Genomic DNA, 47,586 nt, shown 5'->3' with positions numbered 1-47,586 from the left:
TTAACCAGCGTAACTTTGGACGGCTGTGGCAAATGGTGCGCCGGATCAACACGCTTCATCCAGGACAGCCGGATCCTTTGCAAATGCGCCCCGACCAAAAGTAGGTGCTGCCCTCACCCCCAGCCCCTCTTCCTGAGGGACTCCCTCACCCCCAGCCCCTCTCCCTGAGGGAGGATCCCTCACCCCCAGCCCCTCTCCCTGAGGGAGAGGGGAGTTGGAGGGGTGCGTTTGCGACAGCGTTGCGTAGCAATAACGGCATAACGAACCGTTTCGTTGCTATTGGATTTGAAGTGACTGGGGTAGGTTGATTGTCGGAAGGGATCCCAATGGGCCGGTTGTTTGTCAAAATCTGCGGGATCACCCGTCAGGATCAGGCGGAGGCCATTGCCGCGTTGGGGGTGAGCGCTCTTGGGTTTATTGCTGTGCCCAATACGCCTCGCTATTTGCCCCTACCGGAAATGGCCCGCTGGGTGGGATCTCTGCCCGGCCCTGTGGAAAAAGTGGGGGTCTTTCTGGATCAGGATCCCCGCGTCATCGCCGCCTGGGTGGAAGCGGTGGGCCTCACGGCCATCCAGTTGCACGGCCAGGAATCCCCCCAGGATTGTCGGCAGTTGGGGGAATGGCTGCCCGGGATCCGCCGCATCAAGGCCTTGCGCATTCGCCACCCGGCGGATCTGGAAGGGGCCAATCTCTACCGAGACTGTGTAGAGGGGCTGCTCTTGGATGCCTATCACCCCCAACAGGCGGGTGGAACGGGGCAAACCCTCAATTGGCCGGAACTGGCCCACCGATCCCTGCCCTTGCCTTGGCTGCTGGCCGGTGGGTTGAAACCGGACAATGTGCGGCAGGCCCTCAGCCACCTTCAGCCCAACGGCATCGATCTCTCCAGCGGTGTGGAACGCCGGCCAGGCGATAAAGACATCGACAAAGTCCGGCACCTGTTGCAGCAGCTCCGCTCCCAAGGGTGGGAGATCGCTTCCGGGTGGCCACTGACACATGATAGGCCGGATCCCTAGCGCAGGGACTGAATATCCAACCCCGGCTCAAACATCAGTTCTTTCACTTCTCCAAACCGGCCCATCACCCCAAGCTCCCGGTCGTTAAAGGTCACCAACACACCGCCCGCATTGCCGGTACGCAAAACAATCGATTGCTCCGCTTCCCAATTCAACTCGGCCCCTGGCTGTAGGGTAGCCTCGAAAACCGTTTGCCCATCGGCAATGACCCGCAACCAGGAGGGGCGCTCGACAACGCGGATGTCCAGACGCACCGGCTTGCGCCCCACTCCCCCTGAGTAGGCTTCCAATATCTCGGGAAAAACGCCTTGAATGCGCGTCCATTGGTCAAGGGTGGGAAACAGTTGGCGGGCCGTAGGCTGAGCTGCCGGCAGGGTGCGATCCGGAGAGTTGGCAGCAGGGGGTTGCTGGCCGGATCCCTCTCGGCCAATCCTCGGCAGGCTCACCAGCCAACGCCCAAAGGGATTGCCTGTGCCTTCCAAAAGAGCCGATAATCCCCCCACTGCCAGCACGACCAGCACCACATAGGCGACCCAAAGGTGGAGAGGGCGCAGGGCAAAGGCGGTCTGCCCACCAGCAGCCAGAAGGGGAGCAGATCTAGGGGGCGTTTTGGCCGATAGAAGTGGAAGAGCCTGCCGAGACAGGGCTTCGCCATCCAACCCCAAATAGTTGGCATAGTGCTTGAGAAACCCTTGCACATAGACCGGCTCCGGCAACCGGCTCAAATCGGCTTCCTCCAGCGCCTGTAGATACTGGGAGCGAATAAAGGTATCGTTGGCTACTTCGCTTAACGTCAGGCCCCGTGCCTCCCGTGTTTGCCGCAGCAGGGATCCCAGGGCTTCCAATCGCGTTAGCGGGACGGAGTCCTTAGAGTGTGCTGACTCTTGCATCGTTTGGTCACCTGTGGAAGAGAGGAAGCTGGTTTACAAGCAGCCCCAAATTGTCAGCAGACAAGAAGATACAGCCGCAAGCCGTTCTGTCCTTTTCTCCCCGTACCCAACATTATGAAGAAGGACGGGAAGAGAAAAAAGAGGCGATCTTGGGCAGAGCTGAGCTGTCGGCGGCGGCAAACGGGGCCAGCAAGGCCTGAACCTCTTGGGGATCCAACTGGCGGAACTGGCCTGCCCTCAGATTGCCCAGACGTACTGGGCCGATGGCTTCCCGATGCAAGGCCAGCACCGGATGCCCAAGCTGCTCTGCCACCCGCCGAATTTGTCGGTTGCGTCCCTCAAACAAAACTATCCTCAGCCAGGAGGAATCGGGATGCTTTCTCTGCCCGGAATCGGGGGCAGAACAAAACTCCACTTCCGCCGGCAGAGTGGTGTACCCCCCTAAGTCTACTCCGTCTCGCCACTGTTGCAGGGTGGCCTGGCTCGGATGTCCCTGTACCTGGACTCGATAGGTTTTGGGCAGATGGTAGCGCGGATGGGTTAGCTTCAGTGTCAGGTCACCATCGTTGGTGAGCAGCAAAGCGCCACTGCTATCGACATCCAGTCGGCCCACGGGATAGAGGCGGATCTGTCGGTTCCAGGGTGGGGGAAGCAGATCCAGCACTGTCTTGCGTCCCCAGGGATCCTTACAGGTGGACAAGACCCCCAGCGGCTTGTGCAGAAGCAAAACGTGGCGGGCCGGATCCCTGCAAGAGATTGGCCGCCCATCCACCTCGACGCAATCCTGTTCCGGATCAGCCTTAAAGCCCAGCTCGGTGACCACTTTCCCATTCACCCGAATGCGACCCGCCAGGATCCAGGCTTCCACCTGGCGACGAGAGGCCAAGCCCTGCTGAGCCAAAAGCTTCTGGAGCCGTTGGGGTTTTGCCATGGGGATTGAACGGCAAAAGCAGCAACCGAAGCTGAGGGTGCTAGGCAGCGGAGTCTTCGGGATTGGAGAGCCGGTCGGGCAAATCGACGGCATTGGGGGGCAACAGCAGCATTGCCGACTTCGACCCTGAGCTATCTCCTAAAGAATAGCTGAGGCCACAATCAAATTCTTCTGCCAGCCGGCAGACTTCCTTGAGATCTCCCACCGACCAGATGCTCCAACTGCTGCGAATCTGGTTATCTACCCACACTTCCACACGGTTGCCCTCGATGTGAATGATGCGCTTGGGGTTGATTTCTGAAACGCGGCCTGTAGACTCAGCCAAGGCCTCCGGCCCGCTGACGCCAACGGAAGATTTTTGCCTCAAAGCCCCCAGAGCAGCCATTAACTGCGGCAGAGCCAGTAAAAGGTGCTGAGTGGCTTGTTGGGGTTGCCCTTTCAAGCAGGAAACCAAAGCTTCGGCAACACTCTGGTTCAGAGCCTGCAGAGCTTGGAGAGGGGTGGCACCTGCCAGGGCGGGATCCGGTTGCAGTGGGCTTTGAACATCCATGAAAAGGCAGAAAAGGCATGGACAGAAACTTTACAGCCCTTTCGCAGGTTCGCTACAGCGACGCTGATGCCTTCGCGTTATCAGTGGGCGGCACTATTGCGACTCCCAGTTGGGATAGAGCGCTCTGGTGGTCGTTTAGGCGTGCCGCAGGCATTGATCCTGTTCAGGTAACCACGGGAAGGGCTGTGTAGTTTCTTCAGCCTAACAAATCCAAAAACTTCTCGGTGAGAAAACCTGGCTTTGACATTGTCCGCGTCGCCGCGAAGCCGTTGGCCATCAGGGTAGATTCTTTGCTCTCTTGTGCACAGCAGGCTGAGCTTTAGCGCAGATCCCCCAAGGTGGCACGAAAGTGGGCAGCCATTGTTGTTTGCTCAATTGTCTTCTTCACCCCCGGCGGTGTCCTCCATCGTTTCCTCAACCCCGGGCTCCTCCTGTTGTTGAGCCTCGGCAGGCGGTCTCAGTTGGTTGAGCAGGGTCAGAACCCGGGATCCCCGCTCCAAAGAGCGATCCTGCAAAAACACCACCGTCGGCACCCGTCGCAGGCCGAGGCGCTGGCCAATTTCCCGCCGCACGAAGGGAGTGGCAGAGGCCAGCCCCTCCATGGTCTGCTGCTGGGCCGCTTCATCGCCATAGATGCTGACGAAGATGCGGGCATTTTGCAAGTCATTGGAAACCTCGACATCCACAATGCTGACCATGCCCGCCCCCACGCGGTCATCTTTGATCTCCGAGAGCAGGATTTGGCTGACCTCCCGTTTGATCAGCTCGGCTACCCGTGCCACCCGTCGCGCTGTCGCCATTTTTGGATACCTAGGTTACCGCTCATCCGCAAACCGGCTCTGGCCGGTGTGGAGCAGAGTCCTCGTCGGCTCGATCCCCAGAACAGTAGCCGATGCTACGAGCATCTCTCTCTTCTACCTTTATCTTGAATCCATGTCCACCTTGCCTTGAGTATGAATACCTAAAGCCATCGATGGATGGATGGAGACGTGATGATCAAGACGCCAGAGGCCCTGCGGCGCTCCATTGAGCAGTTTATGCTGAATGTCACAGAGCCGCTTGACCCCTTGCTCTCCCTGAAGCTAACTCAATTGGTGGTGATGTTGGGGGATACAGCTTATGCAATGGGGTACAGCGATGGCCAACAAAAGCCAGATGAACGCTGCCGCTATTGTCCCAGCCGGCTGCTCGACCGTCCAGAGCTTTGACAGAGCCCTTTAAGGTTCTTCATAGTCTAGCTCCTGGCTGTCCGGGAGGGGGGAATGAGTTGAAAGGGGTGGTGGGAACCGGCCAAGATGGGATCCCGTCCCTCAGTAGCCTATGACTTCCCCGGTTTTGATTTGGCACCGTCGCGATCTGCGGCTAGCAGACAACACAGCCCTACACGCGGCGGCGCAGCGCAGCCCGCAGGTGGTGCCGGTTTTCGTTTTCGACCCGCAGGTTTTGCAGCGGGCGGATATGGCCCCGGCCAGGGTGGCGTTTCTCCTCCAGGCATTGCAGGAGCTGCAGGAGCGCTACGCCCAGATGGGGATCCCGCTCCTCTGGCGGCGGGGGGATCCGGCGGTGGAGCTGCGGCAGTTGGCCACCGAGCTGGGGGCGCAGGCCGTGTTTTGGAACGAGGATCTGGATCCCTTGGCCCGGCAGCAGGAGAGTCAGGTGCGGGCCAGCTTGACGGAAGCCGGGATCCTGTCTTTTTCTTACCAAGATATGCTGCTGCACGGTCCGGGGGAAGTGGTGACCCAGGCGGGGGAGCCCTACTCGGTTTTTACCCCTTTCTGGCGACGCTGGTCCAGCTTGCCTAAGCCGGATCCCTTCCCCACTCCCAAGGAGCTCCAGCCGCTGCCAAGCCTGAAAGCTCAACCTCTGCCCAGCTTGGCGGATCTGGGCTTTGTCTGCGAGCAGCGGATCCCGGCGGCAGGCGAGAGGGCAGCTCAAGCGCTGCTGGAGGATTTTTGTCAGGGCCTGCGCATTTTGGACTACGAGCAGGCCCGCAATTTTCCGGCTGAACAGGGTACCTCTCTCCTCAGTCCCCACCTGTGCTGGGGAACCATCGGCATTCGTCAGGTGTGGCAGGCCACGCGGGAGGTGGAAGCAGAGGTGCGCAGTGAAGAAGCCGAAAGCAGCCTGCAAACTTGGCGGCAGGAGCTGTGCTGGCGCGAGTTTTACAAGCATGTCCTGGCCCACTGGCCCCACGTGGAGAGCGGCGCCTACCGACGAGCTTTTGATGCGCTGGAGTGGGGCAACCGGCAGGACTGGTTTCAGGCCTGGTGCGCCGGAGAGACGGGTTACCCCATCGTGGATGCGGCCATGCGCCAGCTCAACGAGACCGGCTGGATGCACAACCGCTGCCGCATGATCGTGGCCAGCTTTTTAACTAAAGATCTGCTCATCGACTGGCGCTGGGGAGAGCGCTACTTTATGCAGAAGCTGGTGGACGGGGATCTGGCCGCCAACAACGGCGGCTGGCAGTGGAGCGCCGGTGTGGGCACGGATCCCAGGCCGCTGCGCATCTTCAACCCGGCCACCCAGGCGGCCCGCTACGACCCGGAAGGGGAGTACATCCGTCGCTACCTGCCGGAGCTGGCGGGGCTAGATACCCCGGCTTTGCTGTGGGTGGGGGAGGATCCCAAGGGATCCTGGGCCCTACAGGAGCGGCGGCGCTGCGGCTACCCGGATCCCATCGTGGATCACAAGGTGCAGCAGCAGGAGTTCAAGCGGCGCTACCAGGCGGTGCAGCAGAGGCGTTCTCAGCCGGCCCAGGGCAGACTATCCACTCTTTCCTAGCTCTGGACAAGACGTGGCAAGGACTTCCCTCACCCCCAACCCCTCTCCCTGAGGGACTCCCTCACCCCCAACCCCTCTCCCTCAGGGAGAGGGGAGTTAGAGCAGCGCGTTCGCGACAGCGTTGCGTTAATGACTTATGGAAATGAAAAGGGGATCGCCTGGATCCCCTCGGTCTTCAGAAGTTCGGAGCCAATGCCGGGTTGCCTGAGACTACGGCTTCAGCTCGCTGGGGATGCGCTCCCCGAAGAGAACTGTGTAGAGAATGCGGTAGATGTCGGTGTTCAGGATCCCGGTGGTGGGCACCAGCTCTTGGGCGTTCAGACCCGCCGCGCGGGCGATAACTCCACTGCCGGCGTCGTCTCCAGTGGCCCACGCCACCGCAAAGGGGCGGCGGTTGCCGTTCTTGTCGGGTGCTGAAACAAATGGCTTCGTACCCGTGCCCTCGACGCCATCGATAGGGGCGCCGCTTTCTTCGGGGTCAGTGGGGGGCAGCGGCTCATCGGCAGACTCCACATCCACCAACTGCATCCCGCCGGCGTTGCTGTCGCTGGTGGTGATCATGAAGGTTTTGGGATTCTTCTCGATGAAGTTAAGAATTACCCCGATGGCATCGTCAGCCCGCTTCATGGCCTCCAGGCAGCCGGAAGCATTGAGGTTGTTGCACATGTTGTCGGTGCCCTCTTCCTCAATGACGGCGAAGAAGCCCTTGGGATTGCGGGAGATCCGCTCTAGGGCAAACTGCGTCATCTCGGCAATGGTGGGTGCGCTGGCGATGTAGTTGGGCAAGTTTTCTTTGCGCAGCTCTTCTTCAGGTTTGTCGTAGAAGGTGTCCTCTACGTTGAACACCCCCAAAACCTTGGCGGCATCCGCCGGCAGCTTCAGCAGCTCGTCGCGGGTATAGACGACGGCATACCCTTTTTTCTTGGCTTCCTCGATGAGGTTGCGGCCATCCTTGCGCTTCCCTTGGCCAAAGCGCCCCTGGACGCCTTCCGGCAACAGCCATTCCTCACCGGCCCCCAGGATGATGTCTACCCCCGACTCCACCACTTCCAGGGCAATCTCCTCGTAGTCGCTGCGCTTGGGAGCTTCAGCCACAAAAGCAGCCGTCCCCGGCTCGATGATGGATCCCGACTGCACCAGAGCCGTGCCCAGGCCTGCCTCAATGGCATCTTCCATAATTGTGTTCAGGGTGCCGTTGGCCGAGGGATACTCTTTGCCGTCGGGATCCAAGCCAAAAGTCGCGCCATGCACGCGAGTGCCTGTGGCATGCGTCACCGCCCCGCCGTTGGAGGTTCCACCCAACAGGTCAAGGTGATGGCCACGATAGGTGGTGATGACAGGCAGGCGATCCCAGTTCAAGAAGCCATCCGGGCCGTAGTGGAGAATGCGGGTGATGTCCCAGTGGGAGGCCGAAGTGCCATCGGGGTGGAAAAAGATCGCCCCGTTGCCGGTCGGCTTTGGCGCCGCCTGGGCCAGGCTAGAAAAAAGGGAAGAGGACAGCAAGCACAGCGTTGCGGCCAAAGCTGCCCTCAGAGAATAGTTACGCATAGTAAACCTGCCCTTGCTTGTTCAAGGCTGAACGTCAAGAAAAGTAACACAGCCTTGGAGCACTTAGCAAGGGCTAGGCTAAACCTGAGGGCAGAGCTCACTTGTAGCGATGGCCTGCCGCCCCAGTCTATGGCAGGGTCTATACCTAGAGTTAACTATCTCTTAACCCCTTCATAATGTCAAGGCTTCTCGTAGAGCTCTTGGGAGACTTGCGCCAGGACATAGCCGTCTTCCGGTCAAGCGGCTCTTTTGGGGGCAAGGGAGGAATTTTGGGTCTGCCAGGCCTGCCTAAGCTGTCTGAGGCATTGTTGCCAACGCTGCAGTTCCCCGGCTGCCAGCGGGATCCCGCCAAAGCGCACCTCCAGGTAGCGCTGCAGGAACTGGATGGCCAGCTCGGCCTGGGGCAAATCGGAGTGGCGCAAGTGTTCTAGGCAGGCTTCCGGCCCCAGGTGGGCTGGGATCCCCACTGCCGTCGCCAGCTCCCGCAGTTGGAGGTAAAGTCTGGAGATTGCCTGGCGGCGCCGCTGCGATTTGGGCAGGGCCGTCGGGATCCAGCGCATGCCGGCAAAGGCCAGACTTGGCAGCAGGATCCCGATCATCCAGGTGGGCCATTCTGGGGGCGGCTGCCACAGGGATCCCATCACCACTCCATTGCCAAGTGTGGCCAAGAGGATCCATCCCCCATCCCGCCAGTGCAAAGCCTGGTAGCGGCGGCGGCGGCCCCAGTAGGCCGTGAAGCCGGTGATCAAAATCACCCCCAGCAGCGGCAGGCTGTTCTGTTGCAGCCTTTGCCCCCAGCCCACCAGACCGCGACGGAAGGCGGCGGCAACATCCTCTCGATCGGAAGAGACCGCTACTGCACTGGCGATCTCCTGAATCTGCCGCCAGATCTGCCGCTGGGTGGATAGGTCGTACTGGATGACGTACTTAAACCAACGGAAGCGCAGGCTGTCGTAAAAATCCTGCAAGGGATCCCACCAGCTTTGCCGCTGGCTAACATTGGCCTCTGGCGGCGTGGCGTCGAAGAGGATCCATCCATAGGGGCCAAAGGGGATCTCCGTCCAAGAATGGGCATCGGCGTTGCGCACCGCCAGGTACTTTTCCTGCGCCACCCAGCGCCCGCCCAAAAAACCATTGACCACGCGGGCCGGGATGCCAAGGCTGCGGGCCAGCACCGTCAGGGCGGTGGCAAAGTATTCGCAGTGGCCGCGGCGGTGGGTAAACAAAAAGGCCTCCAAAGGCGGTTCGGCCCCGGGATCCGGCAGATCCGTGGTGTAGGCGTAGTTCTCCAGCAGGTAGTTCTGCAGAGCTGTCGCCTTGCCAAAGACATCGGGGATCCCGGCGGTGATCTCCTCTGCCAAGGCGGGAATGCGCGGATCCAGATCTGCCGGCAGCTGCAGGTAGGCTGCCTGCTGGGCTGAGTCAAGAGCACTTAGCAACTCCGCCTGGCCGAGCTGGCGCAGGCGGGGCCCCAGATCGCGGGGGATCCAGCTCACGGCGCGGTAGAGATAGGGCAGCCGGGGGGGCAGGGAATGGCTCACATCCCCGCTCTCGTGCAGGAGCAGGCGGCGAGTTTGCCGTTGCCATGCCTGCTGAGGGGTCATCGCCCCCCCCCGATCCAACCACTCCACCTCCAGCAGCGGCGCCACCCCAAAGACGGTGTTGGTGGCCAGCGGCTCTAGGTAGATAAGCTGCTCCAGGGGGAGGAACTGGAGGTCGCTAGCAGTGGGGATCAAGGGGGAAGCCGAGAGGGCAAAGACCCCTGCTGCAGTGGGGAAAATCGGGATCGCGCGGTTCAGCGTCCGCGACCAAGCCCGCCCGTCGTAGCGATCAAAGCTGATCCCCCGCCAGTAGAGGGACTCCACCTGAGGCGGCACCCCCGCCGGGAACTCCACCCGCATAACAACAGTGCTGTCGGTCTTGAGGGTGCCGAACTCCCCCAGGCTGACTTCCTCGGCAAAGCCAGTGGTCATCACCGGCGAGCGGGCCTGCCGGCCTAGGAGCCCCAAGCTAAGGCGCGGAAAGAGGAAAAACAAAACCACCGCGAGAAGGGTTGCCAGCAAAGCCAGGGATCCAAGCAACCCCAGAAAGTTGAGGTCGATCCCGCGGACTTGGCTAGCCGCCTGGGGGTGCTGCTCCGCCTGCAGGCGCAGGTGATAGAGGGTGAGGTTAACCAGCCCCACCCCCACATACAGCAGGAATAAAAACCCAAAGCTGATGTCCTCGTTAAAGAGGGTGGCAATGGCCATCAGAAGCAAAGACAACACCGCCAACTGAATGTGGTCGGCTGCCCGCTCCCGCTGAAACAACTTGGCCCCCGTAAGGTAGAGCACCAGGCCTATGGCCCCATCCGAAAGCGGCAGCACGCCCGCAAGCACCAGGGCCGCCAGGCTGACCAGCACGCTCACCGTCAGGGGCATCCACAGGGGCGCATAGCGGGCAAAGCTAATGCGGGGCGGCTCCCAAAACCAACTGGCAGCCCCCGCTGCCAAGCAGAGGGCGATAACCGCCGGCGACAGGGCCTGATCTCCCAGACAAAGGGCGGCAAAGGCGATCCCCACCAGCAGGTAGATGAAGAGCTTTTGGACGGCAAGCAGTGGCCAGGTCATGGGCTAGGTTGCTTCGGGATCCCTCAAGTGGCCCTTCCAAGATAGCCAAGTCTTTCCTCTTCTCCTGCCCCCTATTGCCGGCACCCCTTGCGATGGGGAGAAGACAGACTTCTGCTGCAGCACTAGAATCGTTAATGTTCCTTAACTTTTGTTGTTTTTCGACTCGCCAATTTTGGGCAGAGTCTCCACCCACGCTGCACACAGAGGGGATGAGATGTCCGGCCAAAACGAAATCCATGTGGTGGGGGCGCGGCAGCACAACCTCAAAAACCTCGAGCTGCGGATCCCGCGCAATCGCCTGGTGGTGTTTACCGGCGTCTCCGGCTCTGGAAAATCTTCTCTGGCCTTCGACACCATCTTTGCCGAGGGGCAGCGGCGCTACGTGGAGTCCCTTAGCGCCTATGCGCGGCAATTTCTGGGGCAACTGGACAAACCGGATGTAGACCGCATCGAGGGCTTGAGCCCAGCCATTGCCATCGACCAAAAGTCCACCAGCCACAACCCCCGCTCCACGGTTGGCACCGTGACCGAAATCTACGACTACCTGCGGCTGCTGTATGGGCGGGCCGGGATCCCCCACTGCCCCCATTGTGACCGGGTGATTGCCCCCCAGACGGTGGATCAAATGGTGGACCAGATCCTGGCCCTGCCGGAGCGGACGCGCTTTCAGTTGCTTGCGCCCGTGGTGAGGGGAAAAAAGGGCACCCACGCAGCGCTCTTGCAAAGCCTGAGCCAGCAGGGGTTTGTGCGGGTGCGCATCGACGGCCAGGTGCGGGATCTCAGCGAGGAAATTGAGTTGGCCAAAACCAAGGCCCACACCATTGAGGTGGTGGTGGATCGGCTGGTTAAGGGCCCCAACATGGCAGAGCGGCTGGCCGATTCCCTGACCACCTGTCTGCGCCAGTCGGGGGGACTGGCGGTGGTGGAGCTCTTGCCCCGTGAAGACGAACGGGAACACCTGCTGCAAAAAGTAGCCGAGGTGGCGGGGCAGTACCTCAACGGCAAGCCAACGGAGCTGATCTTTTCGGAACAATTTGCCTGCCCCGAACACGGCTCCGTGCTGGGCGAGCTGTCGCCGCGGCTATTTTCCTTTAACTCCCCCATCGGCGCCTGTCCCGTCTGTCACGGCCTGGGCTTTGAACCCATCTTCGACCCCGACCGGATCGTGCCGGATCCCAAGCTCCCCCTCTATGCGGCCATTGCTCCCTGGGCGGAGCGGGAGAACCCCTACTATCTGGCCCTACTGGCGGGGGCTGCTAAGGCCTTTGGCTTTGAGCTCGGCAGCCGCTGGTGCGACCTCAGCCCCGAGCAGCAGCAGCTCCTCCTCTACGGCAGCGATCAGGAGATCTACGTTGAGGCGGAATCCCCCTACCGGGGCCGCGGCTACTACCGTCGCTACGAAGGGGTGATCCCGCAGTTGCAGCGGCACTACCAAGAAACCACCGCCGAAACCTACCGGCAAAAGCTGGAGACCTACCTCACCTACCGCCCCTGCGCTGCCTGTGGCGGATCCCGGCTGCGGCCAGAGGCCCTGGCCGTGCGCGTCGGTGGCTACCGCATCACGGATCTCACCGAGATCTCCATCCGCGACTGCCTGCAGCGCCTGGAGCAGCTCCAGCTTACCCCCCGCCAAGCGCAGATTGCCGAGCTGGTGCTGCGGGAGATCAAAACCCGCCTGCAGTTTTTAATTGACGTGGGCCTTGACTACCTCACCCTAGCCCGACCGGCCATGACCCTTTCGGGGGGCGAGGCGCAGCGGATCCGACTGGCCAGCCAGATTGGCTCCGGCCTGACGGGGGTGCTCTACGTGCTGGACGAACCCTCCATTGGCCTGCACCAGCGGGATAACCAACGCCTCTTGCAAACCCTATTCCGCCTACGGGATCTGGGCAACACCTTAATTGTGGTGGAACACGATGAAGAGACCATTCGCGCCGCCGACCACATCGTGGACATTGGCCCTGGCGCTGGCATCCACGGCGGAGAAGTGGTGGCCCAAGGATCTCTAGCCGACATCCTAGCCTGCGAGCGCTCCCTCACCGGCGCCTATCTGGCGGGGCGGCAGCGGATCCCAACCCCAGCTCAGCGGCGACCTGGCAAAGCCGTCTCCCTCAAGCTCACCGATGCCCACAAAAACAACCTCAAGCACATCGATGTGGAGATCCCCCTGGGCAAGCTGGTCTGCGTCACCGGCGTCTCCGGCTCCGGCAAGTCCACCCTGGTCAACGAGTTGCTCTACCCTGCCCTGCAACACTCCCTCGGCCAGAAGGTGCCTAAGCCAACGGAAATGGGGGAGCTACACGGCATTGAACACATCGACAAGGTCATTGTCATCGACCAATCCCCCATTGGCCGCACCCCCCGCTCCAACCCCGCCACCTACACGGGCCTCTTTGATCCCATCCGCCAAGCCTTTGCCCAGACTCTAGAGGCCAAGGCCAGGGGCTATCAGTCCGGCCACTTTTCCTTCAACGTCAAGGGGGGGCGCTGTGAAGCCTGCAAAGGGCAGGGGGTGAACGTGATTGAAATGAACTTCCTGCCGGATGTGTACGTCACCTGCGAGGTGTGTGGGGGCAGCCGCTACAGCCGCGAGACCCTCCAGGTCAGGTACAAGGGCAAAAACATCGCTGAAGTCCTAGACATGACGGTGGGGGAGGCGCTGGAGTTTTTTGCCGCCCTACCCCCTGCCGCCAAGATCCTGCAGACGCTGGCCGATGTGGGCCTTGATTACATCAAGCTGGGCCAGCCCGCTCCGACGCTTTCCGGCGGGGAAGCGCAGCGGGTGAAGCTGGCGGCAGAACTGGCCCGCCGCTCCACCGGCAAAACCCTCTACCTGCTCGATGAACCCTCCACCGGCCTGTCCTTCTACGACGTTCACAAGCTCTTGAATGTTCTGCAGCGGTTGGTGGATGCGGGCAACACCGTGCTGGTGATCGAGCACAACCTGGACATCCTCCGCTGTGCCGACTGGATTATTGACCTGGGGCCGGAAGGGGGCGACCAGGGCGGCCAGATTGTTGCCGTCGGCACCCCTGAAGAAGTGGCCGAGCATCCCGGATCCCACACGGGGCGCTACCTAAAGCAGGTTTTGCAACGACATCCCCCCGGCCACTGAGTAACTCAGGGTTACTCTGAGCCTTTTGCCCGTGTGGCATGATGATCCAGAAGGAAAAGGTTCGCATCCTCCCCAAGGGTAGAGCCAAAGAACTCCGTCCCGCTAAAGTGCTCCGCAGTGCTGACGCGAACGGTAGACCATATATGCCTGGAGTAGCCGGAGTCCTTATGGTAGGGCAGACCCTGGGTGGCCGCTATCAGATCTTGGAAGAACTGGGATCCAGCGGGCAAACCTACCTGGCCCAAGATGGCCATCGCCCTGAACAGAGCTGGGTGGTGATCAGGCGTTGGCAACCTCGCTCTCCCAAGGGGGAAGAGCCCTCTGCCGCCCGGCAGCGATTTGAACAGGCAATGGCGCTGTGGGAACGCCTGGGATCCCATGAGTGTATCTCACGCCTGCTGACTTATTTTGAGCAAGAGGGAGATTTTTACTGGGTAGAAGAGTGGATCGAGGGGCAGACTCTGGAACAGGCCCTGCGCCAGGCCACTGAGCAAGGTCAGCCTTGGACAGAAGCTGAGGTGCGGGCCTTTTTGCAAGATGTGCTGCAAACCTTGGCCTTGCTACACAGTGAGGGGGTAAACTGCTGCAACCTAGAGCCCTCTCGCCTGATCTGTCGCCGGGCGGATGGCCGCTGGGTGGTGTTGGGCTTGGGCTGCTGCAACTCTGGGCCCGAGGCTGCCGACAGCGATCTGGAGGCACTTGGGCTCATCGCCATACAGGTCCTCTCAGGGATCCCGCCCCACAAGCTGTTTCGCGACCCGTTGACGGGGGAGCTGCGCTGGCACGATCTGGCTCCTACCAGCGCTCCTTTTGCCGCTTTTTTGGACTGCCTGGTGGGTTGTGACCCGCGGCAGCGCTTTGCTTCGGCAGCGGCAGCTTTGGCCGCTCTCCAGGCTTTGCCTCTGGCAGAGGGCGTCTCTCCCGGCGCTGAGATCCTGCCCGACCCTGTTGCCGCCGCTCCCTTACAGGAGCCGACTACGCCGCCGCGTTCCTCGGTATCACTGCGGGCGCGTTTCTGGATCCCACCACTTTGGGCGGGGAGTAGTCTGGCGGCTTTGCTGGTGCTACTCGGAGTTGCCGCCTGGCAACTGGCGGCCAACCTCAGCCTGTGGGGAGAGAAGGCAATTGTGCCCAGGGACTCTGTCCCGCCCGCGGGAACGAGGGCAAATTTGGGATCCGCTGGGCTCAAAAGCTTCAGCTCCCCAGAGCAGCCGCCCAATCCCTCCAGGACTGGATCCCTATCCTCTTCCAGCCCTGCCCTCAACCTAGCTGACTGGGCCAAGTCCTTGCGGCTCAAGGCCACGCTGGAAGGCCCCGCCGCTATCACCGCTCTGGCCATCAGCCCGGATGGAGATCTCCTGGTTGCCGGGGGAGACGACGGTGTCATCCGCTTTTGGGATCCCCAGGCCGGCCAACTGCTGCAGAGCTGGGTAGGCCACGAAGGTTCGATTGAGACGCTGGCCATCAGCCCCGATGGTACCTTTTTGGTGAGTGGGGGGGCCGACAAGACGGTGCGGGTTTGGGATTTGGTCACCCTGGGGGATGGGGTGCCACGGCTGCAGTTGCAGGGCCACACCGAGCTGATCAACAGCGTCGCCATCAGCCCCGATGGCCGTTGGATTGCCAGCGGCAGCGCCGACCGTACCATTCGCCTTTGGCAAGCTGAGGATGGCCAGTTGGTGCGCACCATCGACAGCGCCGCCCACCCGGTTACCCAGGGGTCAGGCATTACGGCAGTGGCCTTCGCTCCCTCTGGGGTGGCGGAAAAAAGGAGCCCGCCCTGGATCCTGGTGGCCGCCAACGGGGATCCCACCGTTCATCTTTGGGATCCCGGCAGCGGGGCTTTGTTGAAAACCCTGGAGGCCGACTACCCCATCGAGCAGGTGCTCCTCAGTCCCGATGGCCGCCACTTGCTCGCCGCCAGCGCTTCCGGCGTCTGGATCTGGAACGTGGGCACGGGATCCCTCGAGCGCACTCTGGCCCAGCCCTTGTCTGGCTTGGCCACCCTTGCCCTCAGCCCCGATGGCCGCCTGCTGGCCAGCGGCACCGATCACCGCGCCCAGCAGATCAAACTCTGGGATTTGGGCAGCGGCAAAGAGTTGCGCACCCTGGGCGGCCAGACTTGGATGGTGAGTGCTCTGCTGTTTGGCCCCAACGGGCAAACCCTTCTCAGCGGCGGTGCCGATGGCGCCATTCGCATCTGGGGGCCAGAACATCCTGCCTCAGAAGGGGACTCAGCCTTGAGGAATCGAGCCAGGTAAAATACTCCACGGAGAAGGGATCCCAGCAGCATGGGCAGAGTGGTCATTATCGGGGCAGGGCTGGCCGGCTTAACCTGCGCCAAGGTGCTGAGCCAGGCGGGTTGGAGCGATGTCCTAGTCCTGGAAAAAAGCGACGGCCCCGGCGGGCGGGTGCGCACCGACGCGGTGGAGGGCTTCCGTTTGGATCGTGGCTTTCAGGTGCTGTTTACCGCCTATCCCCAAGTGCGGCGGCATCTGGATCTAGGCCAGCTCAATCCCTGCCCCTACCGTCCGGGAGCGATGCTGGCCCAACCCGGTCGCTGCTGGCTGTTGGGGGATCCCCTGCGGGATCCGACCAGCATTGTCCCTTCCCTCTTCAACCCCTTGGCCAGCTTTGGCGACAAGCTCAAGGTGCTACAGTTGCGGGCGGAGCTGGCGCGGCGCACCCCAGAACAGGTTTTCCAAGAAGGACTGGGGGGATCTGACCGCTCGGTGCGGGAGTTCCTAGAGGAGTACGGATTTTCCCAAAAGATCTGCCAGCACTTCTTCTACCCCTTTTTCCGCGGCATTCTTTTGGATCCAAATCTGGCCAGCAGCGCCCGCCTCTTTGCCTTTTATTTCAAGATGATGGCCGAAGGAGCCATCGTCACCCCGGCGCTGGGCATGGGAGAGATTGTCCGCCAACTGGCCAGCCACCTTGCCCCAGAGCAGATCCGCTACCAAACCTCGGTGGAGCGCATCCTGGTGGAAGAGGGAAAAGTGCGCGGGATCCGCACCGCCAAGGGCGAGGAGATCCCTGCCGAGTGGGTGGTCTGCGCCACCGATGCCCCTCAAGCGCGGGCTTGGCAAGCGGAGCTCTGCCCTCAAGCTGCTGCGCCCATCCCCACCCAGGGACGGGCGGTGACCTGCCTTTATTTCTGCGCCCCCTTTTCCCTGGCCCGCGGTGCCTACTTGTACCTCAACGCCAGTGGCCAAGGCTGGATCAACCACTGGGTGCAGCTCACCCGCCTCAGCCCGGCGCTGGCTCCTGCCGGCCAACACCTCTATTCGGTGACGGTGTTGGGGGATCCCCCTCTGGGCGATGAGGAACTGGCCCAAACCTGCCGGGCCGAGCTGCAGACCTACTTTCCCAAAGCCCCCTTGGAACGATTGCGCCTGCTGCGGGTGTATCGGATCCCTTTTGCCCAGTTTGTCCAGCCGCCCGGCTTTCAGCAGTATCTGGTTCCCACCGGCAGCGGCCTGCCGGGCCTCCTTTGGGCTGGAGAATACACCCACCAGAGCAGCCTCGAGGGATCCCTGCGCAGCGGCGAACAAGCGGCGGCCTGGATTTTACAAAAATCTTCTGTATAGCAAGACACAGACTTTGACTTTCTTAATCCCCTTCTCAGCCCAAAAAGGGGGATGGCGTGGTATGAAGGGGGTGGTTGCCACAGGGATCCCTCTGCCATGCAAAGCGCTACTCTTAACCCGTTTTCCCTTCTGCAGCGCTCGTTTGAAGTTGTAGGCCCCGTCTATGGGCCGCTGTTGATCCTGGCCTCTCCCGGCTTTGTCATTCCCATCGTCGCAGAGCTGATCCCACTTTTTGGGGGGATCCTCAATTTGGCCTACAGCCTAATTGTTGCTCCCATCCTGGCTGGCGCAGCCTTTTGGCTGGTGGATCAGCACCTGAAGCGGCAAGCTCCCCTGCTGGGCAACAGCCTCGACCGGGCCCTCTCGAAGGCAGTGCCCCTGGTTTTCGGCAGCATTCTGCTGGCGCTAATTGTCATGCTTGGGATGCTGCTGTTTGTGCTCCCTGGTATCTACTGGGGGGTAAGGCTGGTTTTCACTCTCTGTGCGATTGCCCTGGAAGGCAAAGGTGCCACGGAAGGTCTGGGCTACAGTTGGAACCTCGTCAAAGATCGCTGGTGGGGCGTGTTTTGGGCTTTGCTGGCCGTGGGCTTGATCTTCGGCATCCCACTCCTGATTTTGTTTCTTGTTGGGGGGATCCTGGGAGCTGCCTTGGGTGCGGTTGTGGTTGGAAATGCTGCCGTCACAGCAGTTGCGCCCATCCTCGATATCTATACGGTGCTCCTGTTCCGATCCCTGCAGCACTTGAAGGGGCAAGCGGCCTCTTGATTGCGGCGTTTGTCTCGGATGGCAAAAAAGGGGAGCCCTCACCCCCGGCCCCTCTCCCAGGGGGAAGCCAGCCCAAGCGCTCCGCGCCGCTCACGCGACCACCCCCAGCCCCTCTCCCAGGGGGAGAGGGGAGTAATGCCAGAGAGCTCTGCCGAATCTCTAGTTAGGGAGAAGGGCGCTCCAGGATGCCACCTCCCAGCAGGAGATCCCCGTGGTACCAGACGGCGGCTTGGCCAGGGGTGACGCCAAATTGCGGCTCGGCAAACTGTAGCTTCACCCGCTCCGGCGATTTTGGGATCACCATAGCCGGCACCGGTGGGGTACGGTAGCGCACCTGCACTTCCACGGCCAAGGGTTCTGCCGGCGCAGGGATCGAGACCCAGTTCACCCGCCGCACCCACGCCTCAGCTTGGGTGGCTTCTTCCCGCTCTCCCACTACCACGCGGTTCATGGCCGCATCGATGCGCACCACATAGAGAGGACGGGAAGAGGCAATCCCCAGCCCCTTGCGCTGGCCGACGGTGTAGTGGTGGATACCTTCGTGATATCCCAGGACTCGCCCCTGGGTATCGACAATTTCCCCCGGCCTTTGACCCAGGTGCTGGTCCAAAAAGTTGCGCATCGAGCCGTAGGTCTCGATCAAGCACAGATCCTGGCTTTCGGGCTTGTTTGCCGTAACCAAGCCGTAGCGCGCGGCAATCTGACGGGTCTGGGCCTTGGTGTACTCGCCCAAGGGGAAGAGACTGTGGGCCAGGTGCTCCTGGCTGAGGTCGTAGAGAAAATAGGACTGATCCTTCTGCCGATCCACCGCCCGCAGCAGTTGATAGCGCCCCAGCTCGGCCTCAAAACGCACCCGCGCGTAGTGGCCGGTGGCGATCTGAGAGATGCCCAGCGTCTCGCGGGCATAGGCCAGCAGGGGGCCGAACTTCACCAGCTTGTTGCATTGGGAGCAGGGCAGCGGTGTGATCCCCTCCCCATAGCCGGCCACCAGGTAATCGACAATGGCGGCCTGAAACAGCTCACGGCTATCCACCACATGGTGGGGGATCCCCAATTGCTCACAGATGGCAGCAGCATCCACCAGGCCGTCGGTGCAGCACTGGCCTTTCCCCCGCATCAGCCAGAGAGTCACTCCCTCCACGGCATAGCCCTGTTCGTGGAGAAGGGCCGCCACCGTGGAGCTGTCTACCCCCCCAGAAAGGGCCGCCACAATGCGGGGCCGAGAGGGGGATCCGGCTATCTCCGGAGCAACTAGAGGATGGGGGCTGGTAACCATCGCAGCAGGGGATTAGGAAACAACAAGGGTCGGCAAATCCTCGCCTCCCTACACCAGGCCAAACCCGGATTTCCAGCTTAGCTTGCTTCCGAATCGGCTGGCCGGGATCCCGCCTCAGGCGTGGGTTCTGGGAAGCCCCTTTGGCGCAGCCGCCGCAGCGAATCCAAAGCCGCCGCGGCAACGCTATCGTGGGGATCCCTGGCCAGATAGTTGAGGGCAGAAACACTCTTGGGCGAGGGCAGATTTCCCAAGGCCTGGGCCAGCCGCTGCCGCACCAGCCAATCTTCCGACTGGGCAAACCGCAGGATGTGATCCAAAGCCCGCAGATCCCCCAGTTCTCCCAGAGCTGCAATGGCCGCCTGCTGCAGCAACACTTCCGGCCCCTCCAACGCCCGCAGCAGCACCTCATAGGCCCGTGGATCCTTCAGGTTGCCCAGGGCCACGGCGGCGCTGAAGCGCACCAGCCACTCCACATCTTCATAAAAAGCGCGCACCAGGGCCTCGAAAGCCCGCGGATCTTCCAAGTAGCCCAGGGCGCCTGCCGCATCGGCGCGAATGCCGTAGTCCGGGTCTTGGGTGAGGATCTCCAGCAGCTTGGGCAGACAGGCGTCCGTCTGCTTGATCCCCAGGGCAAAGACGGCAAAAGAGCGCACCTGCAGGTTTTCGTCGTCGATGACCTGCAAAATCAGCGGCACCGCCTGCTCCGCTGGCACATCCCGCAACTGGGCCAAGGCCACCATGCGATCCGCAGGGCGTTGGCTGCGCAAGCGTTGGGCGATTTCCTCCAGACGAGCGGGGTTGACAGGATCCAGAGCAGAGACAGTCATGGCCTTAACAAATGTTTACAGTCTCTCTTCATTATGGCAAATTGGGCTGCGCTCGGACAGGGGCCGGCTTTGAGGTCGGGATCCCTATCGACAGGGGCTGAGGCTTTGATTGGGAAATCCTAGCATTGTTGCTGAAAAAAGCAGCTCGATTGAGCCGCTCCGAAAGACCTATACAACACTGAACAAAAGTCCACTTTTGTCTAGGTTGCTGCTTTCTTCCTGCTTCCACGACTCATACCTAGTCGGCGAACCAACCGCTCCGAAAGACTTACACAACGCTGAACAAAAGCGGACTTTCGTTCAACTTGTTGCTTCCTTCCTGCTTCAACGATTCATACCTAGTTGGTTGCCCAACCCCGGCAGAGGAATCTCCACAGGCGTAACTTCCCCTGGAGCTCAGGGTAGTTTGATACCATTTCACCAGGTTGTGGGAGGCATTTAAGTCGCGGTCTATCACAAAACCGCATTTTTCGCAGCGAAACACTCTCTGGTGCAGTGGTATCTTTTGCTGATGACCACAGCGAGAACACAATTGGCTAGAGGGATAAAACCTATCCGCTACAGCCAATTGACAGCCGTAGAGCTTTGCTTTGTACTCTAGCTGTCGCTTAAACTCATAGAACCCACAATCGGCAATGCTGCCCGCCAACTTGGGGTTCTTCACCATCCCCGAAACGTTCAAGTCTTCTATAACCACGACCCGATACCTCTTGGCTAGGTACGTGGTCAACTTGTGCAGGTTGTCTTTGCGCAGGTCGGCAATTCTCTTGTGCAGCCTGGCCACCGCCATCGCTGCTCGCTTTCGATTTCTGGAGCCCTTTTGCCTGCGGCTCACCCTTCGCTGCAACCGCGCCAGCCTCTTTTTTGACCTTCGATAGGCCTTTGGGTTGGGAAAGGTCTTGCCGTTGGAGCAGGTGGCCAGGTTGTGGATCCCAAAGTCCACCCCAACCACCTCTCCGTCCTTCTCTGGCTCTGGGGGGGCAGGGGCCTCGAACTTGAACGAAATATACCACCGGTCGGCTTGGCGGCTAATCGTGACGTTCTTGGGAGACGTTGCAGGTAACTGCTCGTGGCACTTCAGCCAACCTAAGACGGGAACCTTGATTCGGTTCCCTGAGATTTTGATGGATCCTTCCAGGTAGAAGCTGTCATGCCTACCCTTCTTCTTGAACACGGGGAAGCGCCCCAGCCCCTGGCGCCACCTCTTGATTCCTTGCTCCAAGTTTCTCAGGGCTTGTTGAGGCGCACATTTCGATACCTGGTAGTACCAAGGGTTTTCCTTCTTGACCTCTGCCACCAGCCGCTTATGTAAGTCGATGGCTGTAGGGAGCTTGTGCTTGTTCTCCAAGGCTTGCTTGCAGATTGCCAGGCCCCAGTTGTAGGCGTGCCTGGCCACGCCTGCGTGCTGGGCAGCCAGGGTCCTTTGCTTGCTATTCAGGTCTAACGCTGTCTTAAAGGCTAGCAACACAGGCCACCTTCCATTCGCTGCTACAGGATAGCACCTCTTTCTGAAAAGTGAACGATGTTAACCCTTAGCCCAGCGTTTTTCAGACAAACCATGACTAGAGGCGAGCCCCATCCCCAAGATTTTGGCTATTTTGGTGATGCGAGGCTCTCTCCCGGTGGTCTCTATGCTGAAATCTTCGCCTGGTCGCCAACTGCTCTCACTTGGGATCCTCCTGCTGTCGGCAGGGGGCATGTTGTGCTTGTCCCCTCGTTTATCTTCTGCTTTGGCCAACGAACAAGCGGTTCCCGAAGCGGAGCTGGCGCTGCAGCCGCTTTTGCCGCCGGGATCCCGCATCCTCCGCTCCCGTCGGCTGAGCGACACAGCAGCCGAGATCTGGGTGGAGTCGCGCGGCGGCAGCAGCCCCGTGATCATGCGGCTGAATGCCTCAGGCCGTTGGGAACAGGACATGAACGCTACTCTGGCGCGGGGAGCCAGCCAGATGCAAGCTCTTGCCCGGCAACAAACGGCAAACCTGCCCGACGGCTTTGGCCAAACTGCTCCCGACCAACCTCCGCCGGTGCCTTCTCTTCTGCAGGCTACCCAAGCTGCCTCTAGCCTGATCCCACCGGTGGATCGGGAGCAGGAAACCCAGCGGGCCTTAAGTGGAGCCGGACGGGCGGATCCCTTTGTGCCCCAAAACGTGCGTGCCCCTGAGCCAACCCTTGACCTGCCACCTCTGCCTCCGCCTCCGGAACTGCCTCCGCCCGGTGGCGAAGTGCCCGTAGCAGTGGCCACGCCGCTCCCGACGCCCACTCCTGACCCGGCGGCCTTTGCCCGCAGCGTGCAGGTTTCTGGGATGATCCAGATTGGTGGCGAATCCTTTGCTTTGGTTTCTGGCCCAGGCGTCATCCCTTCTGTGGTGCAGGCCGGGCAGAACTACCAAACTGCCAAAGTGGCCGGAGTATCGGTGCCAGAGCGACGGGTTGTGCTCTCGGAAGGAGGCGAGACCGTCGTGAAGACAATGCAAGACACCACTGTGATTGTGGGTGCGCCCTAGCCGTGGCTATTCCAGAGCCCAGCGGTTTGATCTATTCTCCCGCCTCTGGGCAAGGGATTTTTCCAAAGTCAAGTCTAACTCCCCTCTCCCTCTGGGAGAGGGGTTGGGGGTGAGGGAGTCTGGGAAAATCAAAAACGAGGCTCGCTGTTGAGGCGTGACGGCTGCTGTTTTAAATAGCGCAAGAACTCCCGCAGTTCGGCCTCATTCAGTTGGTGGCGAGATTTTTTTTGGAAGCGACGCTCCAGGAACTCTTGTCCTTCCTTGCGGCCCCAGCCAATACGCTGCATCTCGACATCTGTTTGAGCAATGATGTCTGATAGATCATCTCCATAGGCTCCCGGCTCGCTCAAGCTGGGCAATTCTGAGGGAGTCGGCTTCGCAGGGATCCCTGTTGGCTCAGGGGCTTGAGGGGCAGGAGAAGAGTGGGTGCGCCCATTGGCCAAGGCCAAGTCGGGAGTTGGCAAATAGGGCAGCCTGGCGGCAGCAGAATCCATACCCAAGCTCAAGGAAGTTGCGGAATGACCGAATCCTGCGTGGTTTAAAGCGCGCTTCAGCGCAGCATCTTCCGCTTCTTCTACTGTGTTGGAGCCGGCAATACCACTACCCAGAACCGTGTTGTTCACCACCACCTGGGCTTTGACAATGTAGATCCCTTCTTCTACGCGCAACAGATCGGTGAGCAAACTGCCCATAGGGTACCGCTCTCGAAACTGTTGAATCATGTTTGCGCCGAAACCTGTCGCTGCTCGGGTCTTGACTACAAGCTAGCTTGAAAGTACGCCTCACATCCAGATCTCAATGCCTCAATCTCAAATCAACATCGGCTAAAGATGTCTATCGAGCAGATCCCAACAAGAAGAGAAGTCTTTCCCAACAGTCAGCGTTCGGCTCGACAAGGGTATGCTATGGCCAAGGGATCCAGTTGCCAAGGTTGCCCTGAGTGGCTGGCTTGGAAAAGGAAAACTGATTTATTATCGCTGCACAGCAAGGCATAACGGAGAACCATGGCTAGCGATACAACCGGGGTCAGCTCAGCCAGTTTGGGGCAGGCAGCCATTCGAGAGCGCAATTATGGCACTGCTTTGCAGTTGCTGCGGCGGGCTTATCGTGCGGATCCCAGCCCGGAGAATGCCCGTTGGCTGGCCACCGCCTACGAAGAAGCGGGGTATGCCCAATTGGCCGCCCTCTATCGAGAATTGGCCCAAGAGCGCAGGGAGACTCCCAAAGCAATTCAATTCCAAGCCCCCAAACCTCCCGGCGCCCTTGCAGAACTGAAGCAACCCCCTTCTGAACCGCCGGAGCGCAAGACCATTCCCTTGCCCCAGCCGATCCCACACCCAACCCCACCGGCATCCTCTCCGGATCAGCCGATTTGGGTCTACAAGCCCGCCCCCATTGACCCCAAAAGCATCAGCCGTCAAACGCCCCTTCGATCTCAAGCCGCGGAGCCTGCCCCTTCCCCTCAACAATCGGCGGAGAGGAGCAACTATCTGCCGGTTCAACACGCCCCGGATTTACAAAACCCGCAGCAGGGATCCCCCTTCCTGCGGCGGCTGAACCAACTGCATCGCCAGTTTAAGGATCGGCCCACGGCGGAGCTGGCTCTGCAACTGGCGGAAGCCTACGACGAGCAGAAGAACTTCAAAGAGGCCCAGCGCTACTACCGAGAGGTGTTGGATCTGGATGATTCCTGGCTGTTGCGACCAATGGTGCAGGAGCGCCTGGAAGAGCTGCAGCAACTGCAGGAGCAGGGTTCTTTGGCGGATCCCTCGGCCCAAAGTTTGCTCAAGCTGGCCGAGAAGTTGGAGCAGGAGGGGGAAATCGCCCGGGCCGAGCAAGTTTACCGCCAGATCCTAAAAATGAATGCCACCTTGGATGTTTATGCTAAGGCTCGCAAGGGGCTAAATCGGCTCTATCCGGACGGAAAGCGGTGAACGGCAGACCCTCGCATTTCCCCTGAACCGTCACAATTCGGAAGCAGCTTCTCCTCAAAATGGATCCCGCGGGTCGAGGGCATCTCGCAGACCATCCCCCAGCAAGTTAAAAGACAAAGAGGTGAGCACCACCATCAGGGTGGGGGCTAGCACCAGCCAAGGCTGCAGAATGATTACCGAAGCATTGGTGGCCAGCGACAGCATATTTCCCCAAGAGGCATCCGGCTGTTGGATCCCCAGGCCGATCAAGCTCAGCACCGACTCCGCCACGATGTAGCCGGGCACCGCCAAGGTTGCCGAGATCACCACGTAGGTGGTGGTCTGAGGCAGAATATGCCGCACCAGCAGATACAGGGATCCGGCCCCGGCCACCCGCGCCGCCTGCACAAAGTCTCGCTCCCGCAAGGACAGCACCTGGCCCCGAATGACCCTGGCCAAGCCCGCCCAACCCACAAAAGAGAGGATGGCCACAATCACCAAAAAGCGCTCGGCATTGCTGAAGGGCACGCCGGTCAGCGGGTTCACCTGCAACACCGCCGCCAGCGACACCAGCAAATACAGGGTTGGGATCGACATCAACACCTCAGTCAGCCGCATCAGCAGTGTATCCACCCAGCCGCCGAAGTAGCCGGATATGGCCCCCACCAGCAGGCCGATGGGAAAAGAGATGCCGATGCCCACCAGGCCAACAAACAGGCTGACGCGCCCGCCATAGACCAGACGGCTGAAGTAGTCGCGGCCCTGATCATCCGTGCCCAGCAGGTGCAGCCGCGCTACCGGCAGCCCTTCCTCTGGCCGCAGGGGGACGGTGCCGAACAAATGTCGATCCCAGGGGATCAGCCCCAGCCAACGGTAAGGGGTGCCGGCCACAAACAGGCGGATCCCGGCGGGACGGCTGCTATCCACCAAAAGCGGACGTTCGCCCGTTTCCAGATCCACCGGCCCCTGGCGGGTGGGGTAAACGTGGGGCCCCAGCCAAGCGCCCGACTCATCCCACAAGTGAATGGCGGTGGGGGGCAAAAGGGATCCCCCTGGCTGCGATTCCAGCGGGCTGTAGGGGGCAACAAACTCGGCAAAAATGGCGCAGACGTAGAAAAAAACGAGAATGTAGGCTCCCACTTGAGCCCAGCGATTTTGGCGCAGCCGTTTCCACCACTGCATGAGGCCAGGATCCCGGTTGGGCGAGTTGCCAGAACGAAGTTGGCTTTTAGTGTAGCTAAGCTTTGGGGTTATTTCGAAGACACTGCCCACGCCGTCCAATCTTGAACGGATCCCCCTAGCCGGCCAGGGAATAGCTGGGGCTGCAGGGGGCCATCATTTCCATCCGAGCTGCGGCGATGGTCTGCGGCAGCACCCCCACCAGCCGCGCCAAAATGTCATCCGGCAACTGCTTGACCAACTCCGCAGAGAAAAACTCCTCCAAGCTAAAGAGCAAAATCCGCGCCCGCTGGGCCGGCAAAGGATTATCGGTGATCTGCTGCAACCAGCGCATCCAGTGCAGCCGCTTGGTATAGGCGTTTTGCCGCTCTTGATAGCTCTGGGGATGCAACAGAGCCACATCCCCAATCGGGATCACGCTGCTCGACTCCACATCCAAGGGCCCCCCCACCGCAGCGCCCGGCCCGGCAAACTCGGCATGAAACGTCTTGCAGATGATCAAGGCGTTGTGCCGCTGCGGATCCACCATCAGCAATTGGCCGCTGCTGAGGCTGCGAATCAGTTGACCTGGCTCAACCCACTGAACCAGGCTATGGCTGTTGGGAGAGGGCTCGTTCATACCTCTTTAAGATATCTCAGCTCCCCTTCCCCTTACATGAGATCTTCAACTTTCGCAGCTCTGCTTGACCAAATCTTCATAGATTGGGGGGAGAGGGCCAAACGTGGCCTTCCCCCAAGCTACTGGCGGGGGGTTTGGATCTCGCCGACAACCCGAATGGCGATCCCTTCGCCGGCCTGGCAGCGGCCAATGCGGCGAGCATAGGAGTAGCCGGCGCTGTGGAGCTCTTGCAAAAGCTCTGCGGTGAAGGCGGGATCCACCGCCAGCAGTAAGCCGCCGCTGGTTTGCGGATCCGACAAGAGCAACTGCTGCCACTCCGGTAGAGAGTCGGCCTCTACGCCTTCATAGCCTTGCCAGTTGCGGCGGGCTGCACCTGGGAAGATCCCCGCCTCCGCCAAGGAGAGGGCCTCGGGCAAAAAGGGAATAGCAGCCAGATCCAACTCGGCGCTTACCCCTGAGCCACGGCAGACCTCTAGCAAGTGTCCCAAGAGGCCAAACCCCGTTACATCGGTTAGGGCGTGAACCTGGGGTCGCCGCGCCAGTTGCGGGCCGATGCGGTTAAGCTGGGTCATCACCTGCAAAACCTCGGCGTAGCCCGCTGCGCTAAGCTGACCCTTTTTTAGGGCGGTGGTCATCACCCCGATCCCCAGCGGCTTGGTTAGGATGAGGTCGTCGCCGGGCTGAGCCGTGGCGTTGCGGCGGATGTGCTGCGGGTGGGCCAGGCCTGCCGCCACCAAGCCGAAGATGGGCTCGGGCGAATCGATGGAGTGCCCCCCGGCCAAAGGGATCCCGGCTTCCTGACAGATCTGGATTCCCCCGGCCATGATCTCCCGAATAGCCGACAGGGGCAGGGTGTTGACCGGCATACCCAGAATGGCGAGGGCGAGAATGGGCGTGCCCCCCATCGCGTAAACGTCAGAGAGGGCGTTGGCTGCAGCAATGCGGCCAAAATCCACCGGATCGTCCACGATGGGCATGAAAAAGTCGGTGGTCAGGATCAGGGCCTGCTCGTCGTTGAGTTGGTAGACGGCGGCATCGTCGCTCGTTTCAGCCCCCACCAACAGGGCCGGATCTGACCAAAGAAGAGGCAGCTCCTTAAGAATCTGCTGCAGCAGCGCCGGGGCAATTTTGCAGCCGCAGCCGCCGCCGTGGGAGTACTGGGTGAGGCGAAGGGGAGTCTCCATGCAAGCAAAGGGAGAAAACGTCGGCCTGACTTTACTGTAGCGGCAGCTGGCGGCAACTGGAAAAAGGGGCGCTGGGCTAAGGTTGAAGAGATCCCTCTACCCATAGCGTTGCCATGTCTTTTGTCCCCTTGCACTTGCACAGCGAGTACAGCCTTCTGGACGGGGCTAGCCAATTGCCGCGTTTGATTGAGCAGGTGGTGGCGATGGGTTTGCCAGGACTGGCCCTGACCGATCACGGCGTCATGTATGGGGCCATTGAGCTGGTGAAACTGTGTAAAAGCAAAGGGATCAAGCCGATTATTGGCAACGAGATGTATGTTATCAACGGCGATATTCGAGACAAAAGCCGCAAGTATCCCAAGTATCACCAAATTGTTTTGGCCAAAAACACCCAGGGCTATAAAAACTTAGTGAAGCTAACCACTATTTCCCATCTCCACGGCGTTCAAGGCAAGGGGATCTTTGCTCGCCCCTGCATCAACAAAGAGTATTTGGCCCAATACAAAGAGGGGTTGATCGTGACCAGCGGCTGTCGAGCTGGGGAAGTGCCCCAGGCCATTTTGCAGGGGCGGCCAGAAATTGCCCGCCAGGTTGCCGCCTGGTATCAAGAACAGTTTGGAGACGATTACTACATTGAGATCCAGGATCACGGCTATCGAGAAGACCGCTTTGTCAACGTGCAATTGGTGCGCATTGCTCGCGAATTGGGGATCCCGATCATCCTCACCAATGATAGCCACTTCATCTCCTGCTGGGATGTGGAGGCCCACGATGCCCTGCTCTGCATCCAAACAGGCAAATCTCTCACCGAGAAAGATCGCCTTCGCTACAGTGGGACGGAATACCTGAAAAGCCCAGAAGAAATGCGCCGCCTCTGCCGCGATCACCTGGAGCAAGAGGTGATCGATGAAGCCATTGCCAACACCCTCAAGGTGCTGGAAAAGATCGAGGGCTATGACCTATTTGGGGAAATGCGCATGCCCGACTACCCGGTTCCACCGGGCCATTCTGCCGATAGCTATCTCACCGAATTGGCCTGGCAGGGCTTGGCAAAACGCTGCGGCGTTGCCTATCCAGATCAGATTCCGGAAAACTATCAGGAGCGCCTGCGCTTTGAGCTGAATATCATCCAACAAAAGGGCTTCTCCAGCTATTTCCTGGTGGTTTGGGACTACATTCGCTATGCCCGCGAGCACGGGATCCCAGTAGGCCCAGGCCGCGGTTCGGCAGCCGGATCCCTGGTGGCCTATGCCCTGCAAATTACCAATATTGACCCCGTCAAATATGGGTTGCTCTTCGAGCGTTTTCTCAACCCAGAACGGCAATCGATGCCGGATATCGATACCGATTTCTGCATCGAGCGGCGGGGAGAGCTGATCGACTATGTAACCCGCAAGTATGGTCAAGAGCGAGTGGCCCAAATCATCACCTTTAACCGCATGACTTCCAAAGCTATTCTCAAAGATGTTGCCCGGGTGCTCGATATTCCCTATGCCGAAGCCGACAAAATGGCAAAGCTGATCCCGGTATCGCGGGGTAAGCCTGCCAAACTGGAGGAGATGATCGGCGAGAACACGCCGGCTCCAGAGTTCAAAGAAAAATACGAGAAAGACCCAACCACTCACCGCTGGATCGAGCTGGCCCGCCTGTTGGAAGGCACCAACAAAACCTTTGGGGTTCACGCTGCTGGCGTGGTCATCGCCAAGGATCCCTTGGATGAGATCGTGCCCTTGCAATACAACAACGAAGGCCAAATCATTACCCAGTACTCGATGGAAGATATTGAGTCTCTGGGCCTGCTGAAGATGGACTTTTTGGGGCTGCGCAACCTGACGATGATCCAGCGGGCTGTGGAGCTGATTCGAGAGCACAGAGGGGTCACCATCGACCTGGATAACCTACCATTGGATGACGAGAAAACCTACCAACTTTTGGAAAAGGGAGAGCTGGAAGGGATCTTCCAACTGGAATCTTCCGGGATGAAGCAGGTGGTGCGAGAGCTCAAGCCTTCCAACTTAGAAGACATTTCCTCGGTCTTGGCTCTTTACCGACCGGGGCCATTGGATACGGGCATGATCCCAGACTTTATCGATCGCAAACATGGCCGCAAGCCGGTAACCTATGCCCACGATCTCCTCAAGCCAATCCTTCAAGATACCTACGGCGCCATTCTCTACCAAGAACAGATCATGCGCATTGCCCAGGACATGGCCGGCTATACCCTGGGCCAGGCTGACCTGCTGCGGCGGGCGATGGGGAAAAAGAAAGTTTCCGAGATGGAGCAACAGCGGGAGCAATTCGTCCGGGGAGCTTTGGAGCGAGGTGTGGCCAAGGAAGTGGCCACGGAACTATTTGACCAGATGGTTGCTTTCGCCGAGTATTGCTTCAACAAATCCCACTCTACGGCCTATGGACTGATTACTTTCCAGACAGCCTATCTCAAGGCCAATTATCCAACAGAATACATGGCGGCGCTGCTTTCTTCTGTGGGAGGGGATCAAGATAAGGTGCAGCGCTATATCACCTATTGTCTGTCGATAGGGATCCAGATTCAACCGCCCGATATCAACCGCTCTGGGCTGGATTTTACCCCCCAAGGATCCAGCATTTTGTTTGGTCTAGGGGCGGTGAAGAATGTGGGTGAGGGGGCGATTCAAAACATCCTGGCTGCCCGCCAGGCGGGGGGCCCCTTCACCTCTTTGGCCGACTTTTGCCAGCGGGTGGATCTGCGCCTGGTTAACCGTCGCGCCATCGAGTCGCTGATCTGTGCAGGCGCCTTTGATTGTATTTCCCCCAACCGCAAGCAATTAATGGTGGATCTGGATCCCATTCTCACCTGGGCGACGGAGCGGGCCAAGTCCAAAGCCATTGGTCAAGCCAGCCTATTTGATTTGTTGGGCAGCGACAGCAGTGATGGCCAGGGATTTATGGAGGCGCCGCGGGGGCCTGCTACCGAAGATTTTCCAGCGCCAGAAAAGTTAAGGCTGGAACGGGATCTGTTGGGTTTTTATGTTTCGGATCACCCGCTGCGACGGATTCAAGAGCAGGCGCGCCTGTTGGCTCCCGTTAACCTCTCGGATTTGAGCGGCTACGCAGCCGAGACTTCTGTAGGCATTCTGGCCCTAGTGACTGCCATCAAAACCGTAACCACCAAGAAAGGGGATCGCATGGCCATTGTGCAACTGGAAGATCTCACCGGCAGTTGCGAAGCGGTGATCTTCCCCAAGACTTACGAACGTTTGCGCCATCGCCTGGAGGTGGATCAACGGCTATTGATCTGGGCCAAGGTGGATCAGCGGGATGAACAGGTGCAATTGATTGTCGAGGACTTACAGCCAATTGAATCGGTGAGTTGGGTTACGGTGCAACTCCCTCTGGAGGCTGCCGGAACTGTAGAGGAGCGACACCGTCTGCAGGCGGTTCTTACCCGTCAACGCTCGGAAGCCAAGGAAGAAAATCGCATCCCCGTTGTGGCGGCCATCGTCGCCCCTCCCCACACGCTCTGGGTAAGACTGGGATCCCAATTTTGGGTTAAAAATGCCCAGGCTGCAGTTGAGGCCCTCCGCCAAGCTGGCTATACCGCCCGCAGCGAAGCGCTAGCCTCTTAAGCCGTCAACCCAACTGTCGTTCCAGCCAAGTGCGTAACTGGGTCACGGTTAGCCGCGGCGAGGGGCGGGGCAGAGATCGTTCGGGATCCCCCGCCAAGCTCAGCACGGGAACCTCCAGCTGGTAGCGCTCCCACCAGGCGGGGTTGGCAGTAATGTCGCGGATTTCCAATGTGGCGATCTCAGGGATCTGCTGCAACTTCTCCGCTAGGCCCTCGCAGAGGTGGCAGCCGGGCTTGCTGTAGAGGATCAAGGGCGGCCAAGGCATAGGGGATCCCTAAAGGCTGACAGTACAGGCCAGACGACGGTGCTGCAGCGAGGGCATCTGCCGCCGGATAAGCTGCAGGCGCTCCGGGTCGATCTCGGCAATGGCCACCCCTGGTTTTTCGCCGCCGGCATCCGCCAGGATCGTCCCCCAAGGATCCACGATCATGGCGTGGCCATGACATTGCCGCCGCTCGTAGTGGGTGCCCACCTGGGCGGGAGCAATCACGTAGCAGGTGTTTTCAATAGCGCGACACTGCAGCAAAACCTGCCAGTGGTCCCGGCCCGTGTAGGCGGTAAAGGCGGCGGGGATCAACAGCACCTGCGCTCCTCGATCCACCAAGGAACGATACAGCTCCGGAAAGCGCACGTCGTAACAAACCGATAGACCTAGCATGCCCAGCCGCTCTTCCTGGCAGACCACCACCTCGTTGCCGCTCACCACCGTGTTCGACTCGCGGTAGGTGTTGCCGTCGGGCAGGTTGACGTCGAAGAGGTGGATCTTGCAGTAGCGAGCCAGCTCCTTGCCCTCGGGGCTGTAGAGGGCGGCGGTGTTGTACACCTTGCCTTGTCCATCCGGCACCGGGTATCCCCCGCCCAGCACGAATACCTGGTAGCGCTGGGCCATCTTGGCCAAAAACTCCTCGGCCCGCTGCGCGATCTCCGAGGCAAGGCGAGCTTTTTCTTCCTCCGGCCCCATGAAGGCAAAGTTTTCCGGCAAAGCTACCAGCTCACATCCCCGCCGCGCCGCAAAGTCAATCCACTCCTCTGCCTGTTGTAGGTTGCCGGCCAGATCGGGGGTGCTGGTCATCTGAAGGGCGGCTGCCAAATAGGATCGCATGGGGAAACTCCAGGAAAACTCAAAGGATCCAGCCGTCTAGCCCACCAGGTGCCACCAGCCCAACGCAGGCCCCACAAATCGCACCACCACCCAGACAATGGCCAGGAGAATAATGCCGGCCCAAGCGCCCCGAGTTGTCCAATTGTAGATCGTGCGGGCTTGGGCTCTGGTGAGAGGAATATCTTTGAGCTGGGGAAACAGTAGCTCTTGGTCAGGGTCGGGGCTGTTGCGGGTTTTGCGGCGCTTTGCTTCGCCCATAGGGTGACCTCCAAGTTGGCTTTTGCTGTGCCGGGGTAGTGACCCTCATCTTAATGCTGATACACTTCCGGTGCGCCCACAACTTTTCCCAACGGCAGGGTGGCTGGGGGGGGTGCGCCGCCCGGCACTGTCTTTTGCCGATCCACATCGACGAAAGTGCCCTCAGAGGGCTCCTGGACAGGTGAGCACGGCCATGCCCTGGGACAGACCTATGTTGGTTGGCCCCTGCTCCGACTAGCCGGAAATCCACAGAGGGGATCCCTGGTGCTCTTGGGGCCGGCTGCCGTCTTCCTCAGTAATGGCCACCGCCCGCACCCATTCTGTGGATGCAAACACTGGCGGTAGGCGCAGCTCCTGTTCTTGATTTCCCGCCGCATCCACCCGGAAAGCGGCAGTGAGGATCGCCCCCGCCTCATCTTTGGTGAAGGGGGCTTCCGGTTCCAGCACCACCCAGAGCGCATAGACGCGGCCTTCTGGCAATGGTGGCAAACCACGGGCCACTAGCTTCCCTTGCAGGCCTCGCGGATCCACCTCCACCGTAACCGAGCCAGTCACGTTTTCCGCCGTCGGCTGCAATTCATAAGTCAACACCTCGACCGGGATCCCTTGAGTCTGGGCCAGTTGCAGCCTGCGCCACAGGTACAGGTTCCCCAGTCCTAGGGCGACCATTAACCCCACTGCCAGTGCCGCCAGGCCCCGCTGCCAGCGGGGGGATCCCTGAATGGCCGAGCCGGAAGTGGGGAGGGGTTTGGGCGCCGGCTCTGTGTAGGCTTGCAGCAGAGAAGCCCGCAAGCTGGGGGGAGGTTGCTTTTCTTCGACGCCGTAGGCCCTCTCCAGGGTCTGTTGCAGAGCTTGCAGCTCCTGCTGTAGCTCCGGGCGCAGCTTGAGCACCACTTCCAGGCGGTCGGCCTCTTCCGGGGAGAGATCCCCCAGCACGTAGCCGGCCAGCCACAGTTGCAGTTCTTCGGGAGACACAGACTCGGCTTTCATGGGGCGCCTCCCAGCAACTCGCGCAGCCGCAGCAAGCCTCGGCGGGCTCTGGCTTTAACCGTTCCCAAAGGCAGATCCAATTGCTTGGCAATTTCTGTCTGGCTCATGCCTTCGTAATAGGCCATTTTGAGGATTTGGCGTTGATGTTCAGAGAGCTCGGCCAAGGCCGTTTGCACCTCCACTGCCTGTTCGGCGCGGGCCAACTGCTCCAGAGCCGGATCCTCGGCAGCATCGCCCAGTAATTCCACTCTGCCCCGTTCCAGGGATCGCTGTCGATTGCGCCAGGAGCGCAGCCGATCCAAGCAGCGGGAGCGGGCCAAAATGCCTAGGTAAGTGCGCAGGGATCCCCGCTTGGGATCGAAGGAAGAACGGGCCAAACTCAGAAAAATGTCCTGCGTCAGATCTTCGGCCTCGGCAGAGTTGCCCAGCATCTTGCAGGCAATTCCGTACACCAAACCGGCGTGCCGGTCGTAGAGGATGGCCAAAGCTTGGGATTGGCCTGCCTTGAGGGCTGAAAATACCTCCGCATCGCTTCTCTCCTGCAGGGATCCCTTGGCTTTGTCATCCTCGATCTTCATGGGGGGAAGGAAAAAATAAAACGGCGACGAGAAAGCACTCGGGGAAAAGCAGGCTTTGCCTAAGGCAAGCCAGAAAGGACAGCGGCTCCCATAGTCTATCGCCTGCATAGATGGAGATCAACCCTACTTGAAGAAGTGCAGAAGGCCCAATCCCGAGCTGGAATCGGGCCGAAACAAAAGAGCAACAATTGGCAAGAAAGATGATTGGAACTGTAACAACCTGGCCGATCTAGAGGGCAGCCAAGCCGAAGAACGGCCCACCCGGCAGCGTGCCCACAGAGGTGGCGCGACCTGTATTCAGGTCAATTCGATACAGGGTGGAGCCGCCGATGGCAAAGCCGGTATCCACCCCGCCGACCGTACGGATGTCAAACCCGCCCACCGGGCCGAAGTTCACGCCCAGGGGGCCAATCGGCATTTGCACCCCGTCGTTGGGCGGGTTCTGAAATAGCAGCAGGTTGCGCTCGCCGTCGATGTTCAGCAGCCGTGTGGATTGGGCGCCGGCCACGTTGTTGGTGTAGGCGGCAGCGGTAACAGCCGGGCGGGATCCCTGCAGCTCCATCGGGCCAAAGGCCAAAGGTCTATCTTGGATCACTTCGCCCGTGTCGACATTGATGCGGAAGTTCTGGCCGTTGGCTCCCACCAGGCGCAGGCGATCCGGGACGGGGTTGAAGTCCATACCGGACAGCGTGCCCGCCGTAAAGGGAACCGACAGGGTACTGGCCACGCTGGCGGCGCCAGTTTGCAAGTTGATGGTGTAGAGGATGTTGGCGTCGGTGAGGCCGTAGAGCAGGCGATTGGCAGGACGGACATCGATACCGATCAAACTGCCGCTCACCCCCGTCACCGTCAGGGATCCCTGCACAGAGGCATCGGCAGAGCGGATGAAGGTGAGGCGATTGCCGCTGCCCAGGGCCACCAAATCCGCTTGGGAGGGGATCATCGCCATCGGAGAAGGATTGCTGTTGCTGCAGCCCAGCAGAGCTAGGCTACCGGCTGCCACAGATACGGCCACACATTGCAGGCGCTTGCGCATGGAAAATGCTCCCTAAAACAAGAAAACTATCCCTCTGCGCCACCAAATAGGTAGCTACAGATCGCTGCAGCGAGAATTGCTTTTGCCCCTAAAAAAATGAGCCTGAGGGATCCTATTCCCAGGGTGGGAACCTATTTTTGCCCTTCCCTTGAGGAGAAGATCCAACTCTGGGGCGGCGCATGGGGCGCTTCTGTAGCAATTACTCCCATCCTCGCTGCTTGGATGCTTAGGATGGAGATGTTTGGACGGAGATTTTAGCTAGAGGCGCTGGTGTAAAAGCGCAAGGCAAAGCGCCAGAACAGATGGGATCCGACCAACAGCCCCGCCGCCAGCAGGGCGGATCCCACAAGCCACGGCCACTGGGCTCGTCCCAACAGGGTTTCTGCCGGCACTGTGGTCAAGAAAGCCACCGGCACAACGAAGGTAAAAAACAGCCGATAGGCCACCGGATAGGCCACCAGGGGGAAGCGCCCCGCCTCTACCAAGCCCCGCAGCACCTCGGTGACGTTGTAGATCTTGACAAACCAGATGCTGGTGGCCCCCAGCATAAACCAGAGGCTGTAGAGGATGACCAATCCCAGGAGCAGGGGCACCAGACCCAAAACATAGGCCCAGGCCGGCAGCCGCAACTGGATCCCGGCGTAGAGAATCAGCACCAGGCCAAAGCCGATATCCACCAGGCCCCAGGGAGAGAACACCCGGGTTGACAGCCAAAACTGGCTACTAATGGGCTTGAGCAAAACAAAATCCAGAGTGCCCTCCTGCACCTGCTGCACGATGCGGTTTAAGTTGACGTTAAAGAGGCTGGCCGACACCCCCTGCAAGATGGTGAACATGCCCAAGACGATGAGCGCCTCCGGCCAGCTCCAACCCCCCAGGCGGTGCCCCTGCTGATAGAACAGTGAAAGCCCAAACAGAGCTGACCCCAGGCCACCCACGCTGCTGAGGCTGGCAAAGAAGAAATTGGCGCGGTACTCCATTTCTGCCGCTACAGAAGTGCTCCAAAACAGCCACAGCACCCGCAAGTAGCACAGCATTCGTTCTCTCTCCAATCTCAGTTAAAGAATCTCTAACCCGATAAAGCCTGGGGATTCCAAAACGCGGTAGAACTGGCTACCTTTATGCCGAATTTGCCGCCCTCACCGCCAACTGCCTCTGCGATCACTCTGGCCTTAGCCATGCCCTTTTGGCAGAACAAAGCCCTCAGCAATGGCCCTATCCCAAAGGAAGAACTCCTCCCAATTCCGCCCGCCTCTATACAGACTAGCGTTTTCCTATCTCCGACGGTCGCGCTCGCTTTATCCCCCATCATTCCCGTAGCTTGGCGGAGCCGCCGGATCCCCGGTTTCCCTACGTGTTAACCACGGGCAGGCTATACGGCCATTGGCACACCTAAACCCGCACCGGCAGAATTGAAAAAATTAGGCAAATGCACCCCCAGCCTTTTATCGAGATCCATCCTCACGATGCTGAAAAGCTGGGCATCCAAGATGGCGATTGGGTTCAAGTGCGTTCTGCCCGGGGACAGGCCTATTTCCCAGCTTAAGTAACTGCCAACATTGCCGCCGGAACTGTATTTGTGCTCATGCAGTGGGGATCCCTTTGGGCAGAACAAGCCGAGTGCAACGTCCTTACCCACGACATCAGTTGTCCAGACTCAGGCCAGCCGGAACTGAAAGCCTGCGCTGTTGCTCTCCAAAAGGCCAACCCACCGGCCAGGAAGTGCTCTCAACTCCAGAGTTTGTATCCTCGCGGAGATGCCCATGGTTCTGTTTCAATTTGAGCAAGATTTTGCCGATTCTTTGCGATGCATTCCTATGAGCTGAAGAAGTGCAAGAGATTTCCATTGACCCGCAGCCGGAACGGCAAAACCCAGATTAGATCCCGATGTCCGTTCAACAGAAAGCTCAAGACATAGGGATCCAGCTCACTCCCGATTTCTGGAGAAGCTTACAAGATATCCAGAGATTTGCCTTAGTAAAATTAAGCCGATCCCATCACGAAAACAAAAACTTCTTGCCTGCTCTGCAAGAGTTTGGCCTGGAGCTGCCAGTGAGCAGATAGTTAAGCTCAGTTGTTTGAATGCACTTAGGCGAGACGATTCTCCAGTGCTTTGGGCCGCTGCAGGCAACTACCCCTTCTGCCACTGGAATGACCCCAGCCACTTGATGCGGGATCCCTCTTGGATAAGAGAGGGCCAGATCGTTGCAGGAGAGAGCGCCGACGGGGCGATCTCCGTGCTCGGGCAAAGCAGAGGGTTATTGTTGAGGAGCTTAAAGTAAAGTTGAGGTTTTGATACTATCATTGCAGTCTCGTTACCAGAGGAGCTAGGGTTTAAGCATCAAAGCTTTTTTAAAAACTGCTTTAGGGGCCCCGGAGAAGCGACCTCTCTGGGGCCCTACTTCTGCCTAGGAAGCTGAGGGGGTTACTGGGCGGGCAGCGCACCTCGCCGGACGGCAGGCCCGAGGGCGCGGCTGCCGATGTCGGAGCGGTAGTGGGCTTTGGGGAACTGCACCTGCTCCACAGCGGCATAGGCTTGGCGCAGCGCTTCTGCTAGAGTTGCCCCTTGGCCGGTAAGACAGAGGACACGCCCGCCGTCGCTGAGAAGCTGCTTGCCCACCTGGCGAGTGCCGGCATGGAACACCAGGGCCCCGGTGGCGGCGGCGGCCTCCAGGCCGGCAATGGGGATCCCTCGCTCGTAGCTGTCAGGGTAGCCGGAGGCGGCCATGACCACGCAGGCGGCGTAGCCGGGTTTCCACTTCAGTTGCACCTCGGCCAGCCGTCCCTCGATGCAGGCCAGCAGCACCTCGTCCAGAGGGTTTTCCAGCAGGGGCAGGATCACCTGGGCTTCGGGATCCCCGAAGCGGCAGTTGTACTCCAACACATAGGGATCCCCATTGGGCGTGATCATCAGGCCGGCGTAGATCACCCCCTGGTAGCGGATGCCCCGCCGCTGCAGAGCCTGCAGGGTGGGATCCAGCACTTGGGCTTGGATGCGGGCCAACAGTTCTGGGGTTACCAAGTAGTCTGCCGGAGCGTGGGCCCCCATGCCGCCGGTGTTGGGGCCGGTATCGCCATCGCCAAGGCGCTTGTAGTCTTGGGCGGGCAGCAGCGGCAGGCAGATCTGGCCATCCGTCAGGGCCAGCACCGACACCTCTTGGCCGGCGAGAAACTCCTCGATCAGCACCTGCTCGCCCGGCTTGGCCAGGGCCGCCTCCAGAGCCTGCACGGCTTCTTCCCGGCTATGGGCAACGGTCACCCCCTTGCCGGCGGCCAGCCCATCTTTTTTGATCACCACCGGATAGCTGCCTTTGCCTGACGCAGTCCTTGCATCCAGGTAGGCCAGCGCCTCGGACAAGTCGGCAAAGCCCACAGCCGGAGCCGTAGGGATCCCCGCTTCCTGCATCAGTTGCTTGGCCCAGAGCTTGCTTCCCTCCAGTTGGGCGGCGGCGCGACTGGGGCCGAAAATGGGCAGCCCCGCTGCCTGAAAGGCGTCCACAATTCCCGCCACCAAGGGCAGTTCCGGCCCCACCACCGTCAGGCGGATCCCTTGCACGGTAGCAAATCGCACCAGTCCCTCGATGTCGGTGGCCGCCAAAGCCACAGACTGACAGCGGGGCATCTGCTGCGTGCCGCCGTTGCCGGGGGCACAGTAGACTCGTGTAACCTGGGGAGACTGCAGCAGCTTCCAGGCCAGAGCGTGTTCCCGTCCCCCGGAGCCGATGACCAAAGCCTGCATGGTGCTATCCCACCTTTGTAAACACCTTGTCAACGCCGCTTGTTTATTTTGGGATGCTCCCCGAACATCCCCCATTAGACCATGTTCCCAACAGATTTCAGAGGATCCAGGCTAGTTTGACCCCAGGGGACGGCCCCGCCAAGTCCAGTTGCGCCCGCTGGTGGTGCGGATGGCAGAAGCCAAGATGATGGCTGCCGTCACCCAGCCTCCCACCGCCGTCAGCCACCAGTAACGCAGCGGCAGGTGGGCCCAACGCCATAGAAGCAGGCGGATGACCCCTTGGCCTAGGATCCCGGCCAGGCTGGCCGCCAAGACCTGCGGGGATCCGGTAGCCACAGCCAGGATCAACCCCAGCCAGGGCAGGCTGCAGATGCCCAAGACAGTGACCATCGCCAACACGGCGAGGGCCCAGTTGCGCTCCAGGCCCAGGAACCAGTTTTTCGTCCACCCTTCCCAGAGGGCGGCTCCATTGGCGTACATGCGGCATCGCACCCGCGGCCCCCCTAGGCAAATCTGCAAGCCCAGGCCGGCCGCTTTGATGCGCTGGGCCAAGGCCACATCCTCGATGACCACATCGGCCACGCCGGCGTGTCCGCCCACTTGCTCGTAGGCGGAGCGGCGAAACAGCATGAACGGCCCGAAGGCAAAGGCCTTGGGACACTTGGGATCGTTGACGGCGGCAAAGTCGTAGCCTGTCGCCAAGATGACCATCATGATGGGCTGCACCAGCCACTCGGCCAGACAGCCGCACACCAACTGAGGCCCTACGCTCACCAAGCCGCTGCCGCTTGCCAGCAACTGTCCTAGGGCTGCTTCAATGGCAGCGGATCCCAGCCGCACGTCGCAGTCGAGAAAGAGCAGGTAGTCGGGGGGATCAGGCTGGGCGGCCAGGGCGGCAACGGCCTGGGCACAGGCCCAGTTTTTGCCCACCCACGTTTGACCCTGGGGGCGGGGATCCCCTTGGAGCAGGTGCAGCCGCGGATCTTGCCGTTCGGCGGCCAGGGCCTGGGCCAGCTCCCAGGTGGCATCGGTGGAGCCGTCGTCCACCAGCCAGACCTGCAGCGGGGCGGCGGTGCTGTCCAGGATGCTGCTTAGGCAGCCCACCACGTTTTCCGCCTCGTTGTAGGCAGGCACGATCACCGCCAGCCGCTCCAGGGCCGCTGCGACCTCTGCCGCTTGCTCCGGCAAGGGATCCCGCAGCCAGGGGGAAGCCCACAGCGCCTGCCCCAGCCGCAGCGCCACCAAGGCAATCGCCAGGGCCGTTAGCGCCAACACCATCGCCAGGATCTCCTGGATTTCCACTCTTGCTTCCCTCTTTCAGATAAGGAACCGATTTTGCCCATGCCCTAGCCCTGGGATCTGCCAATCCTCTAGGCAGACAAAGCCCTCTCTACGATATCGCTGTAGGGGCGGGGGAAGATCAGCCAAACCTGGCTTTGCGTTTCCACCAGGGATCGCACCAGCGGCGAGAGCTGGGCAATTTCCACGTAGCCGTCCTCGGTTTTGAGTTGGATCCCTTGGTCGTAGAAGCTGTAGCCCTGGACGTGGGCCGAGCGAATTCCCAAATAGCTTTCTGGATCCAAGCCATCTCGCTGCATCTTCTGGCTTAGAGTTGCCACCAGCTCTTGGCGTCGCTCTTCTGGCAGGCGGCTGAGGTTGCGGGCCTTGAATAGATCCCGATCCAAATAGCGCCGCGCCAAATCGGCCAAGATGGGATCCTTCCCCGCCATGGCCCAAAAGCGAAAAGGGTAGCTGAACATCACATCGTCAGCGGCCAGATAGAGGGGCAAAGGCAGTTCGAAGGGATCCCCCTTTTGCACCGCCAGCGCCGCCCAACACCAGGCACTCAAGATGGGATCCAGCTCGATCTTTCCCTGGTGCAGGAGCACCTGGGCCCGCTTGAAGAGCCGCTCCAAAATAAAGCGGGCACACAGGCTCTTGGGGTGCTGGTACACCTGGGTGTACATGAAATAGCGCACCACCAGATAGTGCTCGATGGCTCCCAGGCCTTTGCGGGCGGGAATGGAGAGGGATCCCGTCTCCGGGTCGTAGTCCAACACCGTGAGGATGCGATCCAGATCCAGGTGGCCGTATTGGGCGCCGGTGAGCAGGCTGTCGCGCATCAGGTAGTCAAAGCGGTCGCAGTCCAGTTGGCTGGCAATAAGCTGCCCCACCAGCGGCAGGGGAAATTGTTTCTGCCACACCTGCTCCAGTTGGGCCGGCAGTTGCGGGTCAAACTCCGCCACCAGCGTGGCTATCTGGGGATCCTCCCGCACAATGCGGGCCGTCCAGACCTCGTGTCGGCAGCCGAAGATCTCCTCGCCGGCATGGCTAAAGGGGGCATGGCCAATGTCGTGCAGCAGAGCGGCAACCAGGGTAACGGCGCGGTAGGGGCGCAGCTCCGGGTAGCGGCGGGCCAATTTGTCAAACAGGCGCCGCGTAACCTGCAGCACTCCCACCGAGTGGGTGAAGCGGGATCCCTCAGCGCCATGGAAGGTAAAAAAAGCGGTGTCCAACTGGCGGACGCGGCGCAGGCGCTGGAAGGCCGGGGTGTCGATGAGGCGAATCAGCAGCGCCTCGACCGGATCCCCGCCATCCAGGCTGATGGCACCGTGCAGGGGATCGTGGTAGGTGCGGGACTTGCAAAAACGCAGCGCCATACTCCCACCATACTCGCCAATTGGCCAATCTTCGGCTAGCTTGGCTGGGGGCTTCCCCCACCTCTGCAGCAAAGCTACCCCATGGGCTCCCCTACTTGGCAAAAGAGGCAAGCCCCCAGACCCGTTCGGTTGCTGCTGCTCTCTATGGCAATCGGGATGCTGGGGTGGGGGCTAACTGCTTGTTCCGAAGCCTCTGGATCTCCCCCCGCTGTTCTCATACCCAGCCCGCCCGCCCTCACCCGCTACGTTGCTCTGGGAGCCAGTGATGCCGTTGGCTTCAACGCCTCCATCTCCTGCGATGGTCCAGCCAACGCTGCCGGCACCCGCCCGCGGCGCTCAGAGCCGCTGGACTGCCCCAATGGGACGGGGTATGTCCCCCGCCTGGCCCGCCTGCTGCCCGGCCCGGTGGAGCTAATTAACTTGGGCCGCTCAGGAGCGGTACTCAGCCCAGCCATGCAAGCCCTGCGGGAAGGGATCCCGGCCAACCTGCTCCAGGATCAAGTGCCGCGCATCCCTCCCAACGCCACCCTGATCACCCTCTGGGTGGGCGGCAACGACACCAACGCTATTGTCTTCGCGGCAGCCCAACGGGCTCTGCGCGGCGAGGATCCCTTGTCCTTTGTTGAGCGCCAGATCCAACAATTTGCCGCCGACTACCAAACCCTGCTGCAGGCGGTGCGGGCCCGTGCTCCCCAAGCTCGCCTGGCGGTGGCCAACCTGCCCAACTTTGCCCTGATCCCCCTGGGGCAGCAGCAGCCCAGGGGCCTGCGGCAACTGCTGGCTTGGGTCTCCGTCGGCCTCAGCCAACGGGCCATCAACCCCTTGAGCCAAGAAGGGATCCCCGTGGTGGATCTCCTCTGCGATCCCCGCTCCTACCGCCGCGAGTCTTTCTTCCCCGGCCCGCTGGCCGATGGCTTTCACCCCAACGACCGGGGATATGCCGACCTGGCCGAGGCTTTCTTGAGGATCCTGCAGCAGCCCGTCCCGCCCCAGCGCCGCTGCCCGCCCTTTAGCGAGGTGGGATCCCTCCCCTCAACAGCAGAAATCTCCTGGCCACTAGATCCGCACTCCCTCTAGGGTGCCGCGCCGATGATGCCTCTACATCCCCGCTCCTCTCCCGTAGCAGGAAAGAGGCGCTGGAGTCTTGGGAAACCCCAGCAAGCCGGTCTTAAGAAGCCGCCACCGCCGCCGAGGAGCGCCGCCGTCGTCCCAGGGCCAGCCGTTCCTGTTCCGGCTGGGCTTCCCCAACTGGCAGAGAGGTGACCGGCACAGACTCCTCTTCAGGCGACTGGACAAAAACCAGTACCGTCGGCTTGCCGGGCAGTTGTTCGCGGACAAAGCGGCGCACCACCCGCTCCACCTCTGCCTTGAGGCCGGCCCAGTCGATCTCCAGCCTGCCCCGCTCCAGCGAGCAGGCAAAGCGCGGCCAAGCTTGCTTGAGGGTGTCCTCCAGCAGGGGTTTTAGGTCGGATCCTTTAAAAGAATTGCCCTCACCCGCCAGGCCCAAACTTTGCACCTGCGGCGTGCAGAGCAACTGGCCGCTGCCATCCAAGCTGATCACTACCGTCACCATGCCATCTTTGGCCATTTGCTGGCGCTCCTGCAGCATCTCGTCCATGACCACCCCATCGTGGGAAGCGGCAATCATCTGCAGGCCAGAGGGGACGCGGCCCGTGACAGCAATGCGTTCACGGTTGACCTCCACCACATCGCCGTTGCCGATAATCACGATGTTTTCCCGCGGGATCCCCATGCTCATCGCCGTTTCGGCATGTTTGACCAGCATGCGGTACTCCCCGTGGGTGGGGACAAAGAACTTGGGACGGGTGAGGGCGATCATCAGCTTTTGATCTTCCTGGCAGCCGTGGCCAGAAACGTGTAGCCCCTTGTCCTTGCCGTAGATGACATTGGCCCCCAGCTCCATCAGCTTGTCGATCACCCGCGTTACTGCCAGCGTGTTGCCCGGGATCGGGTTGGCCGACCAGATCACTGTGTCTCCCGGCTTGATCTGCAACTGCGGGTGCTCGCCATTGGCAATGCGGGTCAGAGCAGCCAGCGGTTCACCCTGGGATCCGGTGGTAAGGATGATCACTTTGTCGTCCGGCAGGCTGTTGATCACGTGCATCGGCTGCAGCGTTTCGTCCTTGCAGCGGATGTAGCCCAGGCGCCGCGCGTGAGCCACCACGTTCAACATGGAGCGGCCCAGCAAAGACACCACCCGGCCCTGCTGCTCGGCAATCTGCAACACCAAATTGAGGCGATGTACCGAAGAAGCAAAGGTGGTGATGATCACCCGCCCCTTGGCTCCCGCAATCGCCTTGGTGAGACCAGGCAGTACAGAAGCCTCGGAAGGGGTAAACCCCGGCACTTCGGCGTTGGTGGAGTCGCTAATCAGACACAGCACCCCCTTTTCCCCATGCTCGGCCAGCCGCTGCAGGTCGAAGCGCTCCCCATCCACCGGGGTATGGTCGATCTTGAAGTCACCGGTCTGGATAATGACACCCACCGGCGTGTGCAGAGCCACCGTAAAGCTATCGGCAAAAGAGTGGGTGTTGCGGATGAATTCGGCAAAAAAGTGCTTGCTCAAAGGAACGATTTCGCGGGGGGCGACGGGGCGCAATTCTGTGCGGTTCAATAGCCCCACATCGCGCAGTTTCTCCTCCAGCAAGGCCAGCGCCAATCGGGGGCCGTAGATGACCGGAATATCAAATTCTCGTAGGTGATACGGGATCCCGCCGATGTGATCTTCGTGGCCGTGGGTAACCACCATCCCCCGCACTTTGTCACGGTTTTGCTTGATGTAGGTCATGTCCGGCAGCACGATATTCACGCCGTGCATACCCTCCTCTGGAAAAGCCAAACCGGCATCCAAGAGGATAATGTCATCCTCGTAGCGGAAGGCCCAGGTGTTTTTGCCGATCTCCCGTTCGCCACCCAGTGGAATCATCTGCACGGAAGAGGTGGTTTGTGGAGTCACAGAACGAGAAGCAACCGAAGAACGTGATGTTGGCATATGAACTTAGATCCTCAACAGTAAAAAGCAAAAACAGAAATTGGCGCAAGCCATCCCCGACCCAGCTGTGGGTGAAAGCTGAACTCAGCCGCCACAACTCATCCATTTCCCAAAGGGGGAAAGAGCTTTTCAGGGAAAAAGCTACTTACCCACAGGTCAAACACCACAAAAGAACTCCCTGCAAACCCCGGTCATAGCGGAAGCAAAACCTCAAGGTGCCATCATGAAACTTTCGTCGCCATTTGCTTGGATCCCTTCGCTTCAGCCAGTAGGCCCATCTCTTCAAGCACCTGTCGCAAAACTTGCCGAGAACTGGGCTGCAGCGGCGCTAGGGGAAGACGCGCCCGACCCACTCGCCAACCTTGCATCTCCAGCGCTGCCTTGACCGGAACGGGGTTGGTCTCGACAAATAAAACCTTGAACAACGGAAACAGACGCAGGTGGTGGGCCAAAGCTTGGTCGTGCTGGCCTTTGGCGTAGCTCTGAATCAACTCCTGCAGTTGTGGCCCAACCAGGTGACTGGCTACACTGACCACGCCACTGCCTCCCAAAGACAAAATCGGCAGGGTCAGGGAGTCGTCTCCCGAATAAATAGCGAAACGGGAGGGAGTAAGCCGCCGAATTTCTGAAGCCACTTCCATTGTACCACTGGCTTCCTTGATGGCGACAATCGTTGTCAATTCTGCCAATTTTGCCACTGTTTCCGGCTGCAGGCTCACCCCCGTCCGTCCGGGAATGTTGTAGAGCATGATGGGCAGGTCACTGGCCTGGGCAACGGCCTTGAAGTGCTCGTAAAGGCCGAGCTGGGTAGGCTTGTTGTAGTAGGGCACCACCTGCAGAGAGCCGTCCAAGCCCAATTGGGCAGCCTTGCGGGTGGCTTCGATGGCCTCGCGGGTGGAGTTGGAGCCAGTCCCGGCGATCACCTTGGCCCGACCGGCCACAGCATCTCGCACCACGCGGAACAGTTCGTACTCTTCTTGCCAAGTCAGGGTGGGAGACTCGCCCGTAGTGCCACAGACCACCAAGCCGTCGCTGCCGTGGGTTACTAAGTAATCGGCCAAACGAGCGGCCTCATCGTAGTTGAGCTCCCCCTCATCGGTGAAGGGGGTAACCATGGCCGTCAGCACTCGACCGAAGTTCACCGATTGCTTCTCCTCATCAACCTCACCAATCCAACATTTAACCCCAGGATCCAGACCAGACCGGGTTACTTCTCCATCATACCTGCCTTTGCGTCAGGGATCCCGCTCGCCTGCTCTGCCAAAGCCCAACTCATGCCTCACCCGGTTGCCACAGGCCCGAAAAAAGGAGATAACAAAGAAGGCAGACCGTTTGAGCACGGAATGTATAGCATTTGCCAATCTTGCCTCCGCCTTTGGGGGCAGCAGCCTTTGACCGACACCTCAGAGGATCCCTATGGACGCCCTAGCCGCCCTGAAAGAGCGGATTTCCGCCGACAGGTTTGATCCCAGCCGTCGTCTATCGGAAGCGGAGATCCGAGAGCTGGTTGCCTATGCTACGGAAGCCCCCTCTTCCTTCAACATCCAGCACTGGCGGTTCGTTGCCGTTGCCGATCCCGAGGACAAAGAACGCCTCAAGTCCCTGGCCTACAACCAGCAGAAAGTGGCGGATGCGGCGGTGGTGTTTATCATCTTGGGGGATCTGCGGGGGCATGAGAAGCTGCCTGAACTTGTCCAGAGAGCCGTTGCTGCCGGGATCCTCTCTCCTGATCGGGCGGAAGGCTGGGTGAATATGGCCCAAGCCACCTACGCCAACAATCCCGCTTTGGCGCGAGATGAGGCGATTCGCTCCGGGGCGCTGGCGGCCATGGCCTTGATGATCGCGGCGCAGGCGAAGGGGTTAGTGAGCGGGCCGATGATCGGCTTTGACCCGGAAGGGGTGAAGCGGGAGTTCGGCATTGCCGACCGCTACGTGCCGGTGATGCTCCTGGCGGTGGGCTACCCAGCTCCGGGCAACTTGCCCCGCAAGCCTCGCCTGGGGGTGGAGGAGGTGTTGGCTTTTGGGCGAGGGCGGGAGTTTTAGGAAGCCAGAAAATCGACCAATTTTTGCAGGCGATCCCAGGCGGCGCCGCTGGCAAGGATCTCCCGCGCTCGGGCAATTCCGGATCCCCAATCGGGAACAGCTCCCGCCACCTGCAGAGCCAAAGCGGCATTGAGGGCCACCACATCCTGCTGGGCAGGTGCTCCGGATCCCTGGAGGACGCGGGTGAGGATGGCGGCATTTTCCGCCAAGTCTCCCCCCTGGAGAGCCGAGGTGGGCGCAGGTGTGAGATCGTAATCTCGTGGGTTCAAGACTTCTGTGCGCAGGGATCCCTGGGAGAGCAGGCCCAGATCCGTGGCCCGCTCCAGCCCAGCCTCGTCGAGACCTTCCCGGCTGTGCAACACCACGGCTCCTTCCCGTCCCAACAGGCACAGGGCCTCGGCCATCACCGGCACCAGCTCCGGCGCGTACACCCCGATCACCTGGCGGTTGGGGTAGAAAGGATTGACCAAGGGCCCCAACAGGTTGAAAATGGTGCGAACTTTGAGGGCCCGCCGGTAGGGGATCACCGCCCGCATGGCCGGGTGCCAGTGAGGCGCAAACAAAAAGGTGATGCCCACTTCCGCCACCGCCGCCCGCACCCGCTCTGGCTCGGCGTTGAGGTTCACCCCCAGGGCCTCCAGCACATCTGCCGAGCCGACTTTGCCAGAGGCCGAACGGTTGCCGTGCTTCACCACCGGGATCCCGGCTGCACTGACCACAAAGGCCACGGCTGTAGAAATGTTAAACGTGCCGGCTCCATCGCCGCCGGTGCCGCAGGTATCCACCAACAGGGGCAAGTCCAGCGGGGATCCCAGCGAAGCCCGCTGCAGCACCCGCGCCATTCCGGCCAGTTCACCGGCGCTGACCCCCTTGGCTTGCAGAGCCGCCAGGATCGCCCCCGACACCACATCCGGCACTTGGTTCTGCAGCCAGCCGTTCATCAACTGTTCGGCTTGGGCTTCGCTCAGAGATTGCCGATCCAGCAACTGTCCCAAAAGCTGTGGCCAAAGGTCAGCTGTTTCCGTCATGGGTGGGGATCCTGGATGTCAGTGGGCATGCAAACGTATCGGCCCTCTCCGTTACTTGCTTTACATGGGTCGGGCCAGGCCAATGGTTAGTTTAGTATAGTGGGCCTGACCTAGGCCGGCTACCGCTCCCAGCAGAATGGGGGGCTCTGCTTCGATGAACTACCCCACCGCGCAGGCGGGTGGGGTTTCCCCATCCGCTTTACGGCGAGATTTTTGTCTCTTCCTCTGCCC

General features: G+C 60.4%; 39 protein-coding genes and 2 pseudogenes. 14 read left to right on the top strand and 27 right to left on the bottom strand.

What is annotated here, in order from left to right; genetic code table 11:
* Nucleotides 1–326 precede the first annotated feature (326 nt).
* Complete coding sequence (locus NW858_RS05295) at nt 327–1,016, top strand: phosphoribosylanthranilate isomerase (RefSeq protein ID WP_414520058.1); 690 nt, start codon at nt 327–329, stop codon at nt 1,014–1,016.
* Here NW858_RS05295 and NW858_RS05290 read toward each other — a convergent pair.
* From NW858_RS05290 to rbfA, 5 genes and pseudogenes are all read right to left on the bottom strand, one after another.
* Nucleotides 1,013–1,675 (bottom strand): DUF4115 domain-containing protein, encoded by a 663-nt coding sequence (locus NW858_RS05290; protein ID WP_414520059.1) that lies wholly within the window; start codon nt 1,673–1,675, stop codon nt 1,013–1,015. The two genes, NW858_RS05295 and NW858_RS05290, sit on opposite strands and share 4 nt — an antisense overlap.
* A pseudogene (locus tag NW858_RS05285) lies at nt 1,673–1,906 on the bottom strand (helix-turn-helix domain-containing protein); the annotation flags it as partial. The pseudogene NW858_RS05285 and the gene NW858_RS05290, both read right to left, overlap by 3 nt.
* Before the next feature lie 112 nt (nt 1,907–2,018).
* Nucleotides 2,019–2,837: a pseudouridine synthase gene (locus tag NW858_RS05280; protein WP_414427062.1), complete on the bottom strand. Its 819-nt coding sequence runs from the start codon at nt 2,835–2,837 to the stop codon at nt 2,019–2,021.
* 40 nt (nt 2,838–2,877) lie between these two features.
* The gene (locus NW858_RS05275; protein ID WP_414334856.1) at nt 2,878–3,387 is read right to left on the bottom strand and encodes a hypothetical protein; all 510 of its coding nucleotides are present in this window, start codon (nt 3,385–3,387) and stop codon (nt 2,878–2,880) included.
* Between the two features lie 371 nt (nt 3,388–3,758).
* On the bottom strand, nt 3,759–4,187 hold the full coding sequence (gene rbfA / locus NW858_RS05270; protein ID WP_414334855.1) for a 30S ribosome-binding factor RbfA: 429 nt from the start codon (nt 4,185–4,187) through the stop codon (nt 3,759–3,761).
* A 192-nt stretch (nt 4,188–4,379) separates the two neighbouring features.
* On the opposite strand from rbfA, the gene NW858_RS05265 reads away from it, so the two are divergent.
* Nucleotides 4,380–4,595, top strand: coding sequence for a hypothetical protein (locus NW858_RS05265; RefSeq protein ID WP_414347243.1), 216 nt, complete (start codon nt 4,380–4,382; stop codon nt 4,593–4,595).
* A gap of 112 nt (nt 4,596–4,707) precedes the next feature.
* On the top strand, nt 4,708–6,171 hold the full coding sequence (locus NW858_RS05260) for a cryptochrome/photolyase family protein (protein ID WP_414520057.1): 1,464 nt from the start codon (nt 4,708–4,710) through the stop codon (nt 6,169–6,171).
* A gap of 210 nt (nt 6,172–6,381) precedes the next feature.
* On the opposite strand, the gene NW858_RS05255 is transcribed toward NW858_RS05260, so the two are convergent.
* Together NW858_RS05255 and NW858_RS05250 are read right to left on the bottom strand one after the other, a co-directional pair.
* Entirely contained in the window at nt 6,382–7,719 is a 1,338-nt protein-coding gene (locus NW858_RS05255; RefSeq protein WP_414334852.1) for an alkaline phosphatase, read from the bottom strand.
* 236 nt (nt 7,720–7,955) lie between these two features.
* On the bottom strand, nt 7,956–10,328 hold the full coding sequence (locus NW858_RS05250; RefSeq protein ID WP_414520056.1) for a DUF3488 and DUF4129 domain-containing transglutaminase family protein: 2,373 nt from the start codon (nt 10,326–10,328) through the stop codon (nt 7,956–7,958).
* Between the two features lie 214 nt (nt 10,329–10,542).
* Here NW858_RS05250 and uvrA point away from each other — a divergent pair, with 214 nt between their 5' ends.
* From uvrA to NW858_RS05230, 4 genes are all read left to right on the top strand, one after another.
* Nucleotides 10,543–13,443, top strand: a complete 2,901-nt coding sequence (uvrA, locus tag NW858_RS05245; RefSeq protein WP_414520055.1) for an excinuclease ABC subunit UvrA — start codon at nt 10,543–10,545, stop codon at nt 13,441–13,443.
* 167 nt (nt 13,444–13,610) lie between these two features.
* Nucleotides 13,611–15,704 carry a protein kinase domain-containing protein gene (locus NW858_RS05240; RefSeq protein WP_414520054.1) on the top strand — a complete coding sequence of 698 codons (2,094 nt, stop codon included), beginning with the start codon at nt 13,611–13,613 and terminating at the stop codon, nt 15,702–15,704.
* A 30-nt stretch (nt 15,705–15,734) separates the two neighbouring features.
* Nucleotides 15,735–17,033 carry an FAD-dependent oxidoreductase gene (locus tag NW858_RS05235; protein WP_414520053.1) on the top strand — a complete coding sequence of 433 codons (1,299 nt, stop codon included), beginning with the start codon at nt 15,735–15,737 and terminating at the stop codon, nt 17,031–17,033.
* 96 nt (nt 17,034–17,129) lie between these two features.
* On the top strand, nt 17,130–17,798 hold the full coding sequence (locus NW858_RS05230; RefSeq protein WP_414520052.1) for a glycerophosphoryl diester phosphodiesterase membrane domain-containing protein: 669 nt from the start codon (nt 17,130–17,132) through the stop codon (nt 17,796–17,798).
* A gap of 163 nt (nt 17,799–17,961) precedes the next feature.
* Here the strand turns inward: NW858_RS05230 and mnmA are convergent, their stop codons facing one another.
* From mnmA to NW858_RS05215, 3 genes are all read right to left on the bottom strand, one after another.
* Nucleotides 17,962–19,074, bottom strand: coding sequence for a tRNA 2-thiouridine(34) synthase MnmA (gene mnmA / locus NW858_RS05225; protein WP_414336169.1), 1,113 nt, complete (start codon nt 19,072–19,074; stop codon nt 17,962–17,964).
* 77 nt (nt 19,075–19,151) lie between these two features.
* Nucleotides 19,152–19,901 (bottom strand): HEAT repeat domain-containing protein, encoded by a 750-nt coding sequence (locus NW858_RS05220; protein ID WP_414347654.1) that lies wholly within the window; start codon nt 19,899–19,901, stop codon nt 19,152–19,154.
* 268 nt (nt 19,902–20,169) lie between these two features.
* Entirely contained in the window at nt 20,170–21,369 is a 1,200-nt protein-coding gene (locus NW858_RS05215; RefSeq protein WP_414348209.1) for an RNA-guided endonuclease InsQ/TnpB family protein, read from the bottom strand.
* 163 nt (nt 21,370–21,532) lie between these two features.
* Between NW858_RS05215 and NW858_RS05210 the strand changes: the two genes are divergently transcribed.
* Nucleotides 21,533–22,405 carry a hypothetical protein gene (locus NW858_RS05210; RefSeq protein ID WP_414520051.1) on the top strand — a complete coding sequence of 291 codons (873 nt, stop codon included), beginning with the start codon at nt 21,533–21,535 and terminating at the stop codon, nt 22,403–22,405.
* A 128-nt stretch (nt 22,406–22,533) separates the two neighbouring features.
* Here the strand turns inward: NW858_RS05210 and NW858_RS05205 are convergent, their stop codons facing one another.
* Nucleotides 22,534–23,097: a hypothetical protein gene (locus tag NW858_RS05205; protein WP_414337632.1), complete on the bottom strand. Its 564-nt coding sequence runs from the start codon at nt 23,095–23,097 to the stop codon at nt 22,534–22,536.
* A 312-nt stretch (nt 23,098–23,409) separates the two neighbouring features.
* Between NW858_RS05205 and NW858_RS05200 the strand changes: the two genes are divergently transcribed.
* On the top strand, nt 23,410–24,339 hold the full coding sequence (locus NW858_RS05200) for a hypothetical protein (protein ID WP_414337630.1): 930 nt from the start codon (nt 23,410–23,412) through the stop codon (nt 24,337–24,339).
* A gap of 54 nt (nt 24,340–24,393) precedes the next feature.
* On the opposite strand, the gene NW858_RS05195 is transcribed toward NW858_RS05200, so the two are convergent.
* The 3 genes from NW858_RS05195 to selD form a co-directional block, all read right to left on the bottom strand.
* Entirely contained in the window at nt 24,394–25,500 is a 1,107-nt protein-coding gene (locus tag NW858_RS05195) for an ABC transporter permease (protein WP_414335586.1), read from the bottom strand.
* A gap of 115 nt (nt 25,501–25,615) precedes the next feature.
* Entirely contained in the window at nt 25,616–26,116 is a 501-nt protein-coding gene (locus NW858_RS05190; protein WP_414509997.1) for a hypothetical protein, read from the bottom strand.
* Between the two features lie 119 nt (nt 26,117–26,235).
* Nucleotides 26,236–27,300: a selenide, water dikinase SelD gene (gene selD, locus NW858_RS05185; RefSeq protein ID WP_414520050.1), complete on the bottom strand. Its 1,065-nt coding sequence runs from the start codon at nt 27,298–27,300 to the stop codon at nt 26,236–26,238.
* A 113-nt stretch (nt 27,301–27,413) separates the two neighbouring features.
* Here selD and NW858_RS05180 point away from each other — a divergent pair, with 113 nt between their 5' ends.
* A complete protein-coding gene (locus NW858_RS05180) occupies nt 27,414–30,908 on the top strand; it encodes a DNA polymerase III subunit alpha (protein WP_414520049.1) in 3,495 nt (1,164 codons plus the stop codon).
* A gap of 4 nt (nt 30,909–30,912) precedes the next feature.
* Here the strand turns inward: NW858_RS05180 and NW858_RS05175 are convergent, their stop codons facing one another.
* The 7 genes from NW858_RS05175 to NW858_RS05145 all read right to left on the bottom strand — a co-directional run bounded on the left by NW858_RS05175 (nt 30,913) and on the right by NW858_RS05145 (nt 35,909).
* Entirely contained in the window at nt 30,913–31,173 is a 261-nt protein-coding gene (locus tag NW858_RS05175; protein ID WP_414370516.1) for a glutaredoxin family protein, read from the bottom strand.
* 9 nt (nt 31,174–31,182) lie between these two features.
* The gene (locus tag NW858_RS05170) at nt 31,183–32,010 is read right to left on the bottom strand and encodes a carbon-nitrogen hydrolase family protein (protein ID WP_414335594.1); all 828 of its coding nucleotides are present in this window, start codon (nt 32,008–32,010) and stop codon (nt 31,183–31,185) included.
* 36 nt (nt 32,011–32,046) lie between these two features.
* Complete coding sequence (locus NW858_RS05165) at nt 32,047–32,268, bottom strand: DUF2839 domain-containing protein (RefSeq protein WP_414520048.1); 222 nt, start codon at nt 32,266–32,268, stop codon at nt 32,047–32,049.
* A gap of 234 nt (nt 32,269–32,502) precedes the next feature.
* On the bottom strand, nt 32,503–33,258 hold the full coding sequence (locus tag NW858_RS05160) for an anti-sigma factor domain-containing protein (protein WP_414520047.1): 756 nt from the start codon (nt 33,256–33,258) through the stop codon (nt 32,503–32,505).
* Complete coding sequence (locus NW858_RS05155) at nt 33,255–33,836, bottom strand: sigma-70 family RNA polymerase sigma factor (protein ID WP_414347057.1); 582 nt, start codon at nt 33,834–33,836, stop codon at nt 33,255–33,257. The genes NW858_RS05160 and NW858_RS05155 overlap by 4 nt, the downstream gene beginning before the upstream one ends.
* 229 nt (nt 33,837–34,065) lie before the next feature.
* A complete protein-coding gene (locus NW858_RS05150) occupies nt 34,066–34,872 on the bottom strand; it encodes a DUF4394 domain-containing protein (RefSeq protein WP_414347056.1) in 807 nt (268 codons plus the stop codon).
* 254 nt (nt 34,873–35,126) lie between these two features.
* Nucleotides 35,127–35,909: an ABC transporter permease gene (locus NW858_RS05145; protein WP_414427057.1), complete on the bottom strand. Its 783-nt coding sequence runs from the start codon at nt 35,907–35,909 to the stop codon at nt 35,127–35,129.
* Nucleotides 35,910–36,280: 371 nt separating this feature from the next.
* Here NW858_RS05145 and NW858_RS05140 point away from each other — a divergent pair.
* Both NW858_RS05140 and NW858_RS05135 read left to right on the top strand, forming a co-directional pair.
* Nucleotides 36,281–36,655: pseudogene (locus NW858_RS05140) on the top strand (molybdopterin dinucleotide binding domain-containing protein); the annotation flags it as partial.
* Between the two features lie 104 nt (nt 36,656–36,759).
* Nucleotides 36,760–36,936 (top strand): nitrate reductase associated protein, encoded by a 177-nt coding sequence (locus NW858_RS05135; RefSeq protein WP_414520046.1) that lies wholly within the window; start codon nt 36,760–36,762, stop codon nt 36,934–36,936.
* 361 nt (nt 36,937–37,297) lie between these two features.
* On the opposite strand, the gene purD is transcribed toward NW858_RS05135, so the two are convergent.
* The 3 genes from purD to NW858_RS05120 all read right to left on the bottom strand — a co-directional run bounded on the left by purD (nt 37,298) and on the right by NW858_RS05120 (nt 41,271).
* Complete coding sequence (gene purD, locus NW858_RS05130) at nt 37,298–38,611, bottom strand: phosphoribosylamine--glycine ligase (RefSeq protein ID WP_414335468.1); 1,314 nt, start codon at nt 38,609–38,611, stop codon at nt 37,298–37,300.
* A gap of 111 nt (nt 38,612–38,722) precedes the next feature.
* Nucleotides 38,723–39,889, bottom strand: coding sequence for a glycosyltransferase (locus NW858_RS05125; RefSeq protein ID WP_414520045.1), 1,167 nt, complete (start codon nt 39,887–39,889; stop codon nt 38,723–38,725).
* 92 nt (nt 39,890–39,981) lie between these two features.
* Nucleotides 39,982–41,271, bottom strand: coding sequence for an HD domain-containing protein (locus tag NW858_RS05120; protein WP_414520044.1), 1,290 nt, complete (start codon nt 41,269–41,271; stop codon nt 39,982–39,984).
* Between the two features lie 144 nt (nt 41,272–41,415).
* On the opposite strand from NW858_RS05120, the gene NW858_RS05115 reads away from it, so the two are divergent.
* Nucleotides 41,416–42,348 carry an SGNH/GDSL hydrolase family protein gene (locus NW858_RS05115; protein ID WP_414520043.1) on the top strand — a complete coding sequence of 311 codons (933 nt, stop codon included), beginning with the start codon at nt 41,416–41,418 and terminating at the stop codon, nt 42,346–42,348.
* A 91-nt stretch (nt 42,349–42,439) separates the two neighbouring features.
* Here NW858_RS05115 and NW858_RS05110 read toward each other — a convergent pair whose 3' ends face one another.
* Both NW858_RS05110 and dapA read right to left on the bottom strand, forming a co-directional pair.
* A complete protein-coding gene (locus NW858_RS05110; RefSeq protein ID WP_414520042.1) occupies nt 42,440–44,284 on the bottom strand; it encodes a ribonuclease J in 1,845 nt (614 codons plus the stop codon).
* A 221-nt stretch (nt 44,285–44,505) separates the two neighbouring features.
* A complete protein-coding gene (gene dapA / locus NW858_RS05105; RefSeq protein ID WP_414335476.1) occupies nt 44,506–45,426 on the bottom strand; it encodes a 4-hydroxy-tetrahydrodipicolinate synthase in 921 nt (306 codons plus the stop codon).
* Between the two features lie 274 nt (nt 45,427–45,700).
* On the opposite strand from dapA, the gene NW858_RS05100 reads away from it, so the two are divergent.
* The gene (locus NW858_RS05100; protein ID WP_414335478.1) at nt 45,701–46,327 is read left to right on the top strand and encodes a nitroreductase family protein; all 627 of its coding nucleotides are present in this window, start codon (nt 45,701–45,703) and stop codon (nt 46,325–46,327) included.
* Here NW858_RS05100 and trpD read toward each other — a convergent pair.
* Nucleotides 46,324–47,355, bottom strand: a complete 1,032-nt coding sequence (gene trpD / locus NW858_RS05095) for an anthranilate phosphoribosyltransferase (protein ID WP_414335480.1) — start codon at nt 47,353–47,355, stop codon at nt 46,324–46,326. The genes NW858_RS05100 and trpD overlap by 4 nt on opposite strands.
* Between the last annotated feature and the right edge of the window lie 231 nt (nt 47,356–47,586).

This window comes from Synechococcus sp. H55.10, assembly GCF_047502715.1.
Taxonomy (GTDB): Bacteria; Cyanobacteriota; Cyanobacteriia; order Thermostichales; family Thermostichaceae; genus Thermostichus.
Note: the sequence above shows the minus strand (reverse complement) of the source record. Positions and strands in the feature narration are given on the sequence as shown.

Coding starts and splice junctions, on each gene's coding strand:
- NW858_RS05240 (WP_414520054.1), top strand. CDS start 13,611: ATGGTAGGGCAGACCCTGGGTGGCCGCTATCAGATCTTGGAAGAACTG.
- purD (WP_414335468.1), bottom strand. CDS start 38,611: ATGCAGGCTTTGGTCATCGGCTCCGGGGGACGGGAACACGCTCTGGCC.
- NW858_RS05280 (WP_414427062.1), bottom strand. CDS start 2,837: ATGGCAAAACCCCAACGGCTCCAGAAGCTTTTGGCTCAGCAGGGCTTG.
- NW858_RS05210 (WP_414520051.1), top strand. CDS start 21,533: ATGCTGAAATCTTCGCCTGGTCGCCAACTGCTCTCACTTGGGATCCTC.
- NW858_RS05150 (WP_414347056.1), bottom strand. CDS start 34,872: ATGCGCAAGCGCCTGCAATGTGTGGCCGTATCTGTGGCAGCCGGTAGC.
- NW858_RS05235 (WP_414520053.1), top strand. CDS start 15,735: ATGGGCAGAGTGGTCATTATCGGGGCAGGGCTGGCCGGCTTAACCTGC.
- trpD (WP_414335480.1), bottom strand. CDS start 47,355: ATGACGGAAACAGCTGACCTTTGGCCACAGCTTTTGGGACAGTTGCTG.
- NW858_RS05180 (WP_414520049.1), top strand. CDS start 27,414: ATGTCTTTTGTCCCCTTGCACTTGCACAGCGAGTACAGCCTTCTGGAC.
- NW858_RS05100 (WP_414335478.1), top strand. CDS start 45,701: ATGGACGCCCTAGCCGCCCTGAAAGAGCGGATTTCCGCCGACAGGTTT.
- NW858_RS05255 (WP_414334852.1), bottom strand. CDS start 7,719: ATGCGTAACTATTCTCTGAGGGCAGCTTTGGCCGCAACGCTGTGCTTG.
- NW858_RS05165 (WP_414520048.1), bottom strand. CDS start 32,268: ATGGGCGAAGCAAAGCGCCGCAAAACCCGCAACAGCCCCGACCCTGAC.
- NW858_RS05265 (WP_414347243.1), top strand. CDS start 4,380: ATGATCAAGACGCCAGAGGCCCTGCGGCGCTCCATTGAGCAGTTTATG.
- mnmA (WP_414336169.1), bottom strand. CDS start 19,074: ATGGTTACCAGCCCCCATCCTCTAGTTGCTCCGGAGATAGCCGGATCC.
- NW858_RS05205 (WP_414337632.1), bottom strand. CDS start 23,097: ATGGGCAGTTTGCTCACCGATCTGTTGCGCGTAGAAGAAGGGATCTAC.
- NW858_RS05250 (WP_414520056.1), bottom strand. CDS start 10,328: ATGACCTGGCCACTGCTTGCCGTCCAAAAGCTCTTCATCTACCTGCTG.
- NW858_RS05190 (WP_414509997.1), bottom strand. CDS start 26,116: ATGAACGAGCCCTCTCCCAACAGCCATAGCCTGGTTCAGTGGGTTGAG.
- NW858_RS05195 (WP_414335586.1), bottom strand. CDS start 25,500: ATGCAGTGGTGGAAACGGCTGCGCCAAAATCGCTGGGCTCAAGTGGGA.
- NW858_RS05230 (WP_414520052.1), top strand. CDS start 17,130: ATGCAAAGCGCTACTCTTAACCCGTTTTCCCTTCTGCAGCGCTCGTTT.
- NW858_RS05200 (WP_414337630.1), top strand. CDS start 23,410: ATGGCTAGCGATACAACCGGGGTCAGCTCAGCCAGTTTGGGGCAGGCA.
- NW858_RS05220 (WP_414347654.1), bottom strand. CDS start 19,901: ATGACTGTCTCTGCTCTGGATCCTGTCAACCCCGCTCGTCTGGAGGAA.
- NW858_RS05125 (WP_414520045.1), bottom strand. CDS start 39,889: ATGGTGTTGGCGCTAACGGCCCTGGCGATTGCCTTGGTGGCGCTGCGG.
- NW858_RS05115 (WP_414520043.1), top strand. CDS start 41,416: ATGGCAATCGGGATGCTGGGGTGGGGGCTAACTGCTTGTTCCGAAGCC.
- NW858_RS05295 (WP_414520058.1), top strand. CDS start 327: ATGGGCCGGTTGTTTGTCAAAATCTGCGGGATCACCCGTCAGGATCAG.
- NW858_RS05275 (WP_414334856.1), bottom strand. CDS start 3,387: ATGGATGTTCAAAGCCCACTGCAACCGGATCCCGCCCTGGCAGGTGCC.
- NW858_RS05135 (WP_414520046.1), top strand. CDS start 36,760: ATGTCCGTTCAACAGAAAGCTCAAGACATAGGGATCCAGCTCACTCCC.
- NW858_RS05160 (WP_414520047.1), bottom strand. CDS start 33,258: ATGAAAGCCGAGTCTGTGTCTCCCGAAGAACTGCAACTGTGGCTGGCC.
- NW858_RS05110 (WP_414520042.1), bottom strand. CDS start 44,284: ATGCCAACATCACGTTCTTCGGTTGCTTCTCGTTCTGTGACTCCACAA.
- NW858_RS05175 (WP_414370516.1), bottom strand. CDS start 31,173: ATGCCTTGGCCGCCCTTGATCCTCTACAGCAAGCCCGGCTGCCACCTC.
- NW858_RS05145 (WP_414427057.1), bottom strand. CDS start 35,909: ATGCTGTGCTACTTGCGGGTGCTGTGGCTGTTTTGGAGCACTTCTGTA.
- uvrA (WP_414520055.1), top strand. CDS start 10,543: ATGTCCGGCCAAAACGAAATCCATGTGGTGGGGGCGCGGCAGCACAAC.
- NW858_RS05120 (WP_414520044.1), bottom strand. CDS start 41,271: ATGGCGCTGCGTTTTTGCAAGTCCCGCACCTACCACGATCCCCTGCAC.
- selD (WP_414520050.1), bottom strand. CDS start 27,300: ATGGAGACTCCCCTTCGCCTCACCCAGTACTCCCACGGCGGCGGCTGC.
- NW858_RS05155 (WP_414347057.1), bottom strand. CDS start 33,836: ATGAAGATCGAGGATGACAAAGCCAAGGGATCCCTGCAGGAGAGAAGC.
- rbfA (WP_414334855.1), bottom strand. CDS start 4,187: ATGGCGACAGCGCGACGGGTGGCACGGGTAGCCGAGCTGATCAAACGG.
- NW858_RS05170 (WP_414335594.1), bottom strand. CDS start 32,010: ATGCGATCCTATTTGGCAGCCGCCCTTCAGATGACCAGCACCCCCGAT.
- NW858_RS05260 (WP_414520057.1), top strand. CDS start 4,708: ATGACTTCCCCGGTTTTGATTTGGCACCGTCGCGATCTGCGGCTAGCA.